The sequence below is a fragment of the Streptomyces misionensis genome (assembly GCF_007896895.1).
Classification (GTDB): domain Bacteria; phylum Actinomycetota; class Actinomycetes; order Streptomycetales; family Streptomycetaceae; genus Streptomyces; species Streptomyces misionensis_A.
On record NZ_VOGW01000055.1, the window covers coordinates 1 to 57,671 of the forward strand.

General features: G+C 70.2%; 41 protein-coding genes and 11 pseudogenes (1 of these 52 running past the window's edge). 33 read left to right on the forward strand and 19 right to left on the reverse strand.

What is annotated here, in order from left to right; all coding sequences use genetic code 11:
* Positions 1 to 408: transposase (locus tag FRZ03_RS09865; protein ID WP_146464781.1), on the forward strand; the 408-nt coding region annotated here is incomplete at its 5' end.
* Positions 405 to 818 carry a DegT/DnrJ/EryC1/StrS family aminotransferase gene (locus FRZ03_RS09870; RefSeq protein WP_261398811.1) on the forward strand — a complete coding sequence of 138 codons (414 nt, stop codon included), beginning with the start codon at positions 405 to 407 and terminating at the stop codon, positions 816 to 818. The genes FRZ03_RS09865 and FRZ03_RS09870, both read left to right, overlap by 4 nt.
* Here FRZ03_RS09870 and FRZ03_RS09875 read toward each other — a convergent pair.
* The 5 genes from FRZ03_RS09875 to FRZ03_RS09900 all read right to left on the reverse strand — a co-directional run bounded on the left by FRZ03_RS09875 (position 772) and on the right by FRZ03_RS09900 (position 6,305).
* The gene (locus tag FRZ03_RS09875) at positions 772 to 1,983 is read right to left on the reverse strand and encodes a UDP-N-acetylglucosamine--N-acetylmuramyl-(pentapeptide) pyrophosphoryl-undecaprenol N-acetylglucosamine transferase (protein ID WP_146464783.1); all 1,212 of its coding nucleotides are present in this window, start codon (positions 1,981 to 1,983) and stop codon (positions 772 to 774) included. The genes FRZ03_RS09870 and FRZ03_RS09875 overlap by 47 nt on opposite strands.
* Positions 1,984 to 2,435: 452 nt before the next feature.
* Positions 2,436 to 2,840 (reverse strand): hypothetical protein, encoded by a 405-nt coding sequence (locus FRZ03_RS09885; protein WP_222443356.1) that lies wholly within the window; start codon positions 2,838 to 2,840, stop codon positions 2,436 to 2,438.
* Positions 2,837 to 3,292 (reverse strand): OsmC family protein, encoded by a 456-nt coding sequence (locus FRZ03_RS09890; protein WP_146464785.1) that lies wholly within the window; start codon positions 3,290 to 3,292, stop codon positions 2,837 to 2,839. The genes FRZ03_RS09885 and FRZ03_RS09890 overlap by 4 nt, the downstream gene beginning before the upstream one ends.
* A 385-nt stretch (positions 3,293 to 3,677) precedes the next feature.
* Positions 3,678 to 4,967, reverse strand: a complete 1,290-nt coding sequence (locus tag FRZ03_RS09895; RefSeq protein WP_146464786.1) for an FG-GAP-like repeat-containing protein — start codon at positions 4,965 to 4,967, stop codon at positions 3,678 to 3,680.
* Positions 4,968 to 5,072: 105 nt separating this feature from the next.
* Positions 5,073 to 6,305: an FG-GAP-like repeat-containing protein gene (locus FRZ03_RS09900; protein WP_146464787.1), complete on the reverse strand. Its 1,233-nt coding sequence runs from the start codon at positions 6,303 to 6,305 to the stop codon at positions 5,073 to 5,075.
* Positions 6,306 to 6,488: 183 nt separating this feature from the next.
* On the opposite strand from FRZ03_RS09900, the pseudogene FRZ03_RS09905 reads away from it, so the two are divergent.
* Positions 6,489 to 7,476 (forward strand): annotated as a pseudogene (locus FRZ03_RS09905) (transposase).
* A 189-nt stretch (positions 7,477 to 7,665) separates the two neighbouring features.
* Positions 7,666 to 8,901, forward strand: coding sequence for a polymorphic toxin-type HINT domain-containing protein (locus FRZ03_RS09910; RefSeq protein ID WP_146464788.1), 1,236 nt, complete (start codon positions 7,666 to 7,668; stop codon positions 8,899 to 8,901).
* A gap of 56 nt (positions 8,902 to 8,957) precedes the next feature.
* Here the strand turns inward: FRZ03_RS09910 and FRZ03_RS09915 are convergent.
* Positions 8,958 to 9,444, reverse strand: a pseudogene (locus FRZ03_RS09915) (leucine zipper domain-containing protein); the annotation flags it as partial.
* A 212-nt stretch (positions 9,445 to 9,656) separates the two neighbouring features.
* Between FRZ03_RS09915 and FRZ03_RS09920 the strand changes: the two are divergent.
* The 4 genes and pseudogenes from FRZ03_RS09920 (at position 9,657) to FRZ03_RS38980 (ending at position 11,690) form a co-directional block, all read left to right on the forward strand.
* Positions 9,657 to 10,070, forward strand: a complete 414-nt coding sequence (locus FRZ03_RS09920) for an Imm10 family immunity protein (RefSeq protein WP_146464789.1) — start codon at positions 9,657 to 9,659, stop codon at positions 10,068 to 10,070.
* Between the two features lie 111 nt (positions 10,071 to 10,181).
* Positions 10,182 to 10,677: pseudogene (locus FRZ03_RS09925) on the forward strand (transposase); the annotation flags it as partial.
* 74 nt (positions 10,678 to 10,751) lie between these two features.
* Positions 10,752 to 11,519: pseudogene (locus FRZ03_RS09930) on the forward strand (transposase family protein).
* A gap of 27 nt (positions 11,520 to 11,546) precedes the next feature.
* Positions 11,547 to 11,690, forward strand: a complete 144-nt coding sequence (locus tag FRZ03_RS38980; RefSeq protein WP_186785329.1) for a hypothetical protein — start codon at positions 11,547 to 11,549, stop codon at positions 11,688 to 11,690.
* On the opposite strand, the pseudogene FRZ03_RS09935 reads toward FRZ03_RS38980, so the two are convergent.
* A pseudogene (locus tag FRZ03_RS09935) lies at positions 11,669 to 12,028 on the reverse strand (ATP-binding protein); the annotation flags it as partial. The gene FRZ03_RS38980 and the pseudogene FRZ03_RS09935 sit on opposite strands and share 22 nt — an antisense overlap.
* A 305-nt stretch (positions 12,029 to 12,333) precedes the next feature.
* On the opposite strand from FRZ03_RS09935, the gene FRZ03_RS09940 reads away from it, so the two are divergent.
* The 6 genes and pseudogenes from FRZ03_RS09940 (at position 12,334) to FRZ03_RS09965 (ending at position 17,914) form a co-directional block, all read left to right on the forward strand.
* Complete coding sequence (locus FRZ03_RS09940) at positions 12,334 to 13,470, forward strand: serine hydrolase domain-containing protein (RefSeq protein ID WP_146464790.1); 1,137 nt, start codon at positions 12,334 to 12,336, stop codon at positions 13,468 to 13,470.
* A gap of 329 nt (positions 13,471 to 13,799) precedes the next feature.
* Positions 13,800 to 14,204 carry an ASCH domain-containing protein gene (locus FRZ03_RS09945; RefSeq protein ID WP_146464791.1) on the forward strand — a complete coding sequence of 135 codons (405 nt, stop codon included), beginning with the start codon at positions 13,800 to 13,802 and terminating at the stop codon, positions 14,202 to 14,204.
* A 153-nt stretch (positions 14,205 to 14,357) separates the two neighbouring features.
* Positions 14,358 to 14,942, forward strand: a pseudogene (locus FRZ03_RS09950) (beta-xylosidase family glycoside hydrolase); the annotation flags it as partial.
* 381 nt (positions 14,943 to 15,323) lie between these two features.
* Entirely contained in the window at positions 15,324 to 16,445 is a 1,122-nt protein-coding gene (locus tag FRZ03_RS09955) for a PP2C family protein-serine/threonine phosphatase (RefSeq protein WP_146464792.1), read from the forward strand.
* Between the two features lie 132 nt (positions 16,446 to 16,577).
* Positions 16,578 to 16,967 (forward strand): hypothetical protein, encoded by a 390-nt coding sequence (locus tag FRZ03_RS09960; RefSeq protein ID WP_146464793.1) that lies wholly within the window; start codon positions 16,578 to 16,580, stop codon positions 16,965 to 16,967.
* Between the two features lie 455 nt (positions 16,968 to 17,422).
* A complete protein-coding gene (locus FRZ03_RS09965; RefSeq protein ID WP_146464794.1) occupies positions 17,423 to 17,914 on the forward strand; it encodes a DUF4396 domain-containing protein in 492 nt (163 codons plus the stop codon).
* A gap of 236 nt (positions 17,915 to 18,150) precedes the next feature.
* On the opposite strand, the gene FRZ03_RS09970 is transcribed toward FRZ03_RS09965, so the two are convergent.
* Positions 18,151 to 19,188, reverse strand: a complete 1,038-nt coding sequence (locus FRZ03_RS09970; RefSeq protein WP_261398814.1) for an ArsR/SmtB family transcription factor — start codon at positions 19,186 to 19,188, stop codon at positions 18,151 to 18,153.
* Between the two features lie 59 nt (positions 19,189 to 19,247).
* Between FRZ03_RS09970 and FRZ03_RS09975 the strand changes: the two genes are divergently transcribed.
* Positions 19,248 to 20,477, forward strand: a complete 1,230-nt coding sequence (locus FRZ03_RS09975) for an MFS transporter (protein WP_261398815.1) — start codon at positions 19,248 to 19,250, stop codon at positions 20,475 to 20,477.
* A 575-nt stretch (positions 20,478 to 21,052) separates the two neighbouring features.
* Here FRZ03_RS09975 and FRZ03_RS09980 read toward each other — a convergent pair.
* Positions 21,053 to 21,943, reverse strand: a complete 891-nt coding sequence (locus FRZ03_RS09980) for a 3-hydroxyacyl-CoA dehydrogenase NAD-binding domain-containing protein (protein WP_146464796.1) — start codon at positions 21,941 to 21,943, stop codon at positions 21,053 to 21,055.
* A 203-nt stretch (positions 21,944 to 22,146) separates the two neighbouring features.
* Here FRZ03_RS09980 and FRZ03_RS09985 point away from each other — a divergent pair, with 203 nt between their 5' ends.
* Complete coding sequence (locus tag FRZ03_RS09985; protein ID WP_261398816.1) at positions 22,147 to 23,070, forward strand: LysR family transcriptional regulator; 924 nt, start codon at positions 22,147 to 22,149, stop codon at positions 23,068 to 23,070.
* A gap of 330 nt (positions 23,071 to 23,400) precedes the next feature.
* Here the strand turns inward: FRZ03_RS09985 and FRZ03_RS09990 are convergent, their stop codons facing one another.
* Positions 23,401 to 23,763, reverse strand: a complete 363-nt coding sequence (locus tag FRZ03_RS09990) for a winged helix-turn-helix transcriptional regulator (RefSeq protein WP_146464797.1) — start codon at positions 23,761 to 23,763, stop codon at positions 23,401 to 23,403.
* A 55-nt stretch (positions 23,764 to 23,818) separates the two neighbouring features.
* Here FRZ03_RS09990 and FRZ03_RS09995 point away from each other — a divergent pair, with 55 nt between their 5' ends.
* The gene (locus FRZ03_RS09995) at positions 23,819 to 25,045 is read left to right on the forward strand and encodes an MFS transporter (RefSeq protein ID WP_261398818.1); all 1,227 of its coding nucleotides are present in this window, start codon (positions 23,819 to 23,821) and stop codon (positions 25,043 to 25,045) included.
* Between the two features lie 226 nt (positions 25,046 to 25,271).
* On the opposite strand, the pseudogene FRZ03_RS38985 reads toward FRZ03_RS09995, so the two are convergent.
* A pseudogene (locus FRZ03_RS38985) lies at positions 25,272 to 25,437 on the reverse strand (pirin family protein); the annotation flags it as partial.
* 65 nt (positions 25,438 to 25,502) lie between these two features.
* Here FRZ03_RS38985 and FRZ03_RS38990 point away from each other — a divergent pair.
* Positions 25,503 to 25,784: a hypothetical protein gene (locus FRZ03_RS38990; protein WP_186785330.1), complete on the forward strand. Its 282-nt coding sequence runs from the start codon at positions 25,503 to 25,505 to the stop codon at positions 25,782 to 25,784.
* A 510-nt stretch (positions 25,785 to 26,294) separates the two neighbouring features.
* Here the strand turns inward: FRZ03_RS38990 and FRZ03_RS10010 are convergent.
* From FRZ03_RS10010 to FRZ03_RS10025, 4 genes are all read right to left on the reverse strand, one after another.
* Positions 26,295 to 27,470, reverse strand: coding sequence for a serine hydrolase domain-containing protein (locus tag FRZ03_RS10010; protein WP_146464798.1), 1,176 nt, complete (start codon positions 27,468 to 27,470; stop codon positions 26,295 to 26,297).
* 249 nt (positions 27,471 to 27,719) lie between these two features.
* Complete coding sequence (locus tag FRZ03_RS10015; protein WP_398660070.1) at positions 27,720 to 28,820, reverse strand: serine hydrolase domain-containing protein; 1,101 nt, start codon at positions 28,818 to 28,820, stop codon at positions 27,720 to 27,722.
* Between the two features lie 235 nt (positions 28,821 to 29,055).
* A complete protein-coding gene (locus tag FRZ03_RS10020) occupies positions 29,056 to 31,473 on the reverse strand; it encodes an ABC transporter permease (protein WP_146464800.1) in 2,418 nt (805 codons plus the stop codon).
* The gene (locus FRZ03_RS10025; protein WP_146464801.1) at positions 31,470 to 32,195 is read right to left on the reverse strand and encodes an ABC transporter ATP-binding protein; all 726 of its coding nucleotides are present in this window, start codon (positions 32,193 to 32,195) and stop codon (positions 31,470 to 31,472) included. The genes FRZ03_RS10020 and FRZ03_RS10025 overlap by 4 nt, the downstream gene beginning before the upstream one ends.
* 179 nt (positions 32,196 to 32,374) lie before the next feature.
* On the opposite strand from FRZ03_RS10025, the gene FRZ03_RS40195 reads away from it, so the two are divergent.
* From FRZ03_RS40195 to FRZ03_RS10045, 5 genes and pseudogenes are all read left to right on the forward strand, one after another.
* Positions 32,375 to 33,607, forward strand: a complete 1,233-nt coding sequence (locus FRZ03_RS40195) for a sensor histidine kinase (RefSeq protein WP_146464802.1) — start codon at positions 32,375 to 32,377, stop codon at positions 33,605 to 33,607.
* Positions 33,595 to 34,230: a response regulator transcription factor gene (locus tag FRZ03_RS10035; RefSeq protein ID WP_146464803.1), complete on the forward strand. Its 636-nt coding sequence runs from the start codon at positions 33,595 to 33,597 to the stop codon at positions 34,228 to 34,230. The genes FRZ03_RS40195 and FRZ03_RS10035 overlap by 13 nt, the downstream gene beginning before the upstream one ends.
* Positions 34,231 to 34,384: 154 nt before the next feature.
* Entirely contained in the window at positions 34,385 to 34,552 is a 168-nt protein-coding gene (locus FRZ03_RS38995) for a hypothetical protein (protein WP_186785331.1), read from the forward strand.
* Positions 34,553 to 34,670: 118 nt separating this feature from the next.
* Positions 34,671 to 35,345, forward strand: a pseudogene (locus tag FRZ03_RS10040) (MobF family relaxase); the annotation flags it as partial.
* Positions 35,346 to 35,501, forward strand: a pseudogene (locus FRZ03_RS10045) (transposase); the annotation flags it as partial.
* Between the two features lie 221 nt (positions 35,502 to 35,722).
* On the opposite strand, the pseudogene FRZ03_RS10050 reads toward FRZ03_RS10045, so the two are convergent.
* Positions 35,723 to 35,896: pseudogene (locus FRZ03_RS10050) on the reverse strand (pirin-like C-terminal cupin domain-containing protein); the annotation flags it as partial.
* Between the two features lie 112 nt (positions 35,897 to 36,008).
* On the opposite strand from FRZ03_RS10050, the gene FRZ03_RS10055 reads away from it, so the two are divergent.
* The gene (locus tag FRZ03_RS10055; RefSeq protein ID WP_146464864.1) at positions 36,009 to 37,184 is read left to right on the forward strand and encodes a tyrosine-type recombinase/integrase; all 1,176 of its coding nucleotides are present in this window, start codon (positions 36,009 to 36,011) and stop codon (positions 37,182 to 37,184) included.
* A 253-nt stretch (positions 37,185 to 37,437) separates the two neighbouring features.
* Here the strand turns inward: FRZ03_RS10055 and FRZ03_RS10060 are convergent, their stop codons facing one another.
* A complete protein-coding gene (locus FRZ03_RS10060) occupies positions 37,438 to 38,622 on the reverse strand; it encodes a tyrosine-type recombinase/integrase (protein ID WP_261398822.1) in 1,185 nt (394 codons plus the stop codon).
* 55 nt (positions 38,623 to 38,677) lie between these two features.
* The gene (locus FRZ03_RS41170) at positions 38,678 to 38,863 is read right to left on the reverse strand and encodes an excisionase family DNA-binding protein (protein WP_146464804.1); all 186 of its coding nucleotides are present in this window, start codon (positions 38,861 to 38,863) and stop codon (positions 38,678 to 38,680) included.
* Positions 38,864 to 39,154: 291 nt separating this feature from the next.
* Between FRZ03_RS41170 and FRZ03_RS10070 the strand changes: the two genes are divergently transcribed.
* The gene (locus tag FRZ03_RS10070; protein WP_146464805.1) at positions 39,155 to 39,526 is read left to right on the forward strand and encodes a hypothetical protein; all 372 of its coding nucleotides are present in this window, start codon (positions 39,155 to 39,157) and stop codon (positions 39,524 to 39,526) included.
* 5 nt (positions 39,527 to 39,531) lie between these two features.
* Here the strand turns inward: FRZ03_RS10070 and FRZ03_RS10075 are convergent.
* Positions 39,532 to 39,898: pseudogene (locus FRZ03_RS10075) on the reverse strand (transposase family protein); the annotation flags it as partial.
* A gap of 5 nt (positions 39,899 to 39,903) precedes the next feature.
* Between FRZ03_RS10075 and FRZ03_RS10080 the strand changes: the two are divergent.
* The 8 genes from FRZ03_RS10080 to FRZ03_RS10115 all read left to right on the forward strand — a co-directional run.
* Positions 39,904 to 40,572: an ABC transporter ATP-binding protein gene (locus FRZ03_RS10080; RefSeq protein ID WP_315902633.1), complete on the forward strand. Its 669-nt coding sequence runs from the start codon at positions 39,904 to 39,906 to the stop codon at positions 40,570 to 40,572.
* 29 nt (positions 40,573 to 40,601) lie between these two features.
* Positions 40,602 to 42,773: a hypothetical protein gene (locus tag FRZ03_RS10085; protein ID WP_186785332.1), complete on the forward strand. Its 2,172-nt coding sequence runs from the start codon at positions 40,602 to 40,604 to the stop codon at positions 42,771 to 42,773.
* Positions 42,774 to 42,861: 88 nt separating this feature from the next.
* Positions 42,862 to 43,134, forward strand: coding sequence for a hypothetical protein (locus FRZ03_RS39000; protein WP_186785333.1), 273 nt, complete (start codon positions 42,862 to 42,864; stop codon positions 43,132 to 43,134).
* Between the two features lie 525 nt (positions 43,135 to 43,659).
* Complete coding sequence (locus FRZ03_RS10095; RefSeq protein ID WP_146464807.1) at positions 43,660 to 44,697, forward strand: argininosuccinate synthase-related protein; 1,038 nt, start codon at positions 43,660 to 43,662, stop codon at positions 44,695 to 44,697.
* 5 nt (positions 44,698 to 44,702) lie between these two features.
* Positions 44,703 to 47,804 carry a non-ribosomal peptide synthetase gene (locus FRZ03_RS10100; protein ID WP_186785334.1) on the forward strand — a complete coding sequence of 1,034 codons (3,102 nt, stop codon included), beginning with the start codon at positions 44,703 to 44,705 and terminating at the stop codon, positions 47,802 to 47,804.
* Positions 47,801 to 50,368, forward strand: coding sequence for a beta-ketoacyl synthase N-terminal-like domain-containing protein (locus FRZ03_RS10105; RefSeq protein WP_146464809.1), 2,568 nt, complete (start codon positions 47,801 to 47,803; stop codon positions 50,366 to 50,368). Before FRZ03_RS10100 ends, FRZ03_RS10105 begins: the two co-directional genes overlap by 4 nt.
* Positions 50,365 to 53,862: a non-ribosomal peptide synthetase gene (locus tag FRZ03_RS10110; protein ID WP_146464810.1), complete on the forward strand. Its 3,498-nt coding sequence runs from the start codon at positions 50,365 to 50,367 to the stop codon at positions 53,860 to 53,862. The genes FRZ03_RS10105 and FRZ03_RS10110 overlap by 4 nt, the downstream gene beginning before the upstream one ends.
* Before the next feature lie 46 nt (positions 53,863 to 53,908).
* Positions 53,909 to 57,671, forward strand: the 5' portion of a protein-coding gene (locus FRZ03_RS10115) for a hybrid non-ribosomal peptide synthetase/type I polyketide synthase (protein ID WP_146464811.1). Its footprint extends 3,329 nt past the window's final position; 3,763 of the gene's 7,092 nt are visible here — the first part of the coding sequence; it begins with the start codon at positions 53,909 to 53,911; its stop codon lies beyond the right edge, outside the window.

Sequence of the window (57,671 nt, forward strand, 5' to 3'; positions counted from 1 at the left end):
CACGAACTCGCAGACATCGTCCTGAGCGTCCCGGGTATCGGGACCGTACTCGGCGCGGAGTTCCTGGCTGCGGTCGGCGGCAGCCTGGACGAGTTCGCTTCCCCGGACGCCCTGGCGGCCTTCGCCGGTGTTGCTCCCGCTCCACGCGACTCGGGCAAGGTCAGCGGCAACCTCCACCGGCCGGTCACCTACCACCGAAGACTCCAACGGGTCTTCTACACCTCGGCTCTGGTCAGCGTCCGCTACGACCCGAACTCGCGGAAGTTCTACGACCGCAAACGAGCTGAGGGCAAGAAGCACGTCCAGGCCGTGCTCGCCCTCGCCCGCCGACGCGTCAACGTCCTGTGGGCCCTGATCCGTGACCGACGCTGCTACCAAATCACACCTCCAGCCCCTGCAGCCGGTTGACAACAGCATTAGGAAGCAAGGGCGTCACCCGCGTTACCCGCCCCAACGAGCTGCCCGCCGCTGTCGTCAACGCCCGCTCCTGCTCCGCACCCCGGACCGTGATCGCTGAAGTGGACCGCACCGTGCCGCGTCTGTGCCAGGTCCTCGTCCCCAACCGGGACGAGGACCACGCGCGGCTGAAGGCCCGCGGCATCGGCGTCGGCGTCCACTACCCGCCCAACCACCTGCAGCCCACATTCGCCCAGTGGCGGCGCGACTTGCCCGCCACCGAGCAAGCCGGCCGCGAGGTCCCGACACTGCCCTTCCACCAGCACCTCACCGAGGCGGACATCGACCAGGTCGTCACCGCCCGCGGCCAGGCCCTCACCGAGGCAGGAACGGCTCCCCACGCCGGCCGGCCCCAGCAGTGACCGGCTGGCCCGACGCAGCCGACAGGATCTCGTCCACGAGCCTGTCCGCCGCGTCCGGGCGGCCGTACGCACGAGCCCGCTCCGCCATACCCCACCGCAGGTGGGCATCGGCCAGGAGCGGGCCCACCGCCGTCTGCAGCCCGGCCGCCGTCACCTCGCCGGTCAGCGCGACCGCCGCCCCGGCCTGCTCCAAGTGCCGGGCGTTGTGGACCTGCTCGTTGCCCGCCGACGACGCCAGAGGCACGAACACCGCGGGCTTGCCCAGCGCGGTCAGCTCCGCCAGCGTCCCCGCCCCGCTCCTCGCCACCACGACGTCGGCGAGGGCCAGGACGTCGGGCAGCTCGCCGCTGACGAACCCGGCCAGGTGGTAGCGGGCCGCCAGCTCCGCCGGAAGGCCGGCCGCCCGCGCCTGCAGGGCCGCCTCGTTCGCCGGGCCGCACTGGTGGATGACGTTCGCCCGCTGCAGCATCCACGGCAGCGACTGGCCGACCAGCTCGTTGATCTGCTGCGAGCCCTGGGCTCCACCGGTCACGTACACGGTGGGCAGGCTCCGGTCGAAGCCCCACAGGGCTGGCGCCTGGACAGCCCTGTCCGCCTGTCCGGACAGCACCTCGGGCCGCACCGGGTTCCCGGTCACCACGGCGACCGCGCGCGCCGACTCCGGCAGCAGCCCGAGCGTCGACTCCGACGACACGCAGATCCGCGCGGCCGCCGACGCGAGCCTCCGGTTCGCCAGGCCCAGCCGCACCGTCTGCTCGTGCAGTACGAGCGGCCGGTGGCACATCCGCGCCGCCAGCCCGGCCGGCACCGCCACATAGCCGCCCGTCGCGAGGACGACATCCGGCTGGAACCGGTCGATCGCCCGCCGCGCCTGCAGCACACCGAGCGGCACCCGCGCCATGTCCTTGACGTTCGCCGGCGACGCCAGCTTGATCGGGTTCTTCGAGCGGCGGATCTTGCCCGTCGCCACCGTGGTGAAGGCGATGCCCTCGGCCGGGGCAACCCGTGCCTCCAGGCCGTCAGCCGTCCCGATCCACAGGACCTCCAGCGCTCGCCCCTCGGCGGCGAGCCGAGCCTGCAGCGTGCGAACCGCGGTCAGCGCGGGATACGTGTGTCCACCGGTCCCACCGCCCGTGACGACGAGACGGAAAGGGGCGCTGTGCATCGGGCTGCTCCTCGGCGAAACAGAGATCAGACGAGCTGCCACGGTAGCGGGTGAGCCGGCCCGCTCACCCGCCCTCCCGTGCATCCACGCCACACGTCGTTCACGCCGGAGGAGAGACCACCGCCCGGGCAGCGAGCGCACGCCGCCGACACTCACCACCCGGACAACCCCGCACGACTTCCTGGGCCGCCCCAGGACCGTCACGGGACACCCCCCTTCCACCCGCACCGCCGCCCCTGCCGCCGGCGTCGCACCGGATGCCGCCGCGAAGCCGGCCGGGCCGGTACTCGCCCTGGCGCGGGCCGGGGGAGCGGGTGGCCGGATGGATGCTGCGGTGGGACCGGCGGGTGTACGGGGCGGACCGCGATGGCCCCGAGCCGGCACCGAAGCCGGGCCACTCCTGCGTTCAGCTCGTGGGTGGTCCCCTTAACGCGTGTCGCCCAACCTCTGGGTCAGTCCTGTTCCCACCGTTCGATGATGTCGCGGCACACGGCGGTGTGCTCGTCCGACACGAGCAGGACGAGATTGCCGGCGTGGTCGCTGTACTGGACCAGGACATCGACACCGGCGTCGCCGAGCATGCGGGCAAGCGCGCCAAGCTGTCCGGGTGTCTCCTGGTCCAGCCGGGTCATGGCGACGTCACGCACGACGGCGGGGCCGAGCCCCGCGGCGGTGACAACGGCCAGGGCAGCGGGACCATCGTCGACAAGGTAGTGCGCGACGGCGTGTCCATCATGGGTGAACACGCCACCGCCTTCCAGGCTCACCCCGGAGCCGCCGAGCGCCTGGCCGAGGTCGGCCAGCGCGCCGGGCCGGTTCGGCAAGTGGACCTCGAGGTCTTGCAGGCGGGCGCTCACGAGGTCACCACGGTGGTGACCTCGACGGGGACTGACAGGCTGTTGGCGACGTAGCACTCGTGGTGGGCCCGCACGGCCAGCTCTTGGACCGTCGTCTCGTCCGTCCCGGCGGCAATCCTGACGGTCACGTGCAGATGGATCGTGGCCAAGCGGGCGGGATTGGCGGTCAGGTCGAGCCGGCTGGTGGCCTCGTCGTCGTAGGCGAGGACGTCCACTCCGGCGCGGGCTGCGGCGCCGAGGAAGGACAGCATCTGGCAGGACGAGGCGGCCATGACCACGAGTTGTTCCGGATTGAGTCGGTCAGGATTGCCGCGGAAGGCCGGGTCCGCGCTCAGGTCGACCTGCCTGGTGGCGGGCGCGGCGAAGGCGGTGTGGTCGCGCGAGTAGGCGCGGACCCCGGCGGCGGTGGAGCCGTCCCAGTGCAGACGGGCGTGGTAGGCGTGGGTGCTCATGATCGAACCGTAAGTCCGGGACGCTTCGGCACGGGCCGAAGCGTCATGGTCGTATCGTCCCTTCCCTGAGCAGAGCGGCACTCCCGCCTGCCCGGCTTCGCGGGTCTCGTGTGGCGCCAGACGACGTACTGCGCCTCGGCTCTGCAACCGGGGCGCAGTAATCGCACGGCACCGTCAGAGGCCGCCGTGGTGGTCCCGCATCACCAAGGGGGCTTCGGCCGGTGTCCCGGTCGGCGCTTATGGCCGGCTGACCCGCCGACCCGCCGACCCGCCGACCCGCCTTCTGACCCGCCGACCGGGTGAGCCGGCCGGGGGGCCGGCCCCCACCTGCCGTGGTGGAGGGGCCGGGCCCCGCTGCGTGGGGCCGGAAGACCGGCCCCGTGCGTCAGAAGACGCGGACGTGGGACGCGGTGTCCCAGAGCATGTCCGCGTTCGGGCCGCCGACGGAGCCCTTGCCGTTGCCGTGGTACACGAACAGCTGGCTGTCGATGGGCCGCATGAGGTCGGACAGGCCGTCGCCGTTCACGTCGCCGGTCGAGATCACCGGCTCGTCGGTGGGCCAGGCGTACGGCAGCTTCTTGCGCGCGCCGAACGCGCCCTTGCCGTTGCCCGGGTACAGCCACAGCGCGCGCGATCCGTCGCGGGCCAGCAGGTCGCTCCTGCCGTCGCCGTTCATGTCGCCGGGCGAGGCCAGCTGCGTCATGGCGTTCCAGCCGCCGCTGCCGATGAGCTTGCGGGCGCTGAGGAGGCCCTTGCCGTTGCCCGGGTACAGCCACAGCTTCCCGGCGGTGTCGCGGGCCAGCAGGTCCCTGCGGCCGTCGCCGGTCAGGTCGCCGGCCGCGCTGATCTCACGCATGGTGTTCCAGCCGCCGCCGACCCGTACCCGGGCGCCGAAGGTGCCGTCGCCGCGGCCCGGGTAGAACCACAGCACGCCGGACTTGTCGCGGGCGTACAGGTCCTCCTTGGCGTCCCCGTTGTAGTCGCCGTGCCGTGTCAGCTGGGTCATGGCGTTCCAGCCGCCGCCGACGAGCTTGCCCTTGGTCTCCCACTCGGCGTCGCCGATGCCCGAGAGGAACCACAGCCGGCCGTCGTCCGCGCGCTCCAGGAGGTCGGGGCGGGCGTCGTTGTTCAGGTCGCCGAACTTGCCGGCCTGGGCCGCCCCGGCGGGCCGCTTGTCCTCCGTCTGGCGCAGCCAGTCCATCCAGGGGACGCCCTGAACGGCCTCGTACTCGGTGGTGGCCACCCGGATGGAGCTGATCTTGTTGTCGAACGCGCCGTCGAACGCGCCGCCGCTGAGGTCGATGGCTCCGTTGTGCGGGCTGATGAGGAGCGTGTCGTCGCCCGCGTAGCCGGTGTAGTCGGCTCCGGTGTACGCGACGGCCCACAGGGAGCTGTTGTTGACCAGTGACGAGGTCTTGTCGTTGAACGCGCCCATGGTGGCCAGGCTCGACGAGACGGTCTTCATCTCGCCCTTGTAGCCGCCGTACTGGAAGAGGCACAGCTTCCCCGAGGGGCAGCGGGCCGAGTTGTCGGCCGCGGCCGCCTGCGGTGCCGTGGCTACGAAGGCGGCCATGGAGGCGGCGAGGGCGGCCGCGGTGCCCAGGGTGCGCCGGGCGGTACGTCCGCGCGGCGAGGGCGTGCCCAGGGCGCGTCGGCCCAGGGGAGTGAGAGGCATGGATCGGTCTCCGTTCGGTCCGAGGGACCCGGCCCGGGGCTCGGGCCGGGTCTCGGTCGGGAAGGCTGAGTGGGGGAGTCGGCGGGCCGCGGTGCGCGCCACCGCTCAGAAGACGCGGACGTTCGACTCGAGGCCGGCGAACGTCTTGGGGGCCTTGAGACCGCCGCTCGCCGCGCCGGTGCCGGGGTAGAGGCGCAGCGCGGCCTGGCCCGGAGCGTGGGCGACCAGGTCCGGCCGCCCGTCGCCGGTGACGTCGCCGAGGCCGGCGAGCTCGGTGAAGGCGTTCCAGCCGCCGGTGCCGATGAGCTTGCGGGCGGCGAACGCGCCCTTGCCGTCGCCCGGGTACAGCCACAGCTTGCCGGCGGTGTCCCGGGCGACGAGGTCGGCCCGCTTGTCGGAGTTCATGTCGCCCGCGCCGACCAGCTCGTTCATGGTCTTCCAGCCGCCGCCGACCTTCTTGCGCGCCTTGAAGGCGCCCTTGCCATCGCCGGGGTACGTCCACAGCGTGCCCGCGGTGTCGGCGGCGAGCAGGTCGGCCCGGCCGTCGCCGGTGAGGTCGCCCGCGGCGGCGAGGTCGCGCATGGTGTTCCAGCCGCCGCCGACCCGTACTCGGGCGCCGAAGGTGCCGTCGCCGCGGCCCGGGTAGAACCACAGCACGCCGGACTTGTCGCGGGCGTACAGGTCCTCCTTGGCGTCCCCGTTGTAGTCGCCGTGCCGTGTCAGCTGGGTCATGGCGTTCCAGCCGCCGCCGACGAGCCGGTCCTTGCCACGGCTGTCGTACGCGTGGGACGTCCACAACTGCCCGAACTTGTTGCGGGAGAAGAGGTCGGCGTACCCGTCGGCGTTCGCGTCGCCGAAGGCCCCCTGGGCGGGGAGCGCGGCGGGCCGGGGTTTGGGCGCGGCGTCCCACTGGAAGACCGCGTACCGGCTCTCTCTGCCGCAGAAGTCGTCCGCTTCGGGGCCCAGGTCGAGAGAGCTGACGGCGTTGTCGTACTCCGGTTCGGGGCTTTCGTCGAAGGAACCGTGCCCCGTGTAGAAGTGGGTGGCGCCCTGCCGCGGGTCGAGCCCGGCGGCGAGGGAGAAGCACACCGGCCAGTCCGTGTAGTCGGCGTAGGAGCTGATGCGGTTGTCCCACGAGCCGAGGTCCAGCATGCCGCCCTTGACGATCAGCATCTGACCCTTGCCCAGCGGATCGCTGAAGACGCACAGGCTGCCCCAGGGGCAGCGGTCGTACCCGTCGGCGGCCTGGGCGGGCACGGCGGTGGCGGTCGCGACGAAGCCGGCCGTGAGGACCGCCGTGAGCGCGCCGCGAAGGACGCGCGAAGAGGTGAGACGCACGAGGGTTCCCCAAGTCGTGCACGGTGTCCGGGTGTTCACACCTCGAACACGTGAATGTTGTGTGCATGATATGCGCACACTGTGGTCTGGGGGTACACCCGGGGCGGTAGTGGTCCCCGGGCCCTGTCCAAGGTCGGGACTGTAAATCGTTCGCTGTAACTCCCGATCATGGAAGATGCATCGATGACCAGTGAGAACGTGGCCGAGCACGCGACTGCCGAGTCGGCAGCGGCTGTGTCTGCGAAGGGCGTGGACGACCAGCTGATCAACGAGCTGGTGAGCCGGGCCCAGGCCGAGGGCCTGCAGCTGACCGGCGAGGGAGGCCTGCTCCAGCAGCTGACCAAACGGCTGCTGGAGTCCGCCCTGGAGGGCGAGATCACCGACCACCTCGGCTAGGACAAGCACGATCCGGCGGGCAAGGACGGCGGTAACTCCCGCAACGGCAAACGCTCGAAGACCGTCCTGACCGACGTCGGACCGGTGGAGATCGCCGTGCCCCGCGACCGGAACGGCTCATTCGAGCCGAAGAACGTCAAGAAGCGGGCAGAAGCGTCTGGCAGGCGTCGACGAGATGGTCATCTCGCTGGCCGCCAAGGGCCTGACCATCGGTGAGGTCCAGGCCCATCTTGCGGAGGTCTACCGTGCCGAGGTCTCCCGGCAGACCATCTCCACGATCACGGACAAGGTCCTGGACGGCATGGCGGAATGGCAGAACCGGCCGCTCGACGTCGCCTACCGCTATGCCGCCCGGCAGGACTGGGACAAGATCGCAAAACTCCTCAAGCCCGTCTGCACCGCGCCGACCGAGGAGGCCGCCCTGGAGCGGTTCGCCGAGTTCGCCGAGGCCTGGGGCAGGGAGTATCCGGCGATCGTGAAACTGTGGGAGAACGCTTGGGAGGAGTTCACTCCGTTCCTGCGGTTCGACACCGAGATCCGCCGCATCGTCTGCACCACCAACGCGATCGAGTCGGTCAACGCGCGGATCCGGCGAGCGGTCAAGGCCCGCGGACACTTCCCGAACGAGCAGGCCGCCTTGAAGTGTGTCTACATGGCCATCATGTCGCTCGACCTCACCGGCAAGGGCCAGGCCCGCTGAACCATGCGCTGGAAGACCGCGCTGAACGCCTTCGACATCACCTTCGACGGCCGCCTCTCAGCAGCCCGTCAGTAACCCAACGACCCCAGTTACACCGCTCGTTTGACAGACCCCGCTTCTGGGCTGCGCCGGCCACTACTTCAAGAAGGCACTGCCGGTCGCGGAGAAGGTCGCGACCGTGGTCGCGGTCGTCGCCGTGGTGGTCGTCGTGGTCGTGGCGGTCGCCGCCTGCACCGAGACGGTGGTCGCGGCCCCGCATGTGTCATGGGCGCCGGAGAGGCGATCGGAGCGGTCGGCGGTCTGGCCGGGGGCGCCGATTGCATGGCGATGGGCTGCGGCGGAGGCGAACCGATAGCCGGAGAAGACGCCGACTCCCCACCCTCCGCAGGCGGTTCGGGCGGCTCCGGCGAGGCGCCGAAGGCCTCGGCCGACGCCGCACCGCACGAAGCCGGCAGCGGCTCGGGCGACGCGGCGGCCGCCTCCGGCGCGGGCGAGGAATCCAGCACCGACTCCGTCGGCAGCAACGCGGCGACACCGAAGAAGGCCGACGCACAACAGAAGGCGGCCGCATCGAGCAAGTCGGCGGCCGCACCTGACGAGCCCAGCGCCGGCAACTCGGGCACCACGGGCAGGAGCTCCGGCGGCGAGCGTTCGCGCTGCAGCTTCTCGCCCAGCACCCCCGTCCTGATGGCCGGTGGCAAGACCAAGGCCATCGGCAAGATCAAGACCGGTGACAAGGTCGAATCGGCCGACCCCGAGACGGGCAAGCACAAGGGCGCCCGCACGGTCCAGCACATATGGATCAACCACGACAAGGACCTCCTCGACGTCACGGTCCGCGACAAGAACGGCCACAAGGCCACCCTGCACACCACGGCCAACCACCCGTTCTGGAACGACACCAGCCACAGCTGGAAGCCGGCGGGCGAACTGCGGCGCGGGAACGCGCTCAACACGGCCGACGATGGTCATGCGTACGTGGTCAGGACCCGGGTTACACCTGGCACGGCGGACCGCTGGAATCTCACTGTCCAGCAACTGCACACGTACTATGTCGTGGCAGGCGGCACGCCGATCTTGGTCCATAACACCGATGTTCCAGAATCTTGTCCGGTCACTTATAGCAAGCTGCCGAAGGACGCGGGGCACCGGCTGGATTACGAGCTTCGCGACAAGGATGGAAATCTCAAGGTTGCAGGTGGCCTCTGGAGTGGGAATGCTACGATTGCAGAAAAGGCCTTGGGCGGCTGGAATAGGTGGGCCGCGACGAACACCGAGAACCGACTCATGCGGATGTTCGGAATTGTCGGTAAGGTTGATATACCGGGTGATGAGTACTTCGGCGTATTGATGCATATCCCGCTGGAGCAAGGTGATGTGCTGACCCTTCGTGGGCTTCAGGGGTCATGCGGGAGATGTCAAGGCATGATGAATGAGTTCATGGACGAGACGGACGTAGAAGTGAGATACACCTGGAGATCAAGCGGTACTTGGCCCTAGGTGTGCTGTTCGGACAGGTTGGTGACGCGGCTGGCGGGTGGTTGGCCGCTGATGGCCTGGCCGGCCGCTCGGCCGAGGACTTTGTGGCCGCCGCCGTCGGGGATGCGGCCGAGTTTCTTGACGTCGATGTGGATGAGTTCGCCGGGACGGGCGCGTTCGTAGCGGCGGACTGGTTCCGGTGGCCCGGTCGCAGGCTGCCAGTGGGGGCAGGCCGTGCCTCACGAGGATGCGGTGGGCGGTGGAGGCGGCGATCCGGGTGCGGGCGGCCAGCCGCAGCGGCCCGATGCGGTGCTCGCGCCGCATCCGCACCACCTCCGCCTCGATCCCGGCAGGCGTCCGGCGCGGGCTGTGGTGCGGGCGGCTGGAGCGGTCGTGCATCCCGGCCTCGCCCAGCTGCCGGTAGCGGCCGGCCCAGCGGGCGGCGGTGGTGTGGCTGACCTGGAAGCGTTCCGCGGCCCTGCGCAGCGGCCAGCCGTCGTCCACGACACACCGGGCCAGACGCAGCCTCCCGGTCGGGGTCAGCGGGGCATTACGGTGGGACACGAGGGCCTCCTGGACATCGGTGCAGACTTCGCAATCCACACCGAACCCAGAAGGCCCTCACCCGTTCAAGCACCCAGCCCGCGTGTCACCAACGTCCCGGGACAGCACACCTAGATCATTTACGGGACAGCCCTTAGTCTGCTGTGGTGTGTGGGCGCCTGTGAGCAGTGCCCCTTGATGCTGGGAACGAGTAAAGAGAAGGTGCCGAGGACATGGAATTGATCATCCATGAGATCAATCAGGACGAGGAATACAAGACTTACACGCTTGCCCTATTCACCTCTTGGGGTGATGATGTGAAAGGGTTCGAATTTCAGCGCAGCCTACGTGGTCCGGATGATCGACGTGCTCCGCGCCCTCCATTTGATTCCTATTGCGTGGTGAATGAAGGTCACAATACAAGCTTCGGAGGCGTTACCAATGTCGCATCGCAGGATGGCGTCCTGAAGATTGAGTTCAGCGAAAAGGCTCAGGAGGAGCTTGGGCTTCCCACTTCTGATGTGTCTCTGGTGCTCAACCTGTCGAGCGATGACATTGAGAAGGTGAAAGCTGGTCTAGCTCACGTCTTCTCTTATGGGCCAGATGGAGCCCTGCCCCGGATCATCGGCCTTTCTGTAGACAATTGAGGCCAAGGAGCTGAGTTTCGCGCGTCTCTAGTTCGTCAGCGTAAGAGCTCCGCCAGAAACGTTTCGACGGTGTTGTGAATTCAAGGCCGACGTGCGTTGAGGGCGGGTGCGGTGTCGATGCAGCCGATGGCGCCGGGGAAGATTCCGGCTGAGACGGTTCGGATGGTGCGAGCGGCGTTTCCGAAGGGGAGCCTCGCGATCAAAATCCGGGATGAGCTGGAACCGCTGTTCGGCGACGAGGAGTTCGCAGACCTATTTCCAACGCGTGGCAGGCCGGCGTGGTCACCGGGCAGGCCGGCCGCTGGTGTTGGTGCTGCAGTTCGTTGAGGGCCTGACCGACCGGCAGGCCGCGGAGGCGGTACGAGCCAGGATCGACGTCAAGTACGCCCTCGTGCTGGGCCTTGAGGACCCTGGCTTCAACCACTCGGTGCTGTCGGAGTTGAGGGACCGGTTAATCCAGGCGGATGCCGGACGGCAGATTCTGGACGGCATCCTGGTGGCCGCCTGGGACAAGGGCCTCCTCAAGGCGGCGGGCCGGGCGAGGACCGACTCCACCCACGTCCTTTCCTCCGCGCGCGGACTCTACTGGCTCGAGATGGTGACTGAGCCTTTTCCAATCTGTGCCTGCAGCCTGGAAGATGGGTTTTCGACCAAGAGAACCGTGTCCACCAGAGGCTTCACGTGCTTGTCTACCCGTCGGCCGTCGACGTGTCCAGCTCTGCCCTGCGCTTCCCCACCCAGCAGTTGCGGCAGCACCGCCGCGACATCGACTCACGCTGGCGGCGTCTGAGCGCCGGCCGCCAGGCTCTGCTCACGCTCGCCCATCTTCGGGTGGGGTCATATGTATGCTCAGCTCGCAGCAGGGTTCGGCGTGGTTACCACGACGGCCTACCGTTACGTCACCGAGGCTGTCGAGCTCCTGGCCGCCCTTGCCCCCAGCCTGACCGACGTGGTGCGAACCGCGTCGGTGAAGGCGTATCTGATCCTGGACGGCACGCTTCTGCCGATCGACCGCATCGCCGCTGACCGCCTGTTCTGCTCCGGAAGCATAAGAAGCACGGGATGAACGGGCAGGTCCTCGCGGATCCCTTCGGCCAGCTGCTGTGGGCCTCACCGGCCATGCCCGGCGCCGTCCACGACAATCCGCGCGGCCCGTGAACACGGCATCCCTGGCGCCCTCGCCGAGGCCGGGATCAAGTGCTGGGCCGACAAAGGCCAAAGGCCACCTGGGTGCCGGCGGCACGGTCCGCATCCCGTGCTGGGGCCGGTGGGCGACCCCCAGGCCAGAAGGCGGTGAACCGGTCCCACGCGAAGATCTGGGCCCTCGTGGAGCAGGCCATCGCCACCCTCAAGTCCTGGAGGTTCCTCCGCAAACTGCGGTGCTCGACCACCCGGATCACCAGCCTCGTCCAGGCCGTCCTCACCCTCCATCTGACCAGCTCAGAGTGAAGATGGAAAAGGCTCAGTCCCGGCACCATGCTCAAGCCCACCAGACCCATCTGCGTGGCCACCGTGCTCGACACCGACACCGACACCGACGCCGACGCCGGTGCCCCGTCCGTCTCGGCTGCCGACGCGCCGACCGCCGCCGTCTCGGCCTCGTGGCGACGCTGGTGGTAGGTGGCCAGCAGCTTGTCGAAGCCCTTCAGCCCGCAGCCCTGCTGGCCCAGCTGCTCACTGACCGCCGCCATGGCCTCAACGGCACTGTGCACATCGTCATCGACAAGAGCGGTCACGGCACCGTAGTGATCGCGTGCCTTGGTGTCCCACTGCCTGACCAGCGAGGTCTTACCGGCCCCCGCGATCCCGTGCACGTGGAACAGAAACTCAAAGCCATCAGCGCCGGCCACCCGCTCCAGAATCGCCTGGAAGACACCCACCTCCTCACGTCGGCCCACAAAGTCCGATCCGCGCCGACGCCGGATGAACTCCGGCCGGGACACCCCACGCTCTGCCATCTCCCAACCCCCTCCACGTACTTGCCAGCATCATGCCCTCGCCATGCCACCCGCACTGCCGTTGCGCAGCTCCCGAGGCCACGGGCGCGGCAAGCGGGGCCGCTGGCCTTGTCCCGCGCCGGGCGGTCCCTCTTCCGGTGGCGTCCGGCGCAGGTCAGCGCCGTGACACGGGCTGCTATGACCAACCGGTCATATATGGCCGCTTTATGGACTGTTCGCAGTGTCGCTGTTGTCCGAGGCTCGCCACGGCGCCCTGCACCTGCCCGGCGCAGCTTTCACGGCTACCAGTCACGAGGAGACGCCTCATGAAATCCGCACGTCTGATCGCCGTCGGCGCGACGCTGACGCTCGCGGTACTCACCGCCGCCGCCCCGGTCCACGCCGATGCGCCGACGGCCGCGAGCATCCTGAAGTCCGGAGCGCAGAAAGGCATCGCCGACGGTTACCCGGGCGTGGTCGGCCAGGTCCGCTCCGGTGACAGCGCGCAGTATGTCTCGGCGGGAACCGGCAACACCGCCACGAAGGCGCCCGCCGATCCGCAAGCGCAGTTCCGGATGGGCAGCAACACCAAGGCGTTCATCGCGACCGTGCTGCTGCAGCTGGAGGCCGAGAACAAGCTCTCCCTAGACGACTCCGTCGCCCGGTGGCTTCCGGGCGCCGTCGATGCCAACGGCTACGACGGCAGCCGGATCTCCTTGAGGGAGCTGCTCAACCACACCTCGGGTCTCCCGGACTTCGTACACGACACGTCGTTCTACAACTCTTACGCCGCCAATCGCGAGCCCGACCGGGCCTGGCCGCCCCAGACCCTCGTGGACCTGGGCCTGGCTCTGCGGCGGCCCTCCTCCGAGCCGGGCGAGACGTGGGCCTACTCCAACACCAACTACGTTCTGGCCGGCATGGTGATCAAGGCGGTCACGGGCAACGACCCGGCGATCGAGGTCACCCGGCGGATCATCGAACCGCTCGGCCTGCGGCACACCGTCTTCCCCACCTCAGACCCCCTGCAAGGCAACTATCTGCACGGCTACGCGTACGGATGGCTCGGCACGGTGCTCACGGACGTCACGGTCTCCAACGTCCAGGCGATGGGCTCGGCAGGCGCGATGGTGTCGAACCTGGACGACCTTGCCACCTTCACCAGGGCGCTGCTCGACGGGCAACTGCTGCCGCCTGCGCAGGAGGCTGAGCTGAAGACCACGGTCCCCACCGGGAGCGCCGGCATCAGCTACGGGCTGGGCATCAGCCGGTTCCAGCTGTCGTGCGGCCGGTGGGTGTGGTCCCACAACGGGGCCGTGCTCGGCTACTTCAGCACGTGGTACGCCGACGACGACGGCAGCGAGCAGGTACTGGAAGCCAACACCGAATACCACCTTCAGGCACCAACCCGGGGCCAGACGGACACCGACAAGGGGATGAGGGACGCCTTCTGCGCGCTCTGACCGGCCGAACCGTTCGCCTGGCGCTGCCCGTCCGACAACCCGACTGTCCGTTCTCCCCGGCCGCCGCCAGGCTCCGGCACCCGTGCTCCGGCGCCGGTCCCCGCCACGCCGCTTGCGCAGCGCCGACTCGCGGGCGGCCCCCCAGCGCGGGGCGAGCTCTTCGAGTAACTCGCCGAAGTGTGCGCGGGAAACCCCGGACAGGGCAGGATGGGAACAGGCCGTACGGGCCCAGGCTTGCCTCATAACTCGCCCAACCTGTGCGGGCCTTCCCACGTCACGGGCCGACCAGTCGAATCCGTCGTCGCGCGCGACCGCGTTAGGGTCCTGGCATGACAGTCGAGCCGGCTCAGAGCACGGGCCCCGCGTTTCTGCCCAAGGCGGAGTTCGCCTTTCCCGGCCCCCTGCGCGACCGGCTTGTCGCGGCGATCCTCGACGGGTCCAAGACCGCGACCACCGCACTGCTCGCCCGGTACGAGCACGAGGGAGAGCCGCTGCCGTCCGTCGGCCGCCGTTCGGTCGTGGTCGACTCCGGCGATCGCCCGGTGGCGGTCATCGAGGTGACGGAGGTGCGCGTCGTGTCACTGGACGAAGTAGACCTCACCTACGCACTGGACGAAGGCGAGGGCTACACCACAGTCAGGGACTGGCGGGCTGAACACGAGCGCGAGCGGAGCTGCGACGTACGGCGTCCCGCGCTCCCAGGCGGGCTACGAGTGCTCTCAGCGTGCGCGTAGGTGAGCCGCGGGCGGGGAAGTGGCACTCCGCCTGCGCGGAATGTTCTCCGTGTGAGCAGACGTGAGTCGAGCGGAGTACTGGGGCGCCTAATCGTTCTTCGTCGGCCAGCGTCATGTCGAGAAGGGTGCGTTCCTGTTCAGTGCGGCCCTTTGCACTGGATCTCGCCGTTCGCCCACCCCGAGGGCTCCTGGTCGCTCACCGAACGCCCCGGCCGGCTGACCCTCAGGGCCACCGGCGCCACCCTCGACCGCCCCGGGTACACCCTCGTCGGCCGCCGCCGGCAGCACCACGACTGCCGCGTCACCGCCGTCGTCGAACCGGGCACGGGACGCGGCGGCCTCAGCGTGCGCCTGGACGAGGCCCACCACTACGACCTGGAGGTCGGCGACGGAGAGATCCGCGTCGTCGCCCGGATCGGTCCGCTGCGCCAGACCGTGGCCGCCCGGCCGGTCCCGCCCGGGCCGCTGACCCTCACCGTCGCGATCCGGACGTCCGGCCTCGTCTCCGCCTCGCCCGAACTCACCGACGGCGGCACCACCGGCCCCGACACCCTCGCCTTCCGGCTCGGCGAGCCCGACGCCCCGGACGCCGTGCTCCTCGCGGAACTGGACGGGCGCTACCTGTCCACCGAGGTCGCCGGCGGCTTCACCGGCCGCGTCATCGGCATGTACGCCACCGAGGGCGCCGTCGCCTTCGACTGGTTCGAGTACGTCCCGGACCCGGCACCCTCCGCCTGATCCGCCGGTACGGGCTCGATACCCCCGGGCCGCGTCACCGCGCGGGGACGCGGGAGCGTCCAAGGGCAGGGCCGGCCGTCGTGGCGCGCCCGACGGCCAGGACCTGGCCGAGACGGAGGACTTCCTGTGATCTGCGTGGCGCACGAGGGCACCGCCCGGGACCAAAGCGCCGCGAAACGAAGACCTGCCGCGACCGCCGTCCGGAAAACGAAAGGGCCGGTGTCACAGGGGTCGCGTGAGGGCCGGTGTCACAGGGGGGCGCGTCGTCATAGGGGGTGGCCGTGCGCGCGGGCTTCGGTGCGAGGAGGGAGCTGTAGGCGCAGCGGATGGCCTCCGGAGCGGCGCGTTCCCGCAGGGGAAGGTTGGTGGAAAGCTTGGGGCATGGGCTTGCGAGTGTGGCGGGTGTTCCGGCGTTCCTGGCAGCCGGGTCACGCGCCCGCGCTGGTGGTGATCCCCGTGGGGCTGATCATCGCGGTCTGCGTGGTGGACCTCGTAACTCCGCCGCACATTCACCTCGGTCCCCTGCTGGTGGCGGCACCTGCGATCACCGTGGCGTTCGCGGGCGCCCGCGTGACGGCGCTGATGGGGGCGCTCGCCGTGGCGGCGCAGGTGCTGATCGGTGTGCTGAGAGAGAGCTTGTCCTCCGCCAACATCCAGGCTCAGATCATCGCTCTGGTCGTCGTCTCGGCCGTCTGTGTCGGCATCTGCGTGGTGCGGGGCCGCAGTGAGCGCCAGCTGCACCGGGTGCGGTCCGTCGCGGAGGCAGCGCAGAGTGTGCTGCTGCAGCCACTGCCCGCCCGCGCCGGTCCGCTGCGGATCGCCGGGCTGTACATCCCCGCCGAGGAAGAAGCCGATCTGGGTGGAGATCTGTACGCGGCAGCGCGAACCGACCACCACAGCACCCGGCTCCTCATCGGTGATGTGCGCGGCAATGGCCTGTCCTCGATCAACAACGCCGCCCTGTTGCTCGGCGCCTTCCGCGCGGCCGCCCATCGGCAGGCCACCCTGACCCGCCTCGCCGTTCACCTGGACGCCGCGTTCCGCTGGGACACCAGTCAGTGGCGGTCGCGGTCGGAGGAGGACGCCGACGAGGACTTCGCCACCGCGATCCTGCTGGACATCCCCGACCACGAGCCGGTCGTCCACCTCGTCAACTGCGGCCACCCAGCGCCGCTGCTGCTGCGCGGCACTCACGTCACTCCCCTCACGCCGCAGGCGAGCCACCTCCCGATCGGGCTCGGCGGTGCCTTCGGTTTCGCCGACTACGACGTCCAGACGTTCCCGTTCGAGGTCGGCGACCTGCTTATTCTCTATACGGACGGCGTCATCGAGGCGCGCGACACCGGCGGGCGCTTCTACCCGTTCACCGAACGGGCGCCCGCGTGGGCGAAGGACGACCCCGACGAGCTCCTGCGCGCTCTCCACGACGACCTGCTGGCCCACGTCCACGGACACCTCGAAGACGACGCGGCCGCGGTCGCGATCCGCCGCCTGGCCCTCTGATCTCCGCATCGAGACCCATGCCGAGTTGCCGGGCGATGGACCGTTTGCTGTGGCCGGCGGCCAGGAGCGCGTGAACGATGGAGTGTTTGGCGCGCGTCCGCTCAGCGACTCGGTGCCCTGTCGGCCACGGCGATGACGCGGCGCCGATCGCCAACCGTCCCCGGCCAGTGCGCCGGGCTCGCCGCCGGTCCGCGCGAGGTCGCCGAGGCCGCCCAGGCCGCCGCCACCCTGGGCGCGACGGCCGCCGGACTGCTCCCCGCCCTGCGGGCAGCCGTCACCGACCCCGACGTCGCCGACCTCGGCCAACTCGCCGAGGCGGCCCTCCACTCCGCCGAAACCGGAGCGGACGTCTCCGGCGCCTGCGAGGCCCTCCAAGCCCTCGGTGCCACCGCCCTGAGCACCCACCAGCGCCTGCGCGTCGCCGAACTCGCCGAGCAGGACCGGCGCATCGTCGACTCAGGCGTCGCGAACAACATCATCCGCGAGGACGAGCGGCTGCGCGCCATCCTGACCGCCATCTGATCCCTGGGCCGGGGCGGACGAGTGATCGATCGCCGCCCCGGCCCGCCCCGGACAGCGTGCTGCCGGACGGATCCTGCCGCTGACTGTGCCGCCATCGCCGGGCCGGGAACCGACCTGCGGTGACCCACATGCGATGCATCGACTGACCGCGGGGAACCGTGGTACGCGTGTCGCGGGCTCGGCGTTCGGCGTGATTCGCGCAAAGTGACCTGACGGCTCTTGCGGGCGTCGTCCTCAGCCCGTGCAGCGAGGTAGTCGGCCCGGTCGGAGCCGTAGGACGACCACGACCAGGAGCCGGGCAGGCGCCGCCCCGAGCCTGCGCTGCCGGTGAGGCCTTCGGGAACCCCGGGAGGGCCCGCGACACCCGTGGTGCAGCCTTCCTCCATCGTTCAGGAATACCCCCGGGGGGTACAAGGTTGGTGCGGGATACCTGATCCGACAAGGGGAGGCCGACGATGGACCACACCGCACATCGGCAGCACGAGCACGTGCACCATGCTCACCATGGCGCCGGTACTTCGTGGCGCATGGCCGCGCAGGCGACGCTGCACTGCCTGACCGGCTGCGCGATCGGCGAAGTCCTCGGCATGGTGATCGGTACCGCCGCCGGGCTGCACAATACGGCCACCGTCGTCGTCTCGATCGCGCTGGCTTTCGTCTTCGGCTACGCGCTGACCATGCGGGGCGTGCTGCGCGCCGGGCTGCCGGTCCGCCAGGCACTGAAGGTCGCTCTGGCCGCGGACACGGTGTCCATCGTGGTGATGGAACTGATCGACAACACCGTCATGGTCGGGGTGCCCGGTGCCATGGACGCGGGACTGTCCCAGCCTCTGTTCTGGGTCTCGCTCGCCGGATCGCTCGCTCTGGCCTTCATCGTGACCACTCCGGTGAACCGGTGGATGATCGGCCGCGGCAAGGGACATGCCGTCGTGCACGCCTACCACTGACGGCCGCACCGTTCCCATCCGGCCCGGGCCGCTCCTGTTCGCCCTTGTCCTGGGTGGGTGGGTCGGCAAGGGCCGGAGGCTACGCGGGCACGACCAGTCTTGGTAAGCCGGCCCGGGGCGGGACCCTGCTCCACCCGCTCGGGACGGGCACTGTCGTACGGCTCTCCGGCCACTGAACGCCACCGTGCGGCCCACCTGCCCCGCCAAGGGCCGCTCCGGGTGGCTCTGCACATGGGCTACGTCCCCTGAACCATCCGATCCGTCCCGAAGGCGGTCGGCTTGTTCGCCAGGGCCGCGCCCAGTGGAGTGTGCTCGTAGCGGACGGTCCGGCCGGTGCGGGTGCGGGTGACGAGGCCGGCGTCGCGCAGCACCGCCAGGTGGCTTCCGACGGTGCCTAGGCTCAGGCCGAGTCGGGCGACCAGTTGGGTCGTTGTCGCGGGCACGCTCAACGCGCGCAGCACGTCCGCGCGGCGTGGGCCGACCAGTCGGCCCAGGGCCTCGCCGTCCGGTGTACGTGGCACTGGGCCGAGCAGGTCCGCGATGCCCCGGGCGGGGTAGACCAGGGCGTAGGGCCATGGCGGTTCGACGTAGCTGATCAGGGTGCCGTACACCGTGGGCATCAAGAGCAGGCCCTTGCCGGCCAGTTGGTGCCGGTGCCGTTCGGCGGGCGAGCCCGTGCGCACCTCGATGGTCCCGGCCTGCCCCTGGGAGCACCAGCTCACCCGCGGGTCGAGATCGGACAGTGCCGCCGCCCAGCCGTACATCGCGAGGTGCCCGGCGCGGCGAACCAGGTCACGCTCCAGCACCGTGCGCAGCCGCGGCCAGTCCGGTTCGACCAGCGCGTGCCAGCTCGCTTCGAGTGCGTCGGCGAGTCGGGTCACCACGTCCGGTGCGTCGAGGACGCGCTGCACGTGGCGTGGGGGCGTTGGTAGTCCCGCCAGGTTGCGGGCCAGTTCCAGGCGCGCACGGCGCAGGGACGTGGCGCGCACAGCGGCCAGCTCGGCGGCGAAGTCGCCATCGGGGCCCGACGGCGGCGGATGGATGAAGTCGGCGTTGTAGCGGCCGCGGCGGAACAGCGTCGTCAGCGCCCCGACCGCGGGCACCTGCCGGCGCAGCCGCTCGTACCGGGGCGCGATGCGCTCGGCCCACGGCCGGAGCGGGCCGGCGGCCTGCACGCCGGCTGCGACGCGCAGCGCCTGCATCGCCTCGCCCAGCGGCGAGATCGCGAAGCGGGTACGCGCCACGTCGACGGGTCCCACCTCGATGGCCAGCATGTTTTGCCTCCACACGAAAGCATAGTCACCGTGGCCGGGCTGCCGTGATGCTGTCCGCCATGACCACCACGCCCGTCGCGGCACGCCCGGCCACCTACCGCGAGGTGTTCGCTGTGGGCCAGTTCCGCGTGCTGTTCGGCAGCTACACGCTCTTCCTGATCGGCGAGACGGTGCGGATGCTCGCCCTGTCCGTGACCGTCTACGCGGCAACCGGATCGCCGCTGATGTCGGCGCTGGCGTATGCGGCAGGCTTCCTGCCCTATGCCCTGGGCGGCACGCTGCTGCTGGCCTTCGCCGACCGCTGGCCCCCGCGCACCGTCCTGATCGGCTACGAGATGCTGCGCACCGCGGTCAGCGTCCTGCTCGCCGCCGGTCTGCTGCCCGTACCGGCCATGCTGGCACTGGTGTTCGTCACGGGTTTGCCCAGCGCCGTCGCCTCCGCCTCACGCACCGCCCTTCTGCCCGACCTGCTGGACGGCGACCGCTACGTGCTCGGCCGTGCCGTCTTCTCCATGGCGGCCGGCGGCACGCAGGTGCTCGGCTTCGCCGCCGGCGGCATGCTGATCGCCGCTGTCGGCGCGTCAGGTGCGCTCTGGGTCACCGCCGCGACCTGCCTGGCCTCGGCAGGCCTGCTGCGACTGCGCCTGTCCCACCACCCACGCCGCCGCACCGGCGCCTCGGCCGGTATCAGCGAGACCTGGCAGGTGAACAGGGTGCTGCTGCGCCGGCCCGCGGTCCGGGCGCTGCTGCTGGCACAATGGCTCGCACCGGCGCTGGTGGTCGGCGCCGAGGGCGTGCTGGTTCCCTACGCCGCCCGGATCGGCGCGCCTGACACGGCCGGTCTGCTGTTCGCAGCGGTCGCCGCCGGGATGTTCACGGGCAACCTGGTCGTCGGCCGCCTGGTGCGCCCCGCGGCCCGGGAGCGTCTGGCCCGCCCCCTCGCGCTCGCGCTCGGACTGCCGCTGCTGGGGTTCGCGCTGCACCCGGCACCGGCATACGCCGCCATCCTGCTGGCCGTGTCCGGTTTCGGCGTCGCCTACCAGCTCGCACTGGCCCACAGGTTCCTCGACGCGGTGCCCGAGACCCAGCGCGGTCAAGCATTCGGCCTGCTGCTGACCGGCACGATGACGTTGCAGGGCCTGGCCACCGCAGCCGGAGGAGCGCTGGGCGAAGTCGCGGCCCCCGCGCTGGTCGTCACACTGGCCGGCGCGTCATCGGCCATCGCCGCTCTGATGTCCTGGCGAACGCTGTCTCCCAGGCCGGCCTGCGGGTGCAGCCGCAGCGTCTGAAGCGGACCGCAGGAGCTGGCGCGGCGCCGCACGGGTCGCCTCGCGCAGCGCGGCCGCCGCCAGGGTGGCGTCGCCCGGTTCGCAGTGGGCGGCCATGGCCCCCGAGCCTGCCGGACACGTCGCTGCCGTGGCATACGGCCCGGGCTCCGGACAGGTGAAGCGCTTCGAGGTCTTTCTCCTCGCGTTCCTTGTCGTCCTTCGCCGCCGCTGCTTCCACCTGCCCGAGGAGTCTGACGGTGGAGTGTGCTGCGGCGTCGGATGGTTGGGCCGGTTCTCGAAGTACCTCGGCTGCGTGGGCCAACGTAAGTTGCCCCTCCGGCCCGCCGTTCCCGCAGGACTGACAACGCCGCACCGTGGGCAGTTCGGGACTCCACGACGATGCCGTCCGGGGCTGCGCCGGCATCGTCGAGGAAGGTGTGCACCTGGCCGTCCGGGATGCTCACCCGCACTATTCGTCCGGGTATGACCTGCAGCGCAAGCAGTTCCTTCGACATCGTGGTTCTTTTTCTCGACCCTTCTCGACCCTTCTCGACCCTTCTCGGCCCGTCCGCGCTCCGCCCGCAGCGGAGCCGCGATCACTGCTGGTGATCGTCCACAGCCGGGGGCTCCGGCCAGCCGAGCGGCTCGAGGACGGAGCGGGTGCGCGCGTCGCGCAGTGCGACCAGGCGCTCATAGGCCGACTCGCCGGTGCCGTAGGCCTGTTCGACCGCGTCGAGGACCTCGCCCAGCCGGGCCGGGTCCGGGCTGCCGGTCTCGAAGGTCATCTGGGAGCCGACGTGCGCCAGCAGATGGCGCATCCCCTCGGGCCCACCGCCGAGGACACCGCTCTCGAACGGCCCGATCGTGGCCCAACGCAGACCCAGCGAGGCCCGGACCAGGTCATCGAGGTCCTTCACGCCGATCACGCCCTGCTGCACCAGGTAGAAGCACTGGTCGTTGAAGACCTTCTGCAGGCGGTTGCCGACGAAACCCGGGATCTCCTTCCTCAGCCGGATCGGCAGCTTGCCGAGCTCACGGTAGACCTCGACCGCCCGGTCGACCGTGCCAGCGGAGGTCCGCGGTCCCGGCACCACCTCCACCAGCGGCATCAGCTCCGGCGGGTTGAACGGGTGGCCGATCACGATCCGGTCCGCCGCGGCGTTGCCCTCGCCGATCGCCGACGGCAGCAGGGACGACGAGGACGACGCCAGCACCACGTCGTCACGGGTGTGCGCGGCCAAGGTGGCGAAGATCTGCTCCTTGGCCTCCATCCGCTCCGGCCCGGCTTCCTGCACGAAGTCCGCTCCGGTCACCGCGGCGGCCAGGTCGTCGGTCGCCGTCACCGGCAGACCCGCCAGCTCACGCGCCACCAGCTCCCCCAGGTCGGGCCTCGGGTCGCTGATGCGGACCTCCCAGCCGGCCGCGCCGAACAGGCGCGCCCAAGAGACACCGATGACGCCGCCGCCGACGATCGTCACGACTGCCACGCAAATCACCCCACGGAAATGACGGAGAGGAATCAGCTCGGGCCCGGCCCGCCGCCCGCTTCCCCTTCCATGAGAGGAGGCAGCGGCTGAAGGGGCCGCTCGGCTGAGCTGAGATCGGTCGAACAGGTACCGCGCTCCGGCGGGCTGTTCCAGGACCCAGTCGACACCCGGGGACATATGTCTGTCCAATATATGATTACGTCATGAGCAATATGGACGGCGATATCAACCTGTCCCGCCGACTGCTGGAGCAGTTCCTCGTCGTGGCGCAGGAGAGGCACTTCGGCCGGGCCGCCGAACAGCTCGGCATGAGCCAGCCGCCGCTCAGCCAGTCGATCCAGCGCCTGGAGCGGGCAGTGGGCGCGCGCCTGCTGGACCGCGGCCCGGGCGGCGTGCGGCTGACCGCGGCCGGGAAGGTGTTCGCCGCCGACGCACAGCGGCTGCTCGACCTGCAGACCGCCGCGGTCGCGCGTGCCCAGCGGGTCGCCGCCGGCCTGGAAGGGGATGTCCGGGTCGGATACGTCAGCCTGCTCAGCCACCTCTACCTCCCCACGATGCTGCGCGCGGCGGCCCAGCAACTGCCCGGCCTCCGGGTGCACCTCCAGCACGGCTCCTCGGGAGGCGTGGTCGACCTGGTCCGCACCGGGGCGCTCGACCTCGGCTTCCTGCGCGACCCGGCGCGGCTCTCCGACGATCTCGTCAACAGGGTCATCGCCACCGAGCGGATCGGCGCCGCGGTGCCGCACGGTCACCGGCTGGCCGACTCCGACGAGATCGACCTGGCGGAACTGCGGGACGAGGACTTCGTGCTCCCCGACCCGACCGCACTGCCCGTCATCGCCGAGCAACTCCAACTCGCTTGCCGCCAGAGCGGATTCAGCCCCCGAGGAGTGGCGGTCGCCGACGATCTCAGCGGCCTGTTCAGCTACGTCGCCGCGGGTCTGTGCGTGAGCCTGCTGCCCGACGGCCTGCAGGACCTCGCCGTCGCCGGCGTGAGCTTCATCCCGCTCCGGGGACACGCGGACTATCTGGACACCACCGTGTACGCCGTCCACCGCCCCGACGCCGACCCGGCGGTGATCCGCCTGGTGGAGATGATCACCAGCCTCCGCCCCGGAAGCCTGTGAGCCTTCCCCCTCTCCATCGGCCTCGGGTGAGCCATCCCGCTCCACGACGCCGGGGCGGACGGCCGCGCGACCGGACCGAGGCCGGCGTAGGGCCCCGCTTGCACGCCGTCCTGCTCACCGTCTGTGCCGGCTACCGAGACACCCGCCACCACCGGGCGGCCGACCCGTCTCGTCCCGCTGACCTGCCTTGAACTCGTACGCCTCCCACGGCCCTTCGTCCTGCCGCCACCCACCCGTGACCGCGAGCACGCGTTCCGCCGGACCGCTCGGCGCCGACGCCGTCAGGCCACCGTGCAAGCCTGCCACCGGTGGTCGGCTCGGCGAACGGGGTCACCGTCGCGCGTCGGCTTGTGCGCGGGCGCGCTCGATGTCGGGGACGTGGCTCTCGGCCCATTCCCGGACGGCACGTAGCGGTGTCAGCAGTGACCGGCCGAGGTCGGTGAGGGCGTATTCGACATGCGGGGGATGCGCGGGAATCTCGGTGCGGGAGATCAGGCCGTCGTACTCCATCGCGCGAAGCGTCTCGGTGAGCGCCTTCGGTGTGATCCCCCGGATGTGCGCCTTGAGTTCGGTGAATCGCATCGGCCTGTTGTCCAGCGCGTTGACGATGAACACCGTCCAGCGTGCCCCGATCCGGTGCAGAACGGTGCGACTGGGACAGGTCGCGGCCATGATGTTGTAGGCCTTACCCATGCACGACTCCCGGTAGCGTTGTAGATACTGGTATAGAATTTATACCTTCCGGGTTGTGTCTATTTCCGATTGCACGGTCCGTCCCTCGATAGCTCGGCACGGCCGTTTCGTCGCAGCGATCGTCATCGACTCGCTCGGCACCGGTGTCTTCGTCCCCGTTTCGATGCTGTATTTCCTGGCCGCGACGTCGCTGACGCTGGTGCAGATAGGCGCGGCACTGACGACGGCCGGGCTGCTGGCGCTCCCAGCGGGACCTCTGGTCGGAGGACTGGTCGACCGGTACGGCGCCAAGCCGGTGCTGCAGGCGGCGAACCTGGCCCAGGCGCTCGGCTTCGCCGGGTATCTCGTCGTGGGCCAGACATGGCAGATCGCCATCTGCGCCTGGTTGAACAGCGCCGGGCGGGCAGTGTTCTTCAGCTGCTACGGCGTGACCGTCACGGCGCTGGCCGCGCCCGGCCAACGCGAGCGCTGGTTCGGTCTTCTGGGCTCGGTACGCAACCTCGGCTACGCACTCGGCGGGCTCCTCTCCGCCGTCGCCGTCACCATCGGCACGCACGGCGCCTACGCCGCGATCGTGGTCGTCAACGCCTTGTCCTATGTCGCCGCGTTCGTTCTGATGCGGGCCGTGCCGAATGTCCGTCCCGAGGCGGGCCAGGACGCTGCCGGCGGCTGGGGGCGCGTGCTCCGGGACCGGCGGTACCTGTCACTGGTCGCGCATCAACTGTGTTTCGCGATCTCGTTGTTCGTCCTCAACATCGCGATCCCGGTCTACGCCGTGGACGTGCTGAAACTGCCTGGCTGGACCGCCGGCGCGGTCTTCACGCTCAACACGCTGATGGTCGGCTTCGGGCAGGGCATCGTCGTCGGGTGGCTCGGCGGGCGGATCCGCAGCCGCGTCCTCGTCGCCGGACACGCCTGCTTCGCGGTCGGCTACCTCCTCTTCCTCGCCGCCGTCCGCGTGCCTGCGCCCGCACTCGCGGTCGGCGTCGTGTTGCTCGGCGCGGGCAGTTACACCTTCGGTGAAATCCTCGGCGGCCCCATCACGTCGACGGTCGCCGCGGAGAGCGCCCCAGACGCTCTCCGCGGCCGGTACTTGGCCCTCAACCAGCTCGCCGTGACTGTCGCGGGAGCGGTCGCCCCGGCCGCGCTCTCCGGGTTGCTGTCCAACGGGCCGGCCTCGGTCTGGCTGCCCCTGGTAGGCGTCAGTGTCCTCGGAGCCGCGCTCGCCACCACGATCGGCAAAGTGGTGCCGGCGGCGCAGAGCCGCATCGGAGGTGTCTGACCGGCGGATCTCCCTGCGTGGTCCGCGGCCGCAGCAGGCCTCACGCCCATCGCCGCCCCGAACGCCTTCGCCCACGCCTGCCCGGTTCTCCGGCCTCCACGGCCCCCGTCGTGCCGGCGGCTTCGGTCAGGCCTGGAAGGTGAAGATCCCCGGGTTGACCGCAAGGTGGTGGTCAAGGCACTCGCCGGTGACGGCGGCGCGACCATGACCGGCGTAAAACGCCGGTTCATCGCACTCGCCCGCGCGCCTTCAGCGGCACCGTCGGCAGCTCCGGCGCAGGCAGCGGAGCCCCGTCGTACCCCTTCACCCTCTCCGAGTCCCGACCCACTCGTCCAGTCCTCGCGGGCCTGTTCGATCTCTTCCTGGGTGCGGGCGACGAAGTTCCACCGCATATCGCACTACGCCGCTGTTTCTGCAGGTCAACGACCTGCGCGACCGCTGAGCCGGCCCGGGCGAGGTGCGCATCGAGGGCCTGGCCCACGCCGACGGCCTCCAGCTGGCGCAGGGTGTCGGCGACGTCCTCGTGGTCGTCGGTGAGGAACTGCGCGGCGAAGTCGATGATGGCGCGGGCGATGCCCTCCACCGCGTCCGGCCCGGCCCGCGCCCAGTTCCGCAGCGAGGTCACGAAGACGCGCCCCAGGGCCTCCAGGGCGAAGGTGTCCTCGCACGGCTCGCCCGTGTCCGCGCCGGGCAGCGCGGTGACCGGGACGACGATCCGGGTGGCGACGTCGGCGATTAGTTCGGTATTCGCGGTTCGGTGCCGGCGAACTCGCGGGCGGCGCCGGTGTCGTCGGCCTGGACGGCACCAGTCGCGGCGTGCGCGTCCGTGCCTGCGGAACGGACGCTGTTTCGTTCCATGTCAGGCGAGGTGAGGGACTTCGCAGAGTGGCGAGTTGCCAGATGGCGACCTATCTGTCGATCCGCGAGAGTCCCGAATTCGAGCTGTCGGCGCGTACGAGTGACGGCCGACATAAGCCCAGGGACCCTGTTGCCGCGGTGGTACGTGCTCGTGCCGGTGAAGTTCAACTCGACCGCCCCGGCGTGTGATTGTGCCGCTCACCGGTTCGGGAATGCGGCCGATCGCCCGGAGCGTGTCCGGCCGCATCCCCCGGACACGACGGGCGTGGACAGAGCGGCGCGGCTCGATCACCCGGGGCTCCCCGACAGGGCCGTGCAACGGGGGCGGGGCGGGGCCGCCGGAACGCGTCGGCGACCCCGCGGGCCGTCTTCCCGCCTGTCTCTGCCTGGATCAGCGGCACAGCGCCGTGTCGACGGCGGCCTCCACCCGCTGGGAGGCCGCATCCGTCGGGGTGGTGGTCACCGCGACGTCGGCGGCACGTCCGTCCTCTGTGACGCCTCCTCGTGTCCGGTATCCCAGGGCGGTTCCGCCGTGGCCCCAGTAGACGCCGCCGCATGACAGCGGCGTGCTGGTCAGGCCCAGTCCGTAGCGGACGCCGGGGCCGCGTGCCTCTGCGGGGACGGTGGTGCGCATCTGGGTGAGCTGGGCCGGGGGAAGGAGCTTGCCGCCGAGGAGGGCGGTGTAGAAGCGGTTGAGGTCGCTGTTGGTGGAAACCAGAGCACCCGCAGACCACGCCATGGACATGTCCATGGCGGTGTAGTCGATCAGAGGTCCGTCGTCCGTTTCCCGTTCATAGCCCTTGGGGTGGGGTTCACGGATGGTCGTCTCTCCGGGAGTGGGGAAGTAGGTGTGGCGCAGTCCGATGCGGTCGATGATGCGCCGCTTGATCTCCTCGCCCACAGGGCGGCCGGTGACCTTCTGGATGATCAGGCCCGCGACCAGGTAGTTCGTGTTGCTGTACTCCCACTTCGCGCCCGGGGAGAAGTGGGCCTTCTGCGCGAGGGCGCCGTCGATCAGGTCGCGTGGTTCGAAGTACCGGTACCGGACGGCGGGAAAGTCCGCGAAGACGGGGGACTCCAGGTATTCGGGCAGGCCGCTGGTGTGCTGGAGGAGTTGGCGGATGGTGATGTGGCGTCCGTCGATGCCTTCGCCGCGCAGCAGGCCGGGCAGGTAGGTGTCGACGGGGGCGTCGAGGGCGATCTTCTTCTCGGCGACCAGTTGCAGGGCGACGACGGCCGTGAAGGCCTTGGTGTTGCTGCCGGCCCGTACCTGGCCGTCCTTGGGTACCTTCGCCCCGGTCTTGAGGTCGCCGACGCCTGCGGTGTAGTGACGTATGCGGCCCTTGCGGTCCGTGACGCTCGCCGACGCGGAGGGTATCCGGTCGTCGGCCACCAGGGCGTTGAGGCTGCTTTGGACGGTGTCCGGCTTGGCGGCGGAGGCCGCGGGCGGGAACAGTGCGCCGGTGGTCATGACGGCCGCGGTGAGCACGGTCACGGCCAGCAGGGTCTTACGTCGGCCGCCTCGCGAAAGAGCGGAACGGAACCTCGGCGATACACGTGCGGGCATGGAACAACTCCTGTCGTGACAGTGGAGAGCAAGCGAAGAGGGAGTCGGGTGCGCGCCCTCGGTGACGGCGGCCTGGCGAACGCTCGTGAGCACGGGCCCGCCGGGGTGTGGGTCGCCGCTCGCGGGAGCGGCGACCCACACCGTCAAGCGCCGATGGCGGCAGGGGCCCGCCCACCGGCCCGACCCGCCCTCATCGGGCGTCTGCGGCCGCGGCGCGGGAGCGGCGGCCTTGTCGGGTCAGTGCGGCTTTCAGCGGCACAGGGTCGTTTCGACGGCGGTCTGCGCGTGCTGTTCGGTGGCGCTGTCGCCCGGCATGGCGGTCAGTGCGATGTTGACCGCACGACCGTCCTCCGTGACACCTCCCAAGGTGGCGTATCCCGGAATGGTGCCGCCATGGCCCCAGTAGACGCCGCCGCACGGCAACGGCGTGCTCATCAGGCCCAGTCCATAACGGACACCCGGGGCGCCTGCGGGAACGGTGGTGCGCATCTGAGCGAGCTGGGCCGGGGGAAGGAGCTTGCCGTCGAGGAGGGCGGTGTAGAAGCGGTTGAGGTCGCTGTTGGTGGAGAGCATCGCACCCGCGGCCCAGCCCCAGGACGGGTCGAGTTCGGTGACATCGCGCCAGGGCGAGTCGGCCGTGTCCCGGTGGTAGCCCTTGGCGTGGGGTTCACGGATGGTCGTCTCTCCGGGAGTGGGGAAGTAGGTGTGGCGCAGTCCGATGCGGTTGACGACGCGCCGGTTGATCTCCTCGCCCAGCGGGCGGCCGGTGACCTTCTGGATGATCAGGCCCGCGACCAGGTAGTTCGTGTTGTTGTACTCCCATTTCGCGCCCGGGGAGAAGTGGGCCTTCTGTGCGAGTGCGCTGTCGAGGAGCTCGCGCGGCTCGTAGTACCTCTGTGGATCCTTGAGGATCGCGCCCTTGTCCAGGTATTCGGGCAGGCCGCTGGTGTGCTGGAGGAGTTGGCGGATGGTGATGTGGCGTCCGTCGATGCCTTCGCCGCGCAGCAGGCCGGGCAGGTAGGTGTCGACGGGGGCGTCGAGGGCGATCTTCTTCTCGGCGACCAGTTGCAGGGCGACGACGGCCGTGAAGGCCTTGGTGTTGCTGCCGGCCCGTACCTGGCCGTCCTTGGGTACCTTCGCCCCGGTCTTGAGGTCGCCGACGCCTGCGGTGTAGTGACGTATGCGGCCCTTGCGGTCCGTGACGCTCGCCGACGCGGAGGGTATCCGGTCGTCGGCCACCAGGGCGTTGAGGCTGCTTTGGACGGTGTCCGGCTTGGCGGCGGAGGCCGCGGGCGGGAACAGTGCGCCGGTGGTCATGACGGCCGCGGTGAGCACGGTCACGGCCAGCAGGGTCTTACGTCGGCCGCCTCGCGAAAGAGCGGAACGGAACCTCGGCGATACACGTGCGGGCATGGAACAACTCCTGTCGGGAGGGAACAACATCAGTGGGTCAGGGAGAAGTGGTCGTGGTGTGACGGGCCTGCCGGTGGCTCGGCCTGTTGGTCGCGGCGCAGGAAGGAACGGCCCTCCTCCCGTGCTCCCCGCTCGAGGACGGGGAGCACGGGAGAGGCGGGACCCCGTTCCGCTACGTGATGCGAGGAGACTTTCGGCGGTGCAGCAGCCGGCGGGCGGGCAGCATGACGGCTGCCGTGCCGGAGAGGAACACCGTGCCGAGTACGGCCGCGCAGACCGAGGGGGACACCGACAGCGCGGACAGACCGGTCACCGCGCCGCCGAAGGTCAGCAGCGTCACCGCCGCGACCAGGGAGCCGACGACGGCCCCCGTACCGAGGACGAGGCAGGTCTCCAGCCGCAGCATGGCCAGAACCTGGCCCCGGGTTGCGCCGATGAGCCGGAGCAGAGCCAGTTCACGACGGCGCGACGCGGTGGCGATGGCCAGTGTGGTCGTGACGCCGATCAGGGTGAACAGGGAGATCGCCGCGACCGCGATCAGCCCGGGCACGCTTTCCTGGCGGGCTTTCTCGGTGAGAGCCGCACTGTACTGTCCGGCGGACGTGGCACGGGTCCCGGGGAAGCGGTCGAGCACCGGTCGCAGATCGGCTTCTCCCTTCACCAGGAGGTAGTCGTCGTGGCCCGCGTCGGTGACGTGGCCGGCGACCACATCGTGAGGCAGCAGGACATCCCCGAAACCCTGGCCCCGGTGGTAGACGGCTACCACCTCGGGGTGGATCCGGGTCCCGTCGCCGAGCCAGAGAGACACGGTCGAACCGACATCGGCCGGGCCGGCGACGTTCGAACTGAGCGCGACCGTGTTCTTGCCGCGCAGGCCCTTCATCGAGCCCGCCTTCACGCCCGGGTCCAGGTTCGACAGCGCGCCCTGCAGCCCTTGGGCGGGCAGGGACTGGAGCTGGTCCGCGACCGACATCACCACGAGGGTGCGCTTCACCGCGGTCACGGTGCCCGGCCCGGCCGTCTTCTTCACTTCCTGGTACATGGCCCGGGGTACGCCCGGCCCGTCCGAGACGAGGACGTGGTCCGCGCGCAACCCCGCAGCCGCCTGTGTCCGAGTGGCGTTGACCGCGGTGGTCTGCACGAACAGCTGGCTGGCGCCGAAGGAGAGCGCGAGCGCGATCGGCGTGATGACCGATGCGAGTCGCACGGCCGCGGCTGTCGCCGTGTCGGTGGCAAGCCGCCCCGAGACCGGGGACAGCAGACGCATGATCGGTCCGAGGACGACGATGCCCGCTCGGGCGATCCAGGGGCCCAGCAGAGCCGCGGCCCAGATGAGGGAGAGCACGAGTCCGCCCATGGCCGCGGTCGCCACCTGCCCGCCGAACGCGAACGCGGTGGCGGCCGAACCGAGACCGACGACCAGGAACACCAGGCCGGTGACCATGCGCCAGCGCGGTAGCCGGGTCGGTTCGGTGGAGGTCTCGCTCAAGGCCTTGGCCGGCCGGATCCCGGAGACGCGTCGGGCCGCGAGCCAGGCGGAACCGACTGCGGTGAGGACCGCGAGCACCAGGGCACCGATGACGGGCAATGGTCCCAGAGCGAGCCCCAACCCCGGAGGCAGGGCGCCCTGTTCGGCCATGAAGCGGTGCAGCAGAGTGCCGAGCCCCAGCGACAGCAGACCGCCCAGGAGCGAAGCCGGTACCGCGACCTTGAGTGTCTCGCGGACGATCACCCGGCGGACCTGCCGGGGGGTGGCACCGATGGCGCGCAGGACGGCGAGCTCGCGGGTCCGGTCCCGTACGGACACGTCCAGGAGACCGGTCACGATCAGCAGCACCACCAGGAGGGCGACACCGCCGATCGACGCACAGATGCCGATCAGGTCGAGTCGTGCCGCCGCCACCTCCGGGTTCTCGACGTCGCCGCGGTCCGCGCCGGTCGCGACGACGAGACCGGGGGCGGCTGCCCGCAGCGACGGGGCGGATGTCTCCTTCGTGCCGAGCACGACCAGCGCGTCCGCGTGCCCGGGGCGGCCGCTGAGAGCCTGTGCCGTGCGCTGGCCGAACCAGACGTCGTGGCCCGCGGCGGACCGGCCGGCCACCAGACCGGTGACCCGGTAGGGCTCCGGCGCCCCGCCGCCGGCCTGCAGGCGGATGGTGTCACCGACGGCCCTGCCGCTGCCGGAGTCCACCGCGACCTCGTGTTCCGCCCGCGGGGCCCGGCCGGCGCGCAATGCGACAGCGGTGAGTGCGGTCGCGTCCCAGCCGCGGCCGGTCCGCACGGCCCCGTCGGCGGTGACCACCGGCAAGGAGACGTCCGCGACCACCTCGGTGACGCCCGGTACTTTGCGTACCCGGTCCGCCACCGATACCGGTACCCGGGCCCGTTCCACCAGTGGCCTGGCATCGGTCTGGTCGTCCCGGACGGTTTCGACGCGCTGGCTCGCGGCGACGACGGCCACGGCGCGCTCATAGCGGTCGACCGATCCGTGCGCCCGTAGCGCGGACTCCAGCAGGACCCCGAACGCGCCCGTCAACGCGGCCGCGCACAACAGTGCCGCCGCCACTCCGGCGGCGATCCCACGCCTCACAGCGTGCCCCAACGGGCCAGGACGGCTGCGGTGGAGGGAGCCGTGAGCTCGTCGACGACGCTGCCCCCGCTCAGGAAGACGACGCTGTCGGCCCAGGCCGCCGCCATCGGGTCGTGAGTGACCAGCACGACCGTCTGCCCCATCTCGTCGACCGCGTCGCGCAGCAGTTTCAGGACGTGCTCGGCCGACTTCGGATCGAGCGCGGCGGTCGGCTCGTCGGCGAAGACGATCTCCGGGCGGGTGACAAGCGCCCGGGCGACCGCCACACGCTGCTGCTGGCCGCCGGACAGAAGTGCCGGAAGCCGGTCCAAGTGGTCGGCCATCCCCACCCGGTGGACGACTTCGTCCAGCCAACGCCTGTCCACCTGGCGGCCGCCGAGCGACAGCGGGAGGGTGATGTTGCGCTCGACATCCATCGAGGGCATCAGGTTGTAGCCCTGGAAGACGAACCCGATCCGTTCACGGCGCAGCCGGGTCAACTGCGTCTCGCCGAGCCCGCCCATGTCCAGATCCCCGAGCCGCACCGTTCCGCTGCTGGGCCGGTCGAGGCCGGAGGCGCAGTGAAGGAAGGTGCTCTTGCCCGATCCGGACGGCCCCATGATCGCTGTGAGACTGCCCTTGCGGAACCCCCAGCTGACCCGGTCCAGCGCGGTCACCTCGCCGTAGGACCGGGTGACCTCCTCCAGTGACACGGCGAACGGTGTGGCCCGGGTCGTCGTCATCGGTTGCATGATGGGTCCTTCGGTTCCCTCGATCGGTCAGAACGAGTACCGAAAGTAATCGCGCAAACCGGGCGGACGGCAGCGGTCTCTCTCCCGAACCGGGGGTGTAGCAGGCTCCACCTGCCAGGTGTAGCGCACACCTGTGACAAGGGAAGACGCGTGAAGTACCGTCTTGCTCCATGGACCTGAAGGCAAGAGCACTCCACAGCCTACGATCCACGCGATACCTGCTGGGTGGCCTGACTACCGCGCTGCCTTCGCTGGCCGGTTACTGCCTGTTGCCGCTGGTCTGCTTCGCATCGCTCTTCGCGCCGATCCTGCCGTGGGCGGTCCAGCCGTTGCGCGCCTTGACCGATGCCGAACGCCGACGCGCCGAACGCATTCTCGGCCGCCCCGTGCGCCGGCCCTACCCGGTGCCCGAAGGCAATGCCTACCAGCGCACGCTCCAACTGCTGCGGTTCCCGGGTACCCGCAAGGACGTGACATGGATGCTGGTTCACGGCACCGTGGGGCTCGTCCTTCCCGTCCTCGTCCTGGGAGTGCTGTTCAGTCTGCTGCTGACGATCTCCATTCCGCTGTGGTGGTGGACCCTTCCCGGCGGAACCCTCACCCTCCTCGCGGCGCCCCTCACCACCTGGATGCAGGCGATCGTCCTGTCCGCGGTGTGTGCCTGGGTCCTGAGCGTCCTCTTCTTCTGGCTGGCCCCCGCCGCCGTGAAGCTGGAGACGTGGATCGCCGAGATCTTGCTCGGCACCTGGACCGGCGCCGGCCGGCGGATCGAGGAACTGACCGCCTCGCGCGCGGGAGCCCTCCAGGCCCACGAGGCGGAACTCCGCCGGATCGAGCGCGACCTCCACGACGGCACCCAGGCACAACTCGTGGCGGTGGCCATGCGTCTGGCCCTGGCCGACCGTCGCTTCGACAAGGACCCCCAGAGTTCCAGGAAAATGGTGCTCGAGGCTAGGACCACCGTGGACGAAGCACTTGTCCAACTGCGCACCGTCATCCGCGGCATCCACCCGCCGATCCTCTCCGACCGGGGACTGAACGGAGCCATCCGCTCCTTGGCCGCAGGCCGGCCGATTCCCACCACCCTGGATCTGCCTGAGACCGACCGCCGTCCCCCCGCCGCCGTCGAGGCGGCCGCCTACTTCGTCGTCGCCGAGGCGCTGACCAACATCGCCCGGCACAGCAACGCGAGCCGTGCTCAGGTGTCGCTCCGGTACGACGGTCCCATGCTGTGCGTCGTCGTGCGGGACGACGGGTGCGGCGGGGCCGCACCCGGCTCCGCCTCGGGCAGCGGACTTGCCGGGATACGTCGACGGGTCGCCGCCCTGGACGGTACAACGAGGATCGACAGCCCTGTCGGTTCCGGAACGACAATTGAGGTGGTACTGCCGTGCGGATCGTGATCGCGGAGGACAACGTCCTTCTCCGCGAAGGGCTGATTCTGCTCCTGGAGGACGTCGGGCATGAGATCGTGGCCGTCGTGGGAAGCGGGCCCGAGATTGTCCCCGCCCTGCTGGAACACCGGCCGGACGTGGCCGTGCTGGACGTCCGGCTACCGCCCGGATTCCGCGACGAGGGGCTGCGTGCCGCCATAGAGGCCCGCAAACTCATTCCCGGCCTGCCGCTCCTGGTGCTCTCCCAGTACGTCGAGGAGAGCTACGCCGCCGAACTGCTCGGACAGGGCGCCTCGGGGATCGGCTACCTGCTCAAGGACCGTGTGGGCCATATCGAAGAATTCCAGGACGCGCTGGAGCGCATCGCCGCGGGCGGAACGGCGCTGGACCCCGAGGTCGTCTCCCAGCTGATGAGCCGAAAGGACCCGCTCGACACGCTGTCCCCCCGGGAACGGGAAGTCCTCGGGTTGATGGCGCAGGGACTGGACAACCCCACGATCGCCGCGACCCTGTTCATCACCGAACGTTCCGTCAGCAAGCACATCGGCAGCATCCTCGCCAAGCTGAATCTGCCGCCGAGCGACAGCGGCAGCCGCCGGGTCCGCGCGGTGCTCGCCTACCTGAACGCCTGACCTGCGTCGCGCACGGGTGTAGCTGGCTACACCTCAGGTCCGGGAGGTCGGTCCGATGTGCCGACCGGGGGCGCAGGGAGAGGGTGGACGGCGTAAGAGATCCCAACCCGGCCGCCCATCCGGCCGCCGGGGCGCACAACAGGAGGAACCCCTGGTGAAGCCCGTGCTCTGGCTGCTGCTCTTCGTCTCCACGGTGGCGGCGGTCTACGTCAGCACCTTCGCCCACTACACCGGCACCATGAGGGTCCTGGCCGGAGTCGGTACCGGCGTCGTCTTCGTCGGATCGGCGCTGGGACTGTGGCTCACCAGCGCCAAGAAGTGACCTGTAACGGCGAGAGCACCTGAGGAGGGGGTGTCCGGCAGCGAGCCGGACACCCCCTCCTCATGCGTGACGCGGGAAGCGGACACCACCTCCTGGCCCAGGTCGGCGTTGAGCTCTCGCCGACCAGACCCGCCCGGCCAAGCGCACCGAGCTGCTGTCGCTGACCGAGGTGCGGACGCGATGGCGCACCTCCGCGATCCGGGCGTTCGGCGCCTGCACCGTCTACCGGCTCGCGGAGCGGGCGCGGGCGGCGGCCGCGGCGGTGTGGGCACGGGTGCGGCCGGTGGTCGACATCGCCCTGGCCGCCGTGGACACCGTCGCCGTGGTCTACGCGATGCACGGCACCTTCGCACGCCACCACCTGCTCGCCGAAGCCCGCCGCCACCTCGCCTACGCCCTGCGCGGCCGCCCCCACCAGCCCGGCCTGGACGAACGGATCGTGCAGGCGGCCGTCGACGGCCACACCCGCCCCGTCGGGCGCGGCCGGAGGATGACCGCCGACCTGCGCGCCCTGTACGCGAACGACACCGAGGACCAGGCCGTGCTGCACCCGCTGACCCACAGCCGCACGGCAACCCGGTACGAGCGGACCCGTCTCGCCGCCGACGCTCTGACCGCCCGGGTCCGCGCCGCGCGGCGAGCGGAGCGCCTGGGCTCCCGCCCCGGACCGTACGTCGTCGCCGTGCCAGCCGCCTCGAGGTCGCACCCCCGGCCGTTCCGCGACGGCCCGAAGGACGGCCGCCTCCGGAAGCGGAGGCCGGAGTCGACGCGGTGGAGCAGACCCGCCAGAGCGTCCAGCGAGCGGCTGGGCCGCCGCCGCTGGGTGATCGAGCGCACGATGTCGTGGCTGACCGGCTACCGACGTCTCAACCACCGCTACGTGCGTCAGCCAGGCAACCACCTGGCCTTCCTCGGACTCGCAGCCACCCTCTGCTGCTACAAGCGACTCCTGAAGCTGTTTGGTTCCCACAACTGCCCGAGCGGCCGGCCTACGACGACTGGCCCCGAAGGCTGATCGGCTCCGGGGGCGGCATCAGCCGACAAAGCGACGCAGATGATCTCTCCGCCGGCCGCGCTCCAAGGAGCGATCACACCGCTTCACCATGTGCTGATGACTCGTCAGAGAGAACGTCTCGAACGCCTTGGCCCACAAGTCACAGTTTCCCCAGGTCAACGCACCCTTCCGCGCGGTTTCAGCGGTACCTCCGGCAGCTGTGGTGCGCGCAGCGGAGCCCCGTCGTACCCCTTCACCTCTCCGAATCCCGACCCACTCGTCCAGTCCTCGCGGGCCTGTTCGATCTCTTCCTGGGTGCGGGCGACGAAGTTCCACCACATATCGAATTCCGTCGCTGTTTTCGCAGGTCAACGGCCTGCGCGACTGCTCCTGGTCAGCAAAAGGTCAGCATCAGTCGCGAGGAGTCGGTCGGCCGTGGCGCGGGATTCGTTGGTTCGGGGGATGGGCTCGTTCTTCAAGGAGTGCGAGCACCCGCGGTCTCGGTGGTCAAAATGCTCCCACCCCTACAAGATCCGGTACCGGTCGGCGGCCGGCAAGCAGGTGGAGGAGTCGGGGTTCGCTGACCGCGACAAGGCCATTGGGCGTTTGACGGAGATCTACAACGAGAAGAAGGCGGGACCGCGGTCTCGGTCGAAGGCGGAGCGCATCCAGAAGTACGGGTCGATGAGGTTCGAGGAGTACGTCGAGGAGTGGAAGGCCGGGCAACGGCACCTGGCTGCCGCGTCGGTGCGACACCTCGACTCCCTCCTGGAGCACCATCTCTATCCGGCGCTCGCCAGCCGACGGATGCACTCCTTCGACCACAAGGTGGTTGACGGCTTCATCCGCCTCATGGAACGCAACGGTGCGGGTCTGGCCACCCAGGCCAACGCCTTCGACAAACTGCGCGCGATCCTTCTCGATGCACACCGGCTCGGTGTCTTCACCGACAACCCGGTGGCCGGCGTCAAGCCGCCACAGTACGACCCCAAGCGAGCCGTGATCCCGTCTCCCGAACAACTTCGTGCGATACGCACCGCAGGTGATCACGCGCTCATGCTGATCGTCGACCTGATGAGCGGCTGTGGCCTCCGCAACGGCGAGGCGGCGGCGGTGAACGTCAACAACATCGTGGCTGACGACGTGTATCGCGTCACCGAGCAGGTCGTCATGTCCACTCGTCAGTACGGCCCTCTCAAGCATCGGAAGGCGGGGGAGTACCGCGATGTTCCGCTACCCGCTCGGGTCAGGGAGACCATCGAATGGTATGCCGAGATGTACGGCACGATCGATGGCTACTTGCTGCGTCAGCCGACCGACCCCAGCAAGCCGTATCCGCACTGGGGTATGGACAACCAATGGCGACGGATCAGGGCGTCCGGCAAGGTGGACATCCCCGAGGGGATGGTGCTCTATGGGAACCGCCACTTCTTCGCGTCGAACTGCCTGAGCAACGGCATTCCGATCACCGACGTGGCTGAGTGGATGGGGCACAAGAGTCTCGACGTCACGTTCAAGATCTACCGACACCTCATGCCCGGATCGATCAACAAGGCGGCGAGAGTCCTCAACCTCAATCTTGCTGCATTGAGCCAGGGGGCGCGGTTGTCGACCTCGGACGCCGCGCGATCGCGGTAACCTCGTCGGCACCTCCGGCCATTGACACCATCAGCGGCACTGGACGGCTTGGCCACTGCGTCGAGCCTCTCGGCCACGCCTGCCGCCTGGGCCCCAGGCGTGGCCGAACCTGTGATGCAAGCGCTTCATGGAGCCTCCGCAGCGCAACGAGCGCTTGGCTGCTCTGGGTGTTCGGGACCGAGCGGCGAGAGCGCCAGGCCGTTGCGGTCGCGGATCAGTCGGATCGCTGGTCCGCTCCTGCCGGGGTTGGCTGCTACGAAGCGAGCCCCAGGTTGAGGACTTTCGAGGCTGCGCTGACCGAGCCGGGCATAAGGTGCCGATAGATCTTGAAGGTGATGGCAATATTTTTGTGTCCCATCCACTCAGCCACGTCGGTGATGGGTATGCCGTGGGTGAGGCAGTTGGAAGCGAAGAAGTGCCGGAAGCCGTAGATCACCATCCCTGGGGGAATGTGAGCCTGGGCCCTTTTCTTGATGCGCTGCCACTGGTTGCTGAGACAGTAGTGCGGGAACGTCCGGGACGGATCGTTCGGGTGTCGCAGCAGGTAGCCGTTGAGGGTGCCGTGCTTGTCGGCATACCACTCGATCGTCTCCCTGACCCTAGCTGGCAGGGGCACGTCGCGGTACTCGTTCGGCTTCCGGTGCTTGAGCGGACCGTACTGGCCGGTGGTCTGGTTGACCTGTTCCGTGACCCGGTACACGTCGTCGGCCACGATGTTGCGCAGGTTCACCGCAGCAGCCTCGCCATTGCGCAGACCACAGCCACTCATCAAGTCCGCGATCAGCAAGAAGCGGTCATCGCCGGCCACTCGTATCCGCCGCAGCTGCTCCAGTGAGGGAATGACTGCGCGCTCGGGGTCGTACTGTGGCGCCTTGACACCCCTTAGTGGACTCTCGTCGAACAGGCCCAACCGGTGGGCGTCAAGCAGGACCGCTTTGAGTTTGTCGAAGGCGTTGGACTGGGTTGCCAGGCCGATGCCGTTGCGCTCCATGGTCTGGATGAAGCTGTCAACGACCTTGTGATCGAAGGTGTTCATCCGCCGGCTGCCCAGCACGGGAAAGAGGTGGTGCTGCAGTAGGGATTCCAGATGCCTTGCCGAGGCTGGCCCCAGGTCCCGCTGGCCGGCCTTCCACTCGCTCGCGTACTCCCTGAACCGCATCGCCCCGTAGGTCGCGAGCCGCTCCGCCTTGGCCTGGGTTTGCGGGCCGGCGGCCTTCTTCTCATTGTATACCTCCGTCAAACGTCCGACGGCCTGGTCCTGGGTTGCAAAACCTGACTCCTGCACCTGTTTTCCGCGCGCCGAGCGGTATCGGATCTTGTAGGGGTGGGGGCACTTCGACCACCGAGACCGCGGATGCTCGCACATCTTGAAGAACGAGCCCATCCCGCGAATCAACGAACGAGACACAGAAGAATAGTTTCCGATCGTATGTTTCATGGTGTCTGTAGTCACACGGGCCAGCTCGTCAGTCCGAGTCGGCACCTCGGTTGCTCTACAGTGCGCGTTGTTGCTTAAGCCACGCTTCGACATCAGATATCTTGAATCGAATCTTGGCGTTAGGTCCTCCTCCAAACCGGTAAGAGGCGAGTCCGGACTCGGCGGCATTCTTGTAGATCCAGGAAATGGACACGTTCAGGTATTCTGCCGTTTGGCGCACGCTCATGAACTGCGGTGTCATAGCCCCTCAAGAGTCCGGTGGTCCGCTCTGCAACCGCCGCCGTGACCTTGTCAGTGGGCCGCGCGTTGAGGGTTCCATGGTCTGGTCAATTGCCGGTTTGGCCAACCGACGATGATGGTCTATGTTGCGTGCTGCTGCTGAGTGAGCTGTTGAAGGGCTCTTGCCAGCACCAACCGCCCTTGCTGGCCCATGTATCGGCGTCAGCCGCCAGGTTGGTCCGTGAGCCCATTCCAACTTCGGGTAACAACCGCCGATCTGCGCTGTGTCACGGACATCTGGTAGGCCCTGGCTATGACGTTCTTGGTGGTGGTCGAGGGTGATGCGGGCGGATGGCGCATCGATCGGGATGCGCTGACAGATGCGATCCGTGCTCGGTGGTCTGAGGTCGAGATCGACTCGACGCACCGTGGCGAAGTGCGCAGTTTGATATGGGAGTTCGGGACCGAGTACGGCCCGCGGGAGGCGTATCTGCACGAGGGCGGCACCTGCCTGTACATGGACGTCTGGGAGGAAGACGCGATCTGGTTGGCGATCGTCTCCCGCAGGCTGACACCCACGGACCTTGACCTGGTGTTCTGCGATGAGGGTTACACCTTCGACGTTCGTCTGCGGGCTGGGACGACCGAGGCCGAATTGACGGACCTGGTGAATGCTGCGGGTTGATCTCCGTCCGTCGCTGCGAGCTGGAGGACAAGGACGGCCTGGACGAGGCTCGTGATCCGGGTCGTCGAGCAGCGGAGTTTACGGAGGAGGCGCCAGGACTTGAGAGTGGCGATGGCCTGCTCGACCAGCGCACGGATCTTCCCGTGGGACCGGTTGACGGCCTGCCGGCCGGTGGAGAGGCTGTCCCATCGGCCGCGGTAAGGGACACGGACCGTGCCGCCTGCACCCTGGTAGCCCTTGTCTGCCCAGCAGGTGATGCCGGCCTCGGTAAGTGCCTCGATGATGCCGTGCTCGCGCGTGGCCCGGACGTCGTGGACGGCGCCGTGCCAAGGCTGGTTAAGCCCACATCAGACGCCCCTTCGGGTCGGCTAGTCCCGTTGTGTATCAGTGGGCTTGATTACGAGATCGGTGGACGCAAGCTGCTGTCCGCGCTGGAACTGACCGTGTGCAAGGGGGAGTCGGTTGCGGTGACAGGGCCGTCCGGGTCCGGTAAGAGCACTCTGCTCTCGCTGATCCTGGGACTCGTCCGGGCGCCCGCGGGCCGGATCCTGGTGGCCGGTGAGGACGTCGCCGCGCTGCCGGGCGGGAAGCTGGCGCGGTGGCGGCAGCGGCACATGGGCATGGTGTTCCAGTTCGGTGAGCTGCTGCCGGAGCTGTCGCCCGTCGAGAACGTGGCCCTGCCCGCGTTGCTGGCCGGCGAGAACCGGGGCGAGGCGTTCAGCCGGGGGCGGGAACTGCTGGCCGGGCTCGGTGTGCCGGTCGACGGTGCGCTCACCGCTGACCTGTCCGGTGGCGAGCGTCAACGCACCGCCGTGGCACGGGCCTTGATGTCCCAGCCATCCCTGCTGCTGGCGGACGAGCCGACGGGGGCACTGGACGAGCAGGCCCGCGACCAGGTCGCCGACGTGCTGTTCGACGCTCCCCGACGACGCGGCTGCGGCCTGCTGGTCGTGACCCATGACGCATCGGTGGCGGAACGAGCTGACCGAGTGCTGCGGTTGAGCCAAGGGCGGCTGGCTGACGCGACCGACCGGGGGCAGGCGTGAAGGGCTCCGGGGCACCGTTGCGGTGGCAGATGCTGCGCATGGGCGTGTCGGCCGCGCGATCCAGTGAGAGCGGGCGAACCCGCTTCCTGGCCCTGCTGATGGCCACCGTGGTGGCCGCGCTCACCGGCTTCGCCTTCGTGGCGTCGGCCGCGACCTTCGACGGCCGCGAACTGCGCGGTACGGCCCGCAACCCCGTCATGGCCAAACACGGCCAGCAGCCCAAGGCGCTGTGGACCCGGTACTGGGACAGCGAACAGGGCCGACAGTACTCGGTGGTCGTCGTATGGCCGCTGACCAAGGATGCGCCGCTTCCTCCCGGACTGGCCCGTTGGCCGGCGCCTGGCGAGGCGTTTTTGTCGCCTGCTCTCGCGGATCGGCCTCCCACCGAGGATTTCGCCCACCGGTACGGAAAGGCGGTCGGCCGGATCGGTGAAAGCGGGCTGGCCACTCCCGGAGAACGCCTCGTCTACACCCGCCCAAGCCGGACCATGCTCGACTCCAGCTACCTCGACCCCATCGTGGGGTTCGGCTCGCCCGGCCCTTCGTTCGGCGACCTCAAGGCCATCGACAGCGACCGCGCCACGCAGCTCGACCTGATCATGCTGGTGCTGCTGGGTCTTCCCGCGGCCGGACTGACCGTGGCAGCCGCCCGTATGGGCGCGGCAGGCCATGACCGCCGCGCCCGCCTGCTGGCCGTCCTGGGAGCCAACCGCCGTACGCGCGCCTGGATGGACCTCGGAGCTGCCGCAATCCCGATCGCCGCCGGTGCCGTCGCAGCCGCGGTCATCATCTCACCAACCCTGATCTTCAACGTCACACTGCCGTGGATCGACTACACCCTGGCAGCCGCGGACCTGCGCCGGGCGGCGGGCAGCCTGCTCCTCGCACTCGCTGGCGCGGTGGCCTTCGTCCTCGCGGTCACGCTGCTCCTCCAGCCGTCCGCCGGCCGCAAGTCCCGCCGTACGCGTGTCCGTGCGGCGGACGACGGGCTGCTGCGGCGCCTCGCCCTCGGCGCCTGCCCGGCCTTCCTGGCCCTCGCCATCCTCACCGGGCCGATGCTTGGGGGAGGCCAGCGTTCCGCCTTCGGCTACCTCTTCGCCGTCCTGGGAGTGTGGACCACTCTGCCCTCGGTGATCGGGTGGATCACCGCACGGTACGCGCCGCGCATGGTCGCCGCCGCGCGCAAGGCGGGCGACCCCGGTCGGCTGATCGCTGCCCGCACCCTCGCCGCCCGCCCAGGTGCCGTCGTCCGCCTCGTCGCGACGCTGATCATCGCGATCGGGGTGATCGGCCAGACCCAGCTCATCAGCACGCTGCTCTACAACCGTTCGGACGACACCGAGTTCGTGGGCTCCGCCGAGGGCAGGAGCATGGCGCTCGTGCAGGCCGCAGACCGTGCCCGCCCGCCCGCGCAATTTCGGGCCGCACTCCCCGACGGCGTCCACATGGTGTCGCTCGGACATGCGGATGTGGCTTCGGACGGCTCCAGTGCGCGACGCGTCATCCAGGCGCCCTGCGAGGACCTCAAGGCCCTCCACCTGCCCTGCCCCACCGGACTGACCCCCGAAACGGTGCCCTTCGAAAAGCTCGACCAACGCCTGCAAGTCGCCACCTACATGGACTTCGGCGAGACCCCGGCCACCGTTCGCACGGCAGCGGCCACCCGCCTCGACCCGCATGACGTCTGGCTCGTCGTCTTCACCTCCGACAGCACGGCCCTCGATCTCCCTGCCGTCAAACGCGCCGCCCGCCTGACCTTGAGCACCGACTCCGTCATCCGGCCGCTGGCAGAAGGCACCGGCTCCAACACGCTCGGCTTCCAGGCCCGGTGGATCCCCTTCCTCGGCACCGTCGGCACCATGTACATTGCCGTGGCCATGGTCTTCTCGTCCCTCGCCGAGTTCCTCCGCTTCGCCCGCGCCCTCGCACCGGTCACCGCACTCACGGGCCGGCGCCGGGTCTTCCGCACCACGGCGGCATGGTCGCTCAGTGTGCCCATCGCCGTCGCCGGCACCGCGGGCGTCGGAGCCTACGTCGTGCTCGCCCAGCCCATCAGCGGTGGCCCTCAGGGCGCGCAGTTGTCCATGAGCCTCTGCGGTGAGCTGCTGGTACTCACCCTTGTCCTCGCGGCGGCAGCTGCGGCAGCGGCTGGCCTCGCCGCCGCAGGAGAGGCCCGGCGATGGCGGCCACGGGCAGACTGAACCCCAGACGGAGTTCGTGCTTGTCCAACGTCGCCTCGCTGTCCCGTTGACCGACGGCGCGGCCGGTGCCCCAGGCGGTGCCGACGTCGTGACCGGCCGCACGGTGGTGCGCGCCCTGAAGATCCTCGCGCCCGGCACCGTGCCGGTGCACGAGCCGACCGATGCCGCACCCGTCGGTCCGGTGCGCACCTGGGAGATCACCTCGGACGGCTACCGCCGCGCGCACCAGGGGGTAGTGCCGCCGCGCCGGGTGGAGCCCGCCATCGCGGGCGCGGTGGCGCGGCAGACCGCCGCGATGCGCGCGCTCAGCGCCCGCGCCTTCCCGGAGACCGACGTGCCCGACGAGCAGCGACCTCGGTAGAGGCGTTCCGTGGCCGGCACCGCGCCGGGCCGCAGTGCCCGAAGCAGCCGCCCTCCGGCGGGCCCGTGCCGAGGAGGCGGGGAGGGCTCGGAACGCGGCTGGCTGGAGGGCGCGGCCTGGTCCAGCTGCTGCTGGCGGAGTAGCCCGACGCGCGGACAACGACGCGCAGTCATCTCTGTCGCCTCCTCCAGTCAGTCTGTTTTCCTTGGCCGAGGCCGTTGCTGGACCACCAGCGAGATCGATGGCACGTCCGGCGGGAGCGCCCATTCGGTGACGTGCAGGCCCGCCAGCTCGATCAGTTCTTCTGGGACTCCCAGCATGTGGAGAGGGGTTCGACCGTGACGAGTCAGCCAGGCCCGGCGCCAACCGCCTCGGACTCACCGTCCGGTTCGACCCCATCCGAACGGCCTGACCCGCACGCACTCAATTTTCGTGTCAGTGTCACCTACTCAGGGTCTGCGTCCTGCAGGCCCGCTGCTCGGTCGAGGCAGAGGGCGATCCACTCCGTCAGTTCCCGGTCTCCAAATGCACGTCAGCAGCGAGCAGGGGAGCAGATGGGCGAGCGCCGCCGAACGCCACGAGGCGCGGATCGCGGAGAAGATCGGCGTACGGTTCCACCACGTCGACGCCCGCGCGGACTTCGCCGAATTCTATGTAGGCCCCGCCATCGCGGCACACGGCGTGTACCTCGACACCCACCCCGTCAGCTCCACCCTGAGCCGTCCACTCATCGCCAAGACGGTCCTGGAGGTGGCCGATTCCATCGGCGCGACGGCCGTCCTCCACACCGCCAACCGGTCCCAGAACTCGCTGCGCCGCATCAACGGAGCACTCGGCCTGCTGGGATTCCGCGGCATCTACGGCAGCCCGTACGATCTCGATCCCGTCGACCGCGACCGGAAGATGCACGAACTGGGGGCGGTCGGCCTCGACGAGATGGCGACGCGCTCCGTCAGCAGCGACTCCAACCTGTGGTGCCGGGAGTTCGAGTCCGGACTGCTGGACGACCCCGAGGCGCACGCCGTGCCCGAGGAGTTCTACCGCTGGAGCCGGCTACGCGACGCGGCCGCGTCGGAGCGCATCGAGATCACCTTCGTCGCCGGGAGGCCCGTGGCCGTCGACGGCGAGAAGCTCGAGCCGGAGGTGCTCATCGAGATGCTGAACACCCGGGTCGGCGCCTTCGGGCTCGGGCGGTACAGCGGTCTGGAGCATCTGGCCGACGGCTCCAAGGTCCTGGAGATCCGCGAAATGCCCGCTGCCCGGCTGCTCCTCGCGTCGCGCCGACACTTGGAGACGGCAGTCCTGGAGGCGGAGACCCTCCGGGAGAAGATCGGCGTTGAGCAGGTCTGGGTGCGCGAGGCGCTGGAAGGCCGCTGGTTCGGCGAACTGCGCCTGGCCTGCCAGGCGTTCGTCGACTCATGCCTGGCGAAGGTGAACGGAACCGTCGGATGGCGGCTGTCCGCCGGTCGGGCGGAGACGACGTCCATCGTCGCCGACCACCCCCGCTACCTTCGCGACCGGGAGGCGTGGGAGCGCCGGTCGATCGCGGCCGAACTGCGGTGATCCACATGGAACTCCCTCTCTCACAGCAACAACGCCGCATCTGGACGGCCCGGCAACTCGACCCCGGCAGCGATGCCTTCAACGTGCCGGTGGCCTACGAGGTGACCGGCCCCGTCGATGACGAGGCCTTCGACCGTGCCGTCCGCGACACCGCACGACGGCACAGCGCCCTGCTCCTGGAGATCGACGACAGCGCGGCGGACGACACCCGCCAGCGCTTGGGTGCCGTACCCGAGCGAGTCGTCCGTGTCACCTCGTGCGCCGAGGACGAACTGCGCACCGCCGTCGCCGAGGCGGCTCGCGTCCCCTTCGCGAACTCGGGACCGCGCCTGCGGGTCCATCTCTTCCGCAACGCCCCGACGAGGGCCGTCATCCTCTTCGTCTTCGACCACCTCGTCATGGACGCGACGTCCGTGAGCATCTTCCTCCGCAACCTCACCGAGGAGTACGCGTCCGGTGGCAGGTCCACCCCCGGTGGCGAAGAAGAGCCTCGAAGCCCGGGATTCGCGGACTACGTCGAGTGGCAACACCGGCACCTCGCGGATCCCGCCGTCGAGGCGGACGCCCGGAAGCACTGGGAGACCTATCTGCACGACCTGCGGGAGATCAACTCCCCACCGTCGGGCGGCAGCACCCACCGGACGCAGCGCATCGCCAAGGCCTTCGTTCCCGTCCATGTTCCTGAGGGCGTGGCCGCGCGGTCGGCCCATCTGAGGTGCACCCCGTTCGCCCTCCACATGGCCGCCTTCGCGGTCGTGCTGCGGCACTTTCTGCGGTCCGAGGACGTGCTGCTGACGTATCCCGCCACCGATCCGCAGCGGACCGAACTCGATTCGGTCGTGGGGCCGTTCACCGACCTGCTGGTCTACCGCAGTCCCGGCCTCGCGGACGCGACCCTGCTGGACTTCGCACGCGACGTCCACGAGACCCTGCTGGAGGGTATCGACTACCGCGGCGCACCGCTGGACGCCATGTGGGAGCAGGTCAGGTCCGCAAGCCCCGTGGACGGACTGCGCGGAGCCGCGATGGTCTCCCTGACCGACACCGGCAACGACTTCCCGCTCGCGCACACGGTGACACGCAGATTCCCCCTGGACACCCGTGACGGCAAGGCCGACCTGCTTCTCGACCTCCACGACACGGACGGCCGGGTGACCGGACGGCTGGAGTTCAACACCGCGCTCTACGACGAGCAGACGGCGCGGAGCCTCGCCGGTGCCTTCCACGAAGTGCTGGTCCAGTTTCTGGAGGATCCAGCCGCCCCTGCCGCCGAGGTCCGGCTGATGGACCGCACGGCACTGACGCAGGTCGTCACGGACTGGGGCGCCCCGGAGGCGTCCCTGCCCTACCAGCCTCTTCACGAGGCATTCGTCGCCCGAGCCCAGGCCGCCCCGGAGCGCACCGCCCTGAGGTACGGGGACACCGAGATCGCCTACGGCGAACTCGACGCACGCACCCGCACCGTCGCCGCTCGGCTGACCGGCCTCGGCCTGCCCCCGGGAGCTCTCGTCGCGCTGTGCCTGCCCCGGTCACCGGAGTACGTGACGGCGTCGATGGCCGTCCTCCGATCGGGGCTGGCCTTCCTCCCTGTAGACCTGGAGCAGCCGCCGCGCCGCCGCGCCTTCGTGGTCGGCGACGCCAAGGTGCGGGCCCTGGTGGTCCGTACTCGCGACGAAGCGACGGGGATGGCGCGGGACCTTCCGGTGATCGCGCTGGACGAGCTCACGATGGCCGACTCCGACCCGGATCCCGGCCCTGTGCCAGTGCAGGACACCGACCCGGCGTACGTCATCACGACATCCGGCAGCACCGGACTGCCGAAGGCCGTCGCCGTACCGCACCGGGCCATCGCCAACAACATCGCCTGGAAGATCCGCGACTTCGGCTTCACCGACCGGGACCGCTTCTACTTCAAGACACCGCCCGTCTTCGACGCCTCTCTCTGGGAGTACCTGACGCCGCTCGCGCTGGGCGCACAGATCGTCATCGCCCCCGACTGGGCGCACCGCGACCCACGGCACCTGCTGAGCGAGATGCGTGAACACGGGGTGACCGTCGCCCAGTTCGTGCCGACCCTTCTGAAGAGTGTGCTCGCCGAGGAGGGGGCCGGCCCGCTGGACTCGCTGCGATGGGTCTTTTCCGGCGGCGAGAGCCTGGATCCGGAAGTGGCCGAGACGGTGCGGTCGGTGTGGGGGTGTGAGGTCGTCAACCTCTACGGCCCCACTGAGGCCACCATCGAGACGACGGCCCACCACTGCCGCGCCTCCCATACCGGCCCGCGCACACCGATCGGCCGCCCCGTGCCCGGAGCCCGCGTCTTCGTGCTCGGCACCGGCGGACAGCCGCTGCCCGCGGGCTTCGTGGGCGAACTGTGCGTCGGCGGAACCCCGCTCGCCCTCGGCTACGTCAGCCGCCCCGAGCTGACCGCGGAGCGCTTCGTGCCTCTGCCCCCGGCAGCCGGCGAGGACCTCCGCGTGTACCGGACGGGCGACCTGGTCCGCTGGACAGCCGAAGGCGAACTGGAGTACCTGGGCCGCGACGACTCCCAGGTCAAAGTGCACGGCATCCGTCTCGAACTGGACGAGATCCGCCGACTGGCCCTCGGGCACCCGGATGTCGACGACGCCGCCGTGGTCGTTCGACGTGATCGGGACGACGCCGTCGTCGCCTATGTGACGGGGAACGCCGGCCTGGACGGCGCGACCGTCAGGGCGTATCTGGCGGAGCACCTGCCGTCCGCCCTGGTGCCCGCACAGGTGGTCCGTCTCGACGCGCTGCCGGTGACAGCGAGCGGCAAGATCGACACCCGCGCGCTGCCGAAGCCGCCGGCGGGCGACGCGGTCACCGTGTCCGAGGCCCCGCGCACCGTGCTGGAGTCGCGCCTGGCCGCGCTGTGGGCCGAGGTCCTCGGAACCACCCCTGACCGCGTGCCCCGCGACGTCGGCCTGTTCGCACTCGGCGGCACCTCACTGTCGTTGATCCGCCTGCACCGGCGCATCAGAGAGGAGATCTCCCCCTCCCTCGCCGTGACCGATCTGTTCAAGTACCCGACGGTCGCCGCAGTGGCCAGTGCCGTCGCCTCCGACCGAGCCGAGGAGACGCCATGACCGATTCCCACCTTGCCCACGCCGTAGCGATCGTCGGCCTCGCCGGGCGGTTCCCCGGCGGCGACGACGTGGACGCCTACTGGCAGCGGCTGCTGAGCGGCGAGTCGGCGATCCGGCGCACGGACGGGGCCGACTCCGCGCCGCCACCAGCAGGAACCCGCCACATAGCAGTGGCCGGAGTACTCGACGGCGTCGACCTCTTCGACGCGGAGTACTTCGGCATCGCGCCGGCGGAGGCGGCGGCCATGGACCCGCAGCACCGCCTGTTCCTCGAAGCAGCGGTGCACGCCCTGGAGGACGCGGGCCGGTCCGATACATCCGATGTACGGGTCGGCGTCTTCTGCGGCAGCGGCGAGAACCGCTACGCCGCTCTCGCGGACCCGGACGACCCGATCGCCCAGACCTACCTGGAGCAGTGGGGCAACCCCGCCTCGCTGCCCCTGCGGGTCTCCTATCACCTGGGCCTGCGCGGTCCCAGCGTGTACGTCAGCAGCCTGTGCTCGACCTCGCTGACCGCCGTCCACCTGGCCCGGCGCAGCCTCCTCGCCGGTGACTGCGACCTGGCCCTCGCGGGGGCCGCCTCCGTGCAACTGCCTCACGAACACGGCTTTTTCTGGCGCGACGGAGCGGTGACGTCCCCCACCGGGGTGTGCCGCCCCTTCGACGCGTCGGCCGACGGCACCGTGCCCGGCAGCGGCGTCGGCATCGTCGTCCTGCGCCGACTCCAGGACGCCCTGGACGACGGGGACACCGTGCACGCGGTGATCCGCGGCTCGGCACTGAACAACGACGGCGCCGACCGGCTGAGCTTCGCTGCGCCGTCGGTGAACGGACAGCGTGACGTCATCCTCGCCGCCGCCGACGACGCGGGTATCGACCTGGGCACCGTCGGTTTCATCGAGGCCCACGGGACAGGCACAGCACTCGGCGACCCCGTGGAAATGGCCGCGCTGCGCGAGGCCAGGGCCACGCACCAGGCCACCGGGCCGCTCGCCGTGGGCGCGGTGAAGTCCTCGATCGGCCACCTGGACACGGCCGCCGGCATCGCCGGTCTCATCAAGGTGACGCTGGCCGTCCGGGAGGGGATCCTGCCCGCCACCGCCCAGCACACCGAGCTGAGCCCTCAGATCGACCTGGCCGACACTGGCATCCGCATCAACACCGAGACACGGCCCTGGCCGCACTCCGGACAGCCCCGCCGGGCCGGAGTCACCGCCCTCGGCATGGGCGGCACCAACGCCCACGTGATCGTCGAGGAGCCGCCCCGGACACCGGCGGCCCCAGTGGACGCGGGGCCGTGGATCCTCCCGCTCGCCGCGCACACACCGCAGGCGTTTCAGCACTTGAGCGCCGCCCTGGCCGGGTCGCTGGAGCGGCAGCCGGACCTGCGGGTGGCCGAAGTGGCGGCGACGCTCCAGGCCGGCCGCCGCGATCAGCTGTGGCGGCGGGCCTGGATCGCCGAGACCACCGCCGACCTGAGCACGGCGCTGGCCGCTGATCCGCAGCCGCGCACGATTCAGGAACGGGTCGTGACCGTTCAACCGGAGCTCGTGTCAGGCGCGCCCGCAGGTGAGCTCGACACGCGGCTGCCGCAGATCGCCGAGGCCCTGGAGCGGGCCGGCGCCGACGACGAGGCCGTCCGCCGCCTGTGGCGCCTGTACGGCGGCCTGACCGCGCTCGTGGCCATCGGGTCCCGCCCGGACGCACTGCTGGGCGTCGGAGCCGGCGAGTATGTCGCGTGTGCCGTCGCGGGCGCCCTGCCCGCCGACGTAGCGGTGCAGGCCGCGCTCCTGCACATCGAAGCAGTGGCACTCGCGGACGCCGGCCGGGAGGTCAGCCGCTGCGAGGCGCTGCTGGAGGAGATCGACCGCCTGCTCGAACCGGTGGCTGGCGGCACGCTGTCCATCGAGGTGAGGTCGGCGCAGCAGGGCACGGTCCTGCCCGTCGGCTACGAGGATGCGGCCCGCCACCTGGTGGAGATGTCCCAGGACGCGGTCATGGGCACCAGGGCCGCGGAGGTGCCGGAGGGTGGCCTGGACCTGGCAGGGGGATTGTCCTCCTGGACGGCGTGGCTGGGCCTCCTCGCCCGCTGCTGGGAACGCGGGGCGGACCTCGATTGGACGCTGCTTCGCACGGGCGGCCCCGGCCGGCGCGTTCCGCTGCCCGCCTACCCGTTCGCCCGGCAGCGGCACTGGTGGCCGAACGCTCCCGAGCCAGCCGTCCAGGAAAAGACCCCCGTGGACGCCCCGGTGCAGGCCGCGCAGGAGGACGTCACCACTGTCCTCACCGGCATCTGGCGCGATGTCCTCGGCGTCGCCGACATCCACGAGGACGACGACTTCTTTGCCCTCGGCGGCCACTCGATCATCGGTGTACAGGTGCTGGCACGGCTGCGGGAGGTCTATGGCGTCCGCATGAGCCTGGGCGACCTGCTCGCCGCGGAGTCCTTCCGGGAGATGGCGACACTCGTCGAGAAGGAGCTGGCGGCCATGCACCTGTACCGGCAGCTGTCCGACGGCGGGGCGGCCGACGGTGACACGACCTGGGAATCGGTGGAATTGTGAGCCTCACACGTCTGCTCGCCGACCTGGCCGCCGCCGGCGTCCGACTGTCCCTCGATGGTGACCGGCTGCTGGCCGCCGCCCGGGGCGGCGGCATACCGGAGGAACTCCGCCAGGAGGTCCGCTCCCGCCGCGCCGAGATCACCGAGTTCCTGCGGGAGCAGCGAGAGGAGGAAGCGCGCCGTGGCGTCCGCATCGAACCGGCCGACCGCGGCACCCCGCTGCCCGCCTCGTATGCCCAGCAGCGCCTGTGGCTCGTCGAACAGCTCGGCACGGACCTGCCCGTCTACAACATGTACTTCGCCTACGACCTCGAAGGCCCCGTCGACGCGGCTGCCCTGTGCGCCGCCGCCGAGGAGGTGATGCGCCGTCACGAGGTGCTACGCACCGCCCTGGTCGAGACCGACGACGGGCTCGTGCAGTCCGTCAGCCCGGTGTGCCCCGCGAACTTCCGGATCCACGACGTCACCGACGGCGGCCACGACGCGCTGCTCTTCGAGATCGTCTCCACCCGGTTTGACCTGTCCAAGGCCCCACTCATACGCTTCGACCTGCTCAGGAAGAGCCCGCAGAGCTGGACCTTCGTACTCACCCAGCACCACGTCATCTCCGACGGCTGGTCGGCCGGCCTGCTGCGCAAGGAGCTCTCGGAGCTGTACACGGCCCGGTTGGAGAACCGGCCGGCACGGCTCCCCGATGTCACAGTCCACTACGCCGACTACGCGGTCTGGGAACGGTCCTGGCTCGGCGGGGAGATGGCCGAGCAGCAGCGGTCGTACTGGAAGCGCACGCTCGCGGACCTGCCGGCCCCGCTGGAGCTGGTTCCCGGCCGGAAGCGGTCGACGGTGCAGAGCTTCCACGGCTCCGAGCTCCTGTTCCGGCTGGGCGCCGACACCGTCGCAGCCGCAGGCCGGCTCGGCTCCGAGACTCGCAGCACCATGTACGCCACCCTCGTGGCTGCCTTCAGCCTGCTGCTGTCCCGGATGTCCCGCACCGACGACATCACCGTCGGCAGCCCGCTCGCCAACCGCGCCTACCCGGCGCTGGAGCGGACCCTGGGCCTGTTCTTCAACTCGATCGCCATCCGCACCCGCATCGACCCGGACGAGTCCGTCCGCGACTACGTCGGCCGCTGCCGGCGGACCGTCCTGGATGCCTTCGCCCACCAGGACCTGCCGTTCGACCAGGTGGTCTCCGTGGCGGCGCCGGAGCGCAGCACCTCCCACTCTCCGGTGTTCCAGTCCCTGTTCATCTTCCAGAGCTACCCGGACGTCGAGCTGGAGCTGCCCGGCGTGAAGGCCCGGCAGGCCGACTGCCCGATCTACTCGGCCCAGTACGACCTGATGTTCAAGGTGCAGCCGGACACCGAAGGGCTCCAGGGGCAACTCATCTTCAACGACACGCTGATCTCCCGCGAGGACGCCGAGCGGTTCGTCGCTCTGTACGAGCGGCTGGTCACCACGATGAGCGAGCACGCGGACAGCACGGTTGGTTCCCTTGAACTGGCCGACCCGGCCGACGCCCGTCGGATCGAATCCTGGAACGCGGCGGCGCGCGTGCCCGTGCCCGAGCGCTCGGTACACGACGAGATACGACAGGCGCTGGCCGCCGACCCGCAACGCCTCGCCGTCGCCTTCCGTGGACGGCAGGTGAGCCGCGGCGAACTCACCGCGACAGCCGAGCGCGTGGCGGCGGGCCTGCGCGAGGCGGATCTTCGTCCCGGTCAGCGGGTCGGGGTTCTGGTGCCTCGCTCACCCGACCTGCTCGCGGTCGTCCTGGGCATCCTCCACGCGGGACTCGTCTACGTACCGCTTGACGGGCGTTCGCCGCAGCACAGACTCACGGCCATGCTGGACCGCGCCGACTGCGCGGCAGTGGTCACCGCCGGACCGTACGCCGACCACTGCCGCGGCAGCGCCGCGCTCCGGCTGCGAGCCGAGGAGCTCCTGGACAGCGGCGCATCCGCCGTTGACCCCCACATCCCGGCCCCGGACGACGCCGCCTACGTCATCTTCACCTCCGGATCCACCGGACAGCCCAAGGGCGTCGAGGTCAGCCACGGCAACCTGACCAACCTGTTCGTCGCGCTCGACCGGGCCGTACCGCTGCCGGACGACCCGGTCTGGGCGGCCGTGACCGCCGCGACCTTCGACATCTCCGTCCTCGAACTGCTGTGGACGATGGCCCGCGGGGTGCCCGTGGTCCTCGCCGAGACCTCCGAGACCCTCGTCCTCGGCGGCGCCGACGCCTCCCGCACGCTGCCCGAACTGATCCTCGCCTCAGGGGCCAACGCCCTTCAGGCCACCCCGACCCTGCTGCGCAGCGTGCTGCGGTTGCCCAACGCGGAGCAGGCCCTGAGCCGGCTGCGGCTCCTCCTGGTCGGCGGGGAGGCCCTGGACGCCACCCTGGCCCGCAGGCTCAAGGACCTCGGCATCCCGACCGTGCTCAACATGTACGGCCCGACCGAGACCACCGTCTGGTCCACCTGCTGGCGGCTGCCGGACGCCCCGGAGCCGGTCCGCATCGGTCAGCCGCTCGCCAACAACGACGTGTACGTCGTCGACAACCGGCTCGCTCCCCTGCCGATCGGCGTGTACGGCGAACTCGTCATCGGCGGTGCCGGGGTCGCGCACGGCTACGTGGGCCGCCCGGAGCTGACGGCGGAGCGCTTTGTGACCCTGCCCGGCACCCCCGGAACCCGGGTCTACCGGACCGGCGACATGGGGCGGTGGCTGCCCGACGGCGCCCTGGAGGTCGTCGGCCGGATCGACAACCAGGTCAAGGTCAACGGACACCGGGTGGAACTGGAGGAGGTCGAGCAGGCGCTCAACTCCCTCCCGGGAATCGCTGACTGCGCGGTGGGCGTGCAGCGCACCCCGTCCGGCTCGGCCCTGGTGGCGCACTGCGTTCTCACGCCCGGCGGCAGCCTTAACGAGGCCGCACTGATCGCGGGCCTCGGCCGCACCCTCCCCGGCGCGCTGATCCCCATGGCCTTCGCCGCCACGCCCGAACTGCCCACCACCACCGGCGGCAAGGTGGACCGGCGGGCACTCCCGGAGATCCCGCTCGCCGCGCCCACCCGGTCGGCCCCGGAGCCCGAGGGCGCCCTGGAGACCGGCCTGCTGGCCGTGTGGCGTGAGGTACTCGCCGACCCCGCCGTCGGACCGGAGGACGACTTCTTCCAGGCTGGCGGCAACTCCATCCTCGTGGCCCGGCTGCTGAGCGCCGTGCGCAGGGAACTGGTGCCCGACGCCCGCATCGTGGACCTTTTCCGCCACCCCACGGTGCGCCGGTACGCCGCTCATGTCACACGGCCCGGACAGACCGGCGAGAACCCGGGGCTGCCGGGGGACCGGCCCGCCACCGAGGCGAACGAGCGGATCGACGCACGGCGCCTGGCGCAGCAACAGCGGCGCGAACAGGTCCGGCGCAAGAAGGAGATCGCTGCGGCCCGGCAACAACGGCCCGCGCACCCGCGCGAATCCGACGGCGCCTGATCCCCGCTTCGCCCCCCGCACCTGAACTTCCCCTAGGAGCATCCACATGTCCCAAGCGCTGGACGAGCCCGTGGACGATGGCGTGCCGGCCGTGGCCGTGGTCGGCATGGCCTGCCGCTTTCCGGGCGCTGACTCCGTGCAGGAGTACTGGCAGTTGCTGCGCAGCGGCGGGGAGCCCGGCGAGACCGTCCCCGACCAGGAGCTCCGAGGCGCCGGGCTGCCCGCGAGCCTGATCGACGACCCCGCCTATGTGGCCGTACGCAAGAGGTTCGCGGATCCCGCACTGTTCGACGCCGGATTCTTCGGACTCACGCCGGCGGAGGCGGAGATCACCGATCCGCAGCAGCGGTTCCTGATGGAGACGGCCGTACATGCCCTGGAGCACGCCGCGATCGACCCCGACCGGTTCCCCGGGCGCATCGGCGTTTTCCTCGGCCTCAACCACTCCGACTACCTCCTGGAGAACGTCCTGCCCCACCGTGACGCCGTGGAGCGTCTCGGCTGGCACCGGACCCTGATGGGCAACGACCGCGGGTTCACCGCCACCCAGCTCGCCTACCGGCTGGGCCTGACAGGTCCAAGCCTCGCCGTGGACTGCGCCTGCTCGTCCAGCCTGGCCGCCGTGCACCAGGCCTGCCGCACGCTGCTGGACTACGAGGCCGACGCCATGGTCGTGGGCGGTTCCTGCATCAAGCCCCGCGACCTGGGCTACCTGTACACCGAGGGCGGTACGGCCTCCCCGGACGGCCGCTGCCGCCCCTTCTCGGCCGAGGCAGCCGGCACCGTCTTCGCCAGCGGCGTCGGCGTCGTGGTGCTACGCCGCCTGGAGGACGCGCTTCAGGACGGCGACCGGGTCCTCGCCGTGATCCGGGCCGGGGCCGTCAACAACGACGGCACCTCCAAGAGCGGCTACACCGCACCCAGCGCCGCCGGACAGGCCGAACTCATCGCGACCGTCCACGCGTTGGCCGGCGTGACGGCCGACACCGTCAGCTATGTGGAGGCCCACGGCACGGGGACCGCGCTCGGCGACCCGATCGAGGTCAGCGCCCTCACAGAGGCGTTCCGGGAGACAGCGTCCGACACCGGCTTCTGCGCCCTCGGCTCGGTGAAGTCCAACATCGGGCACGCGGACTCGGCCTCGGGCATCGCCGGCCTCATCAAGGTCGTCCTCGCCCTCCACAACCGCGAACTGCCGCCGACCCTCGGCTGCGAGGAGCCCAACCCCCACCTGGACCTGCCGAGTTCCCCGTTCCACATCAACCGGGAACTGCGCCCCTGGCAGGGAGAACACCCACTGCGGGCCGGGGTCAGCTCGTTCGGCATCGGCGGCACCAACGTCCACCTGCTGGTGGAAGAGGCCCCGCAGCAGCCCCAGGCACCGGCGCCCGCACCCGCTGACGACTCCGTCCTGATCACCTTCACCGCCAAGTCGCCCCAGTCCCTCGACGCCCTGGACACGCAGCTGCGCAAGCACCTCAGCAACGTCACCTCCGTCGCGGCGGCGCACGACGTCGCCTTCACCCTGCGGCGGGGACGCACCCAGCACCCCCTGCACCGCGCCTTGCTGTGGGGGCCCGACGGCGACGTCGTCCGGATCGGACCGAAGGAACCCGCCACACCCGAGGCCCGGCCGGTGGCTCTCCTGCTGGACATCCCCGAACCGACCGCGGATCTCCTCCGCGACCTGTGCGACACACTGCCTGCGTTCCGGACGACGGCGGAACCGCTCCTGGACGCCTGGCGCTCCGGGCTCGGCCCCGGCGCGGACACCGGCCTCGGCGCGCTGCCACGCCCCGTCCTGGCGACGATCACCACACTGGGCGCCGCCGCAGTGTGGCGCGCGTACGGCATCGAGCCCGCAGCCGTCCTCGCCGCCTCGGAGTGCCGTCCCGCAGCTGCCGTGCTCACCGGCGTGCTGTCCGTGCCGGAGCTGAAGCGTCTGCTGGCACGGCTCGCCACCGGCGAACCCGTGGAGACAGCGGCACTCGAGCTGACCCTCGGCCCCGCGAAGCTGACCTGGTACGACGTCGACGGCAGCGAACTCGTCCCTGTCGGGCGGGCGGCGGATCCCGCTCACCTGGGAGCCAGCGTGTCCGCGTCGCCCGGACTGCGCACACTGCCACCGCGCGGGCTCACCGTGGCGCGTCCGGCGGTCACGCCCGACGCTGAGCCACCATCCGCCGCGGCCCTGGGCCGACTGGGGCGCCTGGTCTCGACCCTGCCCGGCGTCCCCGACGCCGTCCGGCCCGGCGCCGACACCCTGCTGGCAGGCGTCGTCGGCGCCTGGGCCGCGGGAGTCCGGGGAGCGATCCTGCCCCAGACCGATGGGGGACCAGGCTCCGTGGTCGACGTGCCGGTCTACCCCTTCCACCGGCAGCGGTACTGGCTTGAGGCCCAGGACGCCCCTTCCGGCGCGCCTGCCGCGGAGGCCGTACCCGCCGCAGACCTTGAGGAGGAGTCGCGCCAGCTTTTCCGCGCGGCCGTCGGCGTGGACGAGGTGGCCGCCGAGGACGACCTTCTGACCCTTGGGGGCGACTCCCTGCTCGCCCAGCGCGTCGTGGCCGCCGCCAAGTCCCGCTGGGGCGTGGTCGTGCCGTTCGGTTCGTTCATGCGCGGCCCGACACCGCGCCGGCTCGCCGAGCTCGTGCGCGCGGCCTCCCCCATCACGACCCCGGCGCCGGACCGCCCTCACGGCGTTCTGCCGCTGACCCCCCTTCAGGAGAAGTTCGTCTTCCTAGACGAGATCGACAAGGCGGCCGAGGCGTACAACGTCCCCGTCCTCGCCGATCTGCGCGGCCCGCTCGACACGACCGCGCTGCACGCCGCCCTGCGCGACGTGGTGGCCCGCCACGAGGCGCTGCACTCGGTGTACACGGTCGTCGACGGGCGCGCGGTGCAGCAGATCCGCCCCTCCGCCGAAGTAGACCTGCCGGTGGTCGACGTCGACGGAGACCCGGAACTGCGGCAGCGGATCGGCGCGCTGCTCGCCACCAAGATCCCGCTGGACCGCGCACCTGTCCTGCTCGCCCGCATCTTCCGGCTCGCGCCCGAACGTCATGTGCTCGCCATGGCCGTGCACCACATCTGCGCCGACGCTCGCTCCACCGGCATCCTCCTCGCCGACCTCTACTCCGCCTACGCACACCGCGTCCGTGCCGAGGCTCCCGACCTGCCCCCGTTGGACGGCTTGTCGGCCGCGTACGCGCTGGCCCAGGCCGAGGCGCTGGAGTCCGCGGACATGCGGCGGCACCTGGAGTTCTGGACGGGCGAACTGGCCGACGCCCCCAAGGTGATCGAGCTGCCCGCCGACCGGCCCCGCGCTTCGGCCCGCAGCTACGCCGGCCGCAACCTCGACTTCAGCCTGCCCGCCGAACTGGCCACGCGCGTACGGGAACTCGCCGTACGGGAGCGGACTACGCCCTTCGTCGTCGTGTCCGCCGCGTTCTCGCTCTTCCTCGGCCGGATCAGCGACATACGTGACGTGGTTGTCGGCACGCCGGTCTCCGGACGGCACCGCCCCGAGACCCGGGACCTCATCGGTAACTTCGTCAACACCCTTCCGATGCGCAGCCGGTGGGACGGGGACCACACCTTCCGCGACCTGGTACACCAGACGCAGGAACGCCTCACCGACGCCCTTGACCACCAGGACCTGCCGTTCGAGGTGCTCGCACAGCACCTCGGCGCGGACGCCGACCTGTCCGTGAGCCCGGTGTTCCAAGTGCTGTTCAACATGCTCAGCGAGGAAGCCAGTGCGCCCCCTGCCCCCGAGGGCCTGCGGGCGGTCACCGTGCCCTTCAACCGCG

What these genes read in the sequence shown, in the direction of transcription:
- FRZ03_RS09890 (WP_146464785.1), bottom strand. Translation starts at nt 3,292, where the DNA reads ATGAGCACCCACGCCTACCACGCCCGTCTGCACTGGGACGGCTCCACC.
- FRZ03_RS09910 (WP_146464788.1), top strand. Translation starts at nt 7,666, where the DNA reads ATGGGCGCCGGAGAGGCGATCGGAGCGGTCGGCGGTCTGGCCGGGGGC.
- FRZ03_RS09990 (WP_146464797.1), bottom strand. Translation starts at nt 23,763, where the DNA reads ATGGGTAAGGCCTACAACATCATGGCCGCGACCTGTCCCAGTCGCACC.
- FRZ03_RS10055 (WP_146464864.1), top strand. Translation starts at nt 36,009, where the DNA reads ATGGGCTCGTTCTTCAAGGAGTGCGAGCACCCGCGGTCTCGGTGGTCA.
- FRZ03_RS09940 (WP_146464790.1), top strand. Translation starts at nt 12,334, where the DNA reads ATGAAATCCGCACGTCTGATCGCCGTCGGCGCGACGCTGACGCTCGCG.
- FRZ03_RS09955 (WP_146464792.1), top strand. Translation starts at nt 15,324, where the DNA reads ATGGGCTTGCGAGTGTGGCGGGTGTTCCGGCGTTCCTGGCAGCCGGGT.
- FRZ03_RS09945 (WP_146464791.1), top strand. Translation starts at nt 13,800, where the DNA reads ATGACAGTCGAGCCGGCTCAGAGCACGGGCCCCGCGTTTCTGCCCAAG.
- FRZ03_RS10100 (WP_186785334.1), top strand. Translation starts at nt 44,703, where the DNA reads ATGGAACTCCCTCTCTCACAGCAACAACGCCGCATCTGGACGGCCCGG.
- FRZ03_RS10095 (WP_146464807.1), top strand. Translation starts at nt 43,660, where the DNA reads ATGCACGTCAGCAGCGAGCAGGGGAGCAGATGGGCGAGCGCCGCCGAA.
- FRZ03_RS09875 (WP_146464783.1), bottom strand. Translation starts at nt 1,983, where the DNA reads ATGCACAGCGCCCCTTTCCGTCTCGTCGTCACGGGCGGTGGGACCGGT.
- FRZ03_RS10010 (WP_146464798.1), bottom strand. Translation starts at nt 27,470, where the DNA reads ATGCCCGCACGTGTATCGCCGAGGTTCCGTTCCGCTCTTTCGCGAGGC.
- FRZ03_RS09895 (WP_146464786.1), bottom strand. Translation starts at nt 4,967, where the DNA reads ATGCCTCTCACTCCCCTGGGCCGACGCGCCCTGGGCACGCCCTCGCCG.
- FRZ03_RS09985 (WP_261398816.1), top strand. Translation starts at nt 22,147, where the DNA reads ATGAGCAATATGGACGGCGATATCAACCTGTCCCGCCGACTGCTGGAG.
- FRZ03_RS09920 (WP_146464789.1), top strand. Translation starts at nt 9,657, where the DNA reads ATGGAATTGATCATCCATGAGATCAATCAGGACGAGGAATACAAGACT.
- FRZ03_RS38980 (WP_186785329.1), top strand. Translation starts at nt 11,547, where the DNA reads ATGCTCAAGCCCACCAGACCCATCTGCGTGGCCACCGTGCTCGACACC.
- FRZ03_RS09970 (WP_261398814.1), bottom strand. Translation starts at nt 19,188, where the DNA reads ATGCTGGCCATCGAGGTGGGACCCGTCGACGTGGCGCGTACCCGCTTC.
- FRZ03_RS10105 (WP_146464809.1), top strand. Translation starts at nt 47,801, where the DNA reads ATGACCGATTCCCACCTTGCCCACGCCGTAGCGATCGTCGGCCTCGCC.
- FRZ03_RS40195 (WP_146464802.1), top strand. Translation starts at nt 32,375, where the DNA reads ATGGACCTGAAGGCAAGAGCACTCCACAGCCTACGATCCACGCGATAC.
- FRZ03_RS10085 (WP_186785332.1), top strand. Translation starts at nt 40,602, where the DNA reads ATGCTGCGCATGGGCGTGTCGGCCGCGCGATCCAGTGAGAGCGGGCGA.
- FRZ03_RS10060 (WP_261398822.1), bottom strand. Translation starts at nt 38,622, where the DNA reads ATGAAACATACGATCGGAAACTATTCTTCTGTGTCTCGTTCGTTGATT.
- FRZ03_RS09975 (WP_261398815.1), top strand. Translation starts at nt 19,248, where the DNA reads ATGACCACCACGCCCGTCGCGGCACGCCCGGCCACCTACCGCGAGGTG.
- FRZ03_RS09960 (WP_146464793.1), top strand. Translation starts at nt 16,578, where the DNA reads ATGACGCGGCGCCGATCGCCAACCGTCCCCGGCCAGTGCGCCGGGCTC.
- FRZ03_RS10070 (WP_146464805.1), top strand. Translation starts at nt 39,155, where the DNA reads ATGACGTTCTTGGTGGTGGTCGAGGGTGATGCGGGCGGATGGCGCATC.
- FRZ03_RS10025 (WP_146464801.1), bottom strand. Translation starts at nt 32,195, where the DNA reads ATGACGACGACCCGGGCCACACCGTTCGCCGTGTCACTGGAGGAGGTC.
- FRZ03_RS09965 (WP_146464794.1), top strand. Translation starts at nt 17,423, where the DNA reads ATGGACCACACCGCACATCGGCAGCACGAGCACGTGCACCATGCTCAC.
- FRZ03_RS41170 (WP_146464804.1), bottom strand. Translation starts at nt 38,863, where the DNA reads ATGACACCGCAGTTCATGAGCGTGCGCCAAACGGCAGAATACCTGAAC.